Source organism: Mesorhizobium sp. M1307 (assembly GCF_040318155.1).
In the GTDB taxonomy this organism is placed as follows: domain Bacteria; phylum Pseudomonadota; class Alphaproteobacteria; order Rhizobiales; family Rhizobiaceae; genus Mesorhizobium.
On sequence record NZ_JAMYLR010000010.1, the window covers coordinates 113680 to 169388 of the forward strand.

The 55709-nt window shown below is 62.9% G+C and carries 54 protein-coding genes and 1 pseudogene (1 of these 55 running past the window's edge); 18 read left to right on the forward strand and 37 right to left on the reverse strand.

Annotated features, from left to right (window positions below; genetic code table 11):
* The first annotated feature begins 262 nt into the window (after positions 1-262).
* Positions 263-2020 carry an adenylate/guanylate cyclase domain-containing protein gene (locus tag NKH16_RS14760; RefSeq protein ID WP_352900038.1) on the forward strand — a complete coding sequence of 586 codons (1758 nt, stop codon included), beginning with the start codon at positions 263-265 and terminating at the stop codon, positions 2018-2020.
* A 276-nt stretch (positions 2021-2296) separates the two neighbouring features.
* On the opposite strand, the gene nadE is transcribed toward NKH16_RS14760, so the two are convergent.
* From nadE to NKH16_RS14800, 8 genes are all read right to left on the reverse strand, one after another.
* The gene (gene nadE, locus NKH16_RS14765; RefSeq protein WP_352900041.1) at positions 2297-3304 is read right to left on the reverse strand and encodes an NAD(+) synthase; all 1008 of its coding nucleotides are present in this window, start codon (positions 3302-3304) and stop codon (positions 2297-2299) included.
* Complete coding sequence (locus NKH16_RS14770; RefSeq protein ID WP_352449863.1) at positions 3301-4863, reverse strand: class I adenylate-forming enzyme family protein; 1563 nt, start codon at positions 4861-4863, stop codon at positions 3301-3303. The genes nadE and NKH16_RS14770 overlap by 4 nt, the downstream gene beginning before the upstream one ends.
* Positions 4864-4885: 22 nt before the next feature.
* Entirely contained in the window at positions 4886-5149 is a 264-nt protein-coding gene (locus tag NKH16_RS14775; RefSeq protein ID WP_352449958.1) for an acyl carrier protein, read from the reverse strand.
* Between the two features lie 19 nt (positions 5150-5168).
* Complete coding sequence (gene asnB, locus NKH16_RS14780) at positions 5169-7106, reverse strand: asparagine synthase (glutamine-hydrolyzing) (RefSeq protein WP_023674161.1); 1938 nt, start codon at positions 7104-7106, stop codon at positions 5169-5171.
* Between the two features lie 185 nt (positions 7107-7291).
* Complete coding sequence (locus tag NKH16_RS14785; RefSeq protein ID WP_352821480.1) at positions 7292-8263, reverse strand: NAD-dependent epimerase/dehydratase family protein; 972 nt, start codon at positions 8261-8263, stop codon at positions 7292-7294.
* 109 nt (positions 8264-8372) lie between these two features.
* Entirely contained in the window at positions 8373-11831 is a 3459-nt protein-coding gene (smc, locus tag NKH16_RS14790; RefSeq protein ID WP_352900046.1) for a chromosome segregation protein SMC, read from the reverse strand.
* 117 nt (positions 11832-11948) lie between these two features.
* A complete protein-coding gene (locus tag NKH16_RS14795; RefSeq protein WP_352900050.1) occupies positions 11949-12674 on the reverse strand; it encodes a DsbA family protein in 726 nt (241 codons plus the stop codon).
* 129 nt (positions 12675-12803) lie between these two features.
* A complete protein-coding gene (locus tag NKH16_RS14800; RefSeq protein WP_352449867.1) occupies positions 12804-13304 on the reverse strand; it encodes a DUF721 domain-containing protein in 501 nt (166 codons plus the stop codon).
* A gap of 49 nt (positions 13305-13353) precedes the next feature.
* Between NKH16_RS14800 and mutY the strand changes: the two genes are divergently transcribed.
* Both mutY and NKH16_RS14810 read left to right on the forward strand, forming a co-directional pair.
* Positions 13354-14466: an A/G-specific adenine glycosylase gene (gene mutY / locus NKH16_RS14805; protein ID WP_352900053.1), complete on the forward strand. Its 1113-nt coding sequence runs from the start codon at positions 13354-13356 to the stop codon at positions 14464-14466.
* Positions 14467-14477: 11 nt separating this feature from the next.
* A complete protein-coding gene (locus NKH16_RS14810; protein ID WP_352449869.1) occupies positions 14478-15089 on the forward strand; it encodes an HAD family hydrolase in 612 nt (203 codons plus the stop codon).
* A 65-nt stretch (positions 15090-15154) separates the two neighbouring features.
* Here the strand turns inward: NKH16_RS14810 and NKH16_RS14815 are convergent, their stop codons facing one another.
* The gene (locus NKH16_RS14815) at positions 15155-16288 is read right to left on the reverse strand and encodes a site-specific DNA-methyltransferase (RefSeq protein WP_352621675.1); all 1134 of its coding nucleotides are present in this window, start codon (positions 16286-16288) and stop codon (positions 15155-15157) included.
* 179 nt (positions 16289-16467) lie between these two features.
* Here NKH16_RS14815 and NKH16_RS14820 point away from each other — a divergent pair, with 179 nt between their 5' ends.
* The gene (locus NKH16_RS14820; protein ID WP_023674153.1) at positions 16468-17157 is read left to right on the forward strand and encodes an HAD family hydrolase; all 690 of its coding nucleotides are present in this window, start codon (positions 16468-16470) and stop codon (positions 17155-17157) included.
* A gap of 38 nt (positions 17158-17195) precedes the next feature.
* On the opposite strand, the gene NKH16_RS14825 is transcribed toward NKH16_RS14820, so the two are convergent.
* Positions 17196-17894: a hypothetical protein gene (locus tag NKH16_RS14825; RefSeq protein WP_023674152.1), complete on the reverse strand. Its 699-nt coding sequence runs from the start codon at positions 17892-17894 to the stop codon at positions 17196-17198.
* Between the two features lie 128 nt (positions 17895-18022).
* On the opposite strand from NKH16_RS14825, the gene thrC reads away from it, so the two are divergent.
* From thrC to NKH16_RS14845, 4 genes are read left to right on the forward strand one after another with little or no spacing between them, the layout of a single operon-like run.
* Positions 18023-19420 carry a threonine synthase gene (gene thrC / locus NKH16_RS14830; protein WP_352900058.1) on the forward strand — a complete coding sequence of 466 codons (1398 nt, stop codon included), beginning with the start codon at positions 18023-18025 and terminating at the stop codon, positions 19418-19420.
* Between the two features lie 14 nt (positions 19421-19434).
* A complete protein-coding gene (locus tag NKH16_RS14835) occupies positions 19435-20727 on the forward strand; it encodes a M16 family metallopeptidase (RefSeq protein ID WP_352456896.1) in 1293 nt (430 codons plus the stop codon).
* Positions 20728-20742: 15 nt separating this feature from the next.
* Positions 20743-21339: a GNAT family N-acetyltransferase gene (locus tag NKH16_RS14840; RefSeq protein ID WP_352449873.1), complete on the forward strand. Its 597-nt coding sequence runs from the start codon at positions 20743-20745 to the stop codon at positions 21337-21339.
* 2 nt (positions 21340-21341) lie between these two features.
* Positions 21342-24230 carry an EAL domain-containing protein gene (locus NKH16_RS14845; protein WP_352900061.1) on the forward strand — a complete coding sequence of 963 codons (2889 nt, stop codon included), beginning with the start codon at positions 21342-21344 and terminating at the stop codon, positions 24228-24230.
* 23 nt (positions 24231-24253) lie between these two features.
* Here NKH16_RS14845 and NKH16_RS14850 read toward each other — a convergent pair whose 3' ends face one another.
* Positions 24254-24862: a YqgE/AlgH family protein gene (locus tag NKH16_RS14850; protein ID WP_031211061.1), complete on the reverse strand. Its 609-nt coding sequence runs from the start codon at positions 24860-24862 to the stop codon at positions 24254-24256.
* A gap of 147 nt (positions 24863-25009) precedes the next feature.
* Between NKH16_RS14850 and NKH16_RS14855 the strand changes: the two genes are divergently transcribed.
* The 3 genes from NKH16_RS14855 to NKH16_RS14865 all read left to right on the forward strand — a co-directional run bounded on the left by NKH16_RS14855 (position 25010) and on the right by NKH16_RS14865 (position 27025).
* Positions 25010-25816: a protein-disulfide reductase DsbD domain-containing protein gene (locus NKH16_RS14855; RefSeq protein ID WP_352900064.1), complete on the forward strand. Its 807-nt coding sequence runs from the start codon at positions 25010-25012 to the stop codon at positions 25814-25816.
* Between the two features lie 82 nt (positions 25817-25898).
* The gene (locus tag NKH16_RS14860) at positions 25899-26399 is read left to right on the forward strand and encodes a peroxiredoxin (protein ID WP_352449876.1); all 501 of its coding nucleotides are present in this window, start codon (positions 25899-25901) and stop codon (positions 26397-26399) included.
* A gap of 146 nt (positions 26400-26545) precedes the next feature.
* Positions 26546-27025 carry a DUF2938 domain-containing protein gene (locus tag NKH16_RS14865; RefSeq protein ID WP_352900067.1) on the forward strand — a complete coding sequence of 160 codons (480 nt, stop codon included), beginning with the start codon at positions 26546-26548 and terminating at the stop codon, positions 27023-27025.
* Positions 27026-27043: 18 nt separating this feature from the next.
* On the opposite strand, the gene rnhA is transcribed toward NKH16_RS14865, so the two are convergent.
* From rnhA to coxB, 11 genes are all read right to left on the reverse strand, one after another.
* On the reverse strand, positions 27044-27583 hold the full coding sequence (rnhA, locus tag NKH16_RS14870) for a ribonuclease HI (protein WP_352900070.1): 540 nt from the start codon (positions 27581-27583) through the stop codon (positions 27044-27046).
* Positions 27580-28542: a homoserine kinase gene (locus NKH16_RS14875; protein WP_352743610.1), complete on the reverse strand. Its 963-nt coding sequence runs from the start codon at positions 28540-28542 to the stop codon at positions 27580-27582. Before NKH16_RS14875 ends, rnhA begins: the two co-directional genes overlap by 4 nt.
* 5 nt (positions 28543-28547) lie before the next feature.
* A complete protein-coding gene (gene ispH, locus NKH16_RS14880; protein ID WP_352748719.1) occupies positions 28548-29552 on the reverse strand; it encodes a 4-hydroxy-3-methylbut-2-enyl diphosphate reductase in 1005 nt (334 codons plus the stop codon).
* A gap of 107 nt (positions 29553-29659) precedes the next feature.
* Positions 29660-30415, reverse strand: a complete 756-nt coding sequence (locus NKH16_RS14885) for an SURF1 family protein (RefSeq protein WP_352748722.1) — start codon at positions 30413-30415, stop codon at positions 29660-29662.
* Positions 30412-30798, reverse strand: a complete 387-nt coding sequence (locus NKH16_RS14890; RefSeq protein WP_352900074.1) for a DUF983 domain-containing protein — start codon at positions 30796-30798, stop codon at positions 30412-30414. The genes NKH16_RS14885 and NKH16_RS14890 overlap by 4 nt, the downstream gene beginning before the upstream one ends.
* Positions 30799-30880: 82 nt before the next feature.
* Positions 30881-31762: a cytochrome c oxidase subunit 3 gene (locus NKH16_RS14895; protein WP_352578608.1), complete on the reverse strand. Its 882-nt coding sequence runs from the start codon at positions 31760-31762 to the stop codon at positions 30881-30883.
* A 1-nt stretch (position 31763) separates the two neighbouring features.
* Positions 31764-32396 carry a cytochrome c oxidase assembly protein gene (locus tag NKH16_RS14900; RefSeq protein WP_352743607.1) on the reverse strand — a complete coding sequence of 211 codons (633 nt, stop codon included), beginning with the start codon at positions 32394-32396 and terminating at the stop codon, positions 31764-31766.
* A gap of 7 nt (positions 32397-32403) precedes the next feature.
* A complete protein-coding gene (locus NKH16_RS14905; protein WP_502894815.1) occupies positions 32404-32571 on the reverse strand; it encodes a cytochrome c oxidase system small membrane protein in 168 nt (55 codons plus the stop codon).
* Positions 32568-33512 (reverse strand): heme o synthase, encoded by a 945-nt coding sequence (locus NKH16_RS14910; protein ID WP_352900077.1) that lies wholly within the window; start codon positions 33510-33512, stop codon positions 32568-32570. Before NKH16_RS14910 ends, NKH16_RS14905 begins: the two co-directional genes overlap by 4 nt.
* Positions 33513-33583: 71 nt before the next feature.
* Entirely contained in the window at positions 33584-35236 is a 1653-nt protein-coding gene (gene ctaD / locus NKH16_RS14915; protein ID WP_352578610.1) for a cytochrome c oxidase subunit I, read from the reverse strand.
* A 38-nt stretch (positions 35237-35274) separates the two neighbouring features.
* A complete protein-coding gene (gene coxB / locus NKH16_RS14920) occupies positions 35275-36165 on the reverse strand; it encodes a cytochrome c oxidase subunit II (protein WP_352821486.1) in 891 nt (296 codons plus the stop codon).
* Between the two features lie 359 nt (positions 36166-36524).
* Between coxB and NKH16_RS14925 the strand changes: the two genes are divergently transcribed.
* The 4 genes from NKH16_RS14925 to NKH16_RS14940 all read left to right on the forward strand — a co-directional run bounded on the left by NKH16_RS14925 (position 36525) and on the right by NKH16_RS14940 (position 39392).
* Positions 36525-37049, forward strand: a complete 525-nt coding sequence (locus NKH16_RS14925; protein ID WP_023674131.1) for an invasion associated locus B family protein — start codon at positions 36525-36527, stop codon at positions 37047-37049.
* Positions 37050-37176: 127 nt separating this feature from the next.
* A complete protein-coding gene (gene tldD, locus NKH16_RS14930) occupies positions 37177-38589 on the forward strand; it encodes a metalloprotease TldD (protein WP_352900081.1) in 1413 nt (470 codons plus the stop codon).
* Between the two features lie 151 nt (positions 38590-38740).
* Entirely contained in the window at positions 38741-39016 is a 276-nt protein-coding gene (locus NKH16_RS14935; RefSeq protein ID WP_352449889.1) for an AbrB/MazE/SpoVT family DNA-binding domain-containing protein, read from the forward strand.
* Positions 39003-39392, forward strand: coding sequence for a type II toxin-antitoxin system VapC family toxin (locus NKH16_RS14940; protein WP_023674128.1), 390 nt, complete (start codon positions 39003-39005; stop codon positions 39390-39392). Before NKH16_RS14935 ends, NKH16_RS14940 begins: the two co-directional genes overlap by 14 nt.
* A 54-nt stretch (positions 39393-39446) precedes the next feature.
* Here the strand turns inward: NKH16_RS14940 and NKH16_RS14945 are convergent, their stop codons facing one another.
* The 3 genes from NKH16_RS14945 to NKH16_RS14955 all read right to left on the reverse strand — a co-directional run bounded on the left by NKH16_RS14945 (position 39447) and on the right by NKH16_RS14955 (position 41911).
* Entirely contained in the window at positions 39447-39797 is a 351-nt protein-coding gene (locus tag NKH16_RS14945; RefSeq protein ID WP_502898868.1) for an antitoxin Xre/MbcA/ParS toxin-binding domain-containing protein, read from the reverse strand.
* Positions 39798-39893: 96 nt separating this feature from the next.
* Complete coding sequence (locus NKH16_RS14950; protein WP_352900084.1) at positions 39894-41135, reverse strand: class I SAM-dependent RNA methyltransferase; 1242 nt, start codon at positions 41133-41135, stop codon at positions 39894-39896.
* Positions 41132-41911 (reverse strand): TlyA family RNA methyltransferase, encoded by a 780-nt coding sequence (locus NKH16_RS14955; RefSeq protein WP_352678148.1) that lies wholly within the window; start codon positions 41909-41911, stop codon positions 41132-41134. Before NKH16_RS14955 ends, NKH16_RS14950 begins: the two co-directional genes overlap by 4 nt.
* 175 nt (positions 41912-42086) lie before the next feature.
* Between NKH16_RS14955 and NKH16_RS14960 the strand changes: the two genes are divergently transcribed.
* Complete coding sequence (locus tag NKH16_RS14960; protein WP_352830713.1) at positions 42087-42488, forward strand: GFA family protein; 402 nt, start codon at positions 42087-42089, stop codon at positions 42486-42488.
* Between the two features lie 27 nt (positions 42489-42515).
* Here NKH16_RS14960 and NKH16_RS14965 read toward each other — a convergent pair whose 3' ends face one another.
* The 7 genes and pseudogenes from NKH16_RS14965 to NKH16_RS14995 all read right to left on the reverse strand — a co-directional run bounded on the left by NKH16_RS14965 (position 42516) and on the right by NKH16_RS14995 (position 48287).
* Positions 42516-42809: a hypothetical protein gene (locus NKH16_RS14965; protein WP_352830714.1), complete on the reverse strand. Its 294-nt coding sequence runs from the start codon at positions 42807-42809 to the stop codon at positions 42516-42518.
* Positions 42810-43018: 209 nt separating this feature from the next.
* Positions 43019-44932, reverse strand: a complete 1914-nt coding sequence (gene dxs / locus NKH16_RS14970; RefSeq protein ID WP_023674120.1) for a 1-deoxy-D-xylulose-5-phosphate synthase — start codon at positions 44930-44932, stop codon at positions 43019-43021.
* An 81-nt stretch (positions 44933-45013) separates the two neighbouring features.
* Positions 45014-45933 (reverse strand): annotated as a pseudogene (locus NKH16_RS14975) (pirin family protein).
* A gap of 9 nt (positions 45934-45942) precedes the next feature.
* Positions 45943-46209, reverse strand: coding sequence for a DUF2277 domain-containing protein (locus tag NKH16_RS14980; RefSeq protein ID WP_292401119.1), 267 nt, complete (start codon positions 46207-46209; stop codon positions 45943-45945).
* Between the two features lie 109 nt (positions 46210-46318).
* Positions 46319-46570 carry an exodeoxyribonuclease VII small subunit gene (locus tag NKH16_RS14985; protein ID WP_031211056.1) on the reverse strand — a complete coding sequence of 84 codons (252 nt, stop codon included), beginning with the start codon at positions 46568-46570 and terminating at the stop codon, positions 46319-46321.
* A gap of 3 nt (positions 46571-46573) precedes the next feature.
* The gene (locus NKH16_RS14990; RefSeq protein WP_023674116.1) at positions 46574-47500 is read right to left on the reverse strand and encodes a histone deacetylase family protein; all 927 of its coding nucleotides are present in this window, start codon (positions 47498-47500) and stop codon (positions 46574-46576) included.
* 133 nt (positions 47501-47633) lie between these two features.
* Entirely contained in the window at positions 47634-48287 is a 654-nt protein-coding gene (locus NKH16_RS14995; RefSeq protein ID WP_352900093.1) for a TetR/AcrR family transcriptional regulator, read from the reverse strand.
* Between the two features lie 118 nt (positions 48288-48405).
* On the opposite strand from NKH16_RS14995, the gene NKH16_RS15000 reads away from it, so the two are divergent.
* Positions 48406-49629, forward strand: coding sequence for an MFS transporter (locus NKH16_RS15000; RefSeq protein ID WP_352900096.1), 1224 nt, complete (start codon positions 48406-48408; stop codon positions 49627-49629).
* Between the two features lie 59 nt (positions 49630-49688).
* On the opposite strand, the gene ribB is transcribed toward NKH16_RS15000, so the two are convergent.
* A complete protein-coding gene (gene ribB, locus NKH16_RS15005) occupies positions 49689-50789 on the reverse strand; it encodes a 3,4-dihydroxy-2-butanone-4-phosphate synthase (protein ID WP_352449900.1) in 1101 nt (366 codons plus the stop codon).
* A 121-nt stretch (positions 50790-50910) separates the two neighbouring features.
* Positions 50911-52011, reverse strand: coding sequence for a chorismate synthase (gene aroC, locus NKH16_RS15010; RefSeq protein ID WP_352875168.1), 1101 nt, complete (start codon positions 52009-52011; stop codon positions 50911-50913).
* A 275-nt stretch (positions 52012-52286) separates the two neighbouring features.
* Here aroC and NKH16_RS15015 point away from each other — a divergent pair, with 275 nt between their 5' ends.
* Positions 52287-52550 (forward strand): DUF1344 domain-containing protein, encoded by a 264-nt coding sequence (locus NKH16_RS15015; RefSeq protein ID WP_023716902.1) that lies wholly within the window; start codon positions 52287-52289, stop codon positions 52548-52550.
* 63 nt (positions 52551-52613) lie between these two features.
* Here NKH16_RS15015 and NKH16_RS15020 read toward each other — a convergent pair whose 3' ends face one another.
* The 3 genes from NKH16_RS15020 to NKH16_RS15030 form a co-directional block, all read right to left on the reverse strand.
* Entirely contained in the window at positions 52614-53201 is a 588-nt protein-coding gene (locus NKH16_RS15020) for a histidine phosphatase family protein (protein ID WP_352635350.1), read from the reverse strand.
* Between the two features lie 31 nt (positions 53202-53232).
* The gene (gene fabI / locus NKH16_RS15025) at positions 53233-54051 is read right to left on the reverse strand and encodes an enoyl-ACP reductase FabI (RefSeq protein WP_031211054.1); all 819 of its coding nucleotides are present in this window, start codon (positions 54049-54051) and stop codon (positions 53233-53235) included.
* Between the two features lie 528 nt (positions 54052-54579).
* Positions 54580-55709, reverse strand: the 3' portion of a protein-coding gene (locus tag NKH16_RS15030) for a DUF1501 domain-containing protein (protein WP_352900101.1). It continues 28 nt past the right edge of the window; the window shows 1130 of its 1158 coding nt (coding positions 29-1158); its start codon lies off the right edge, out of view; it ends in the stop codon at positions 54580-54582.

A 55709-nucleotide genomic window follows, 5' to 3' on the forward strand; every position in this document is an offset into this window, starting at 1 on the left:
ATTTATTTTAGGCGCGTTTCCACTTGGCTGCAAAATGCTTGGGTCAAAACCCAATCACTCTGAACGACCGAGTTCGACCGTTTGCCGTCATCCAGTTGGGAGCGTCGCATGACGCGATCTGACCCTTGTCCGACATTCGGGCTCTCATGCAGCAAGGTACACAGACCCGAAAAGCTGTCTTTCAGGGCCGGCGGCAATGGCATCAACCTGCGACCTGCTGTAAGCTTGGAAAGCGGGTAACAATCCGCGAAGGATTGGGGGGATGGAACGTCATCTCGCAGCCGTCCTGATTGCCGATGTCGTCGGCTATGGCCGCTTGAGCCAGATCGACGACGAGGGTACGCGTGCGCTTTTCCGAACCGACCTGAACGAAGTATTCGAGCCAAGGATCGCTGCGCACCATGGTCGACTGGTGAAAACCATGGGAGATGGGATGCTGGTCGAGTTCCACAGTGTGGTCGACGCCCTACGCTGCGCGGTCGAAATCCAGCAACAGAAGGCGGAGGTGAACGTTCTCACGCAGCCAGAACGGCGGCTTGATTTCCGCATCGGCATCAATCTGGGCGATGTTATCGTTGAGGGTGACGACATCCACGGCGATGCGGTGAACATCGCCGATCGGCTGCAAGGGCTGGCGGAACCTGGAGGAATCGCGATTTCCGCCACCGCCTGCGACCATGTGAGGGGAAAGGTGCCGATCGGCTTTGCCTCACTCGGCGAGCAGAAAATGAAAAGTATCGCCGAACCGGTTCGCGTGTACCGTGTCTTGATCGACCCCGCTACTGCGGGCAAGATCGTCGGTGCCAAACCAGGCCTTTCTGCCTGCGACGACAGTAAGCCGCCGGTAATTGCGGTTTTGCCGTTCGAAAACCTGAGCGCCGACGACGGCTGGACGCGGCTGGCAGACGGCCTGTCGGCCGACATGATCGGCGACCTAGCGCGCTATCCCGACCTTGCGGTCATTTCGCGCCAGACCATGCAGTCCTATCGGGGACGGGCGAGCGACACACGCTCGGTTGGACGGGAACTGAACGCCGATTACCTGCTGGAAGGCACCCTCCAGGCGATCGGACAGCGTGTCCGCGTCGCGGTGCAGCTGGTCGACACCCGGATCGGAGCCAACCTTTGGTCGGCGCGGTTCGACGAGTCGACCGATGATTTTTTTCTCATGCAGGACAGCATCACACAGAACGTCATCAATGCCCTGGCAGGCACTTTCGGCAAGCTCGCCAATCTCGGGCGTGAGGTGGCTCGGCGGAAGCCTCCCTCGAGCCTGGGTGCTTACGACTGCTATCTACTCGGGGTGGAACTGCACGACAGATTCACGACCGATGCGAGGGCAGAAGCCATACGCATGCTGTCCCGCGCCGTGGAACTCGACCCCGGCTTCGCGCGGGCCTGGATGACGTTGGGATTGGCACATGCGGTCGATGCCTTCAATGCCTTCACGCCAGATTCAGCCGCTTCGGTCGAGCGCTGGCGAGAATGCGTGGAAAAGGCTCTGGCGCTCGACCCTACCGATCCGATGACGCGCCTTTACATGGGCGCTCTCCGCGCCATTGACGGCGATATCAGCGGGGCCGCAGAGGAATACGACCGGGCGCTGGCCCTGGCACCCAATGACGCCGATGTGCTGTCGATGCTTGCCTCAAGCCGAGCTCTCGTGTGTGGAAATCCGGAAGAAGGCTGTGCTCTTGCCGAACGGGCGCTTCGCCTCAATCCGCAGGCTCCGAGTTGGTACTACGCGCAGCTCGCCCGGGCGCGGTTCGTCGCCGGTCGCTATGCCGACAGTCTGTCGTCGCTGCGCCAAAGTCCGCCGGATATTCCCGTCACTCTGATGTTCCGTGCCCTGTGTCACGCGCTGCTTGAAGAGCCGGCGCAGGCGCAGTCGATCGCCAGGCGGATTGCCGTCGAGTTTCCAAGGTTCACCGTCGAGAACTTCATCCGAACCTATCCCGTCACCAATCCTCTGGCCCTCGCTGCGATTAAGGAAGGGGCTCGTCGCGCAGGTATAGCGTAGAGCCGAAAACGGTGCCTAGCTGAGGAGGGGGACGCGCTTCCTGGATATGCCACTTGGTAAGCCGGGCCCCGCTTCCGGCACAGGCTGAAGGTCTGCTTCGTAGCGCTAACTGGGCGCTGGCGTGACCCCTGCTAAGCTTCCGCTCCTGGCGCAACGTGCTCGTCTGGCAGATGAGACGAACGGCAACTTCCCGCCCATCTCGGCCATTGGCGGCAGCCTGCTGATTGAGTTTTGACCCTAAGGCGCTTTTTGGGACGTGGCCGGTCTCGAAGCAGGTCAGGTACCGAGTTCTTCGACTTCCTCGACGAGTTGCGGACGCTGGTGCAGATAACGCGTCGCCTTGCGCTTGGCGATGATATCGGCCCAGACGCGTTCCACTTGTGTGGCGGCCAACCCGGCCGCCTGCCCCACCACCTCAGCCGCCACGCCGTTGTTGAGACCGTAAAGGCAGAGATCCATACGGTCATAAGGAAGCGAGAAGTAGAACTCCTCCTGGGTCTGCGCCAGCGAGTAGGTATCGGTGGTCGGAGGCCGGTTCAGGATTTCCTCCGGAACACCGAGATGGGCCGCCAGCGCATAGACCTGCGTTTTATAGAGGTGGGCGATCGGCTTGACGTCCGCGGCGCCGTCACCGTTCTTCACGAAGAATCCCTGATCATATTCCAGCCGGTTCGGTGTTCCAAGAACGGCGAAGTTCAGACGATCAGCATGATAGTATTCGATCTGCTTGCGGGTGCGCTGCTTCATATTGGTAGCGGCGACGACGCCGAGATAGACAGGCAACGACATTCTCAGTTTCGTCTGCTTGCCTTCGGGATCCTGCACCACCAGCGACGAGATATTATAGCCTTGGCCCTCGAGCGCGTTCGCGATCACGATCTTCGAGGCCCAGCCTGCGCCGTATTCCGGGACCAATTCGCGGATGAAGGCGTCGCGGCGCTGGTAGCAGCCCATCGCGCGCAAGGCCGGCCCGATATCCTCCGTCACAGCCTCGACACCGAAAGTTTCGGCGACGAGGCGGCCGAGCCGCAGACTTTCAGGATCGGAATCGCTTTCCGGCATGAACAGGCAAAGCACATTCTTGGGGCCGACGGCTCGTGCCGCCAACGCGACCGACACGCTCGAATCGATCCCGCCCGAAAGACCGAGCACAAGGCCCCGCTTGCGAAGCCCGCGCAACTGCTGGCGCAAGGCCGTTACGATACGGTCCGTTTCGGTGATCAGGTCGATTGCCAGAGCCTGCGCCAGAAAGGTCCGCGCATCCTCGGTCGGGCGAACATTCATTGCGCGGCCTCCATGGTTTCTGCCGCAAGCCGACGGCTGACCTTGCCGGTATCGGTCTTCGGCAGCTCGCGGCGGAACTCGATGACCTTGGGGACCATGAAGTCCTCAAGGTGGCGCGCACAGTGGCGTATGATATCCTTTTCGCTAAGCGCTGGGTCGGACCGTACGATAACTGCGCCGATCGCATGCCCGAGCACGGGATCCGGCACACCGACAACCACCGCTTCCGCGATGCCCGGATGAGCATGAAGCACGGCTTCCACTTCCTTGGGCGCCACCTTCTCTCCCCGCGACTTTATGATGTCGTCCTTGCGGCCGACGAAATAGAGAAAGCCGTCCTCATCGGCCCTGAACAGATCGCCGGTGTAGAGAACCTTCTCCCAAGGGTTCGGGCCTGGGCGCAGGGTTTGTTCCGTCGCAGCTTCGTTTCGCCAATAACCCTGCATGACGTGCGGCCCGCGAATGACCAATTCACCTGCTATGCCCGGCGGCACTCGTTGCCCATGGTCGTCGACGATAAAGGCTTCGGTGTTTGGAATGGCTATTCCGACCGATCCCGGCCGGCGGTCGAGCTCCTCGGGCGGCAGATAGGTGCAGCGCTTGCATTCCGTCAGGCCATACATCGAATAGAGCCTGACACCGGGAAAAAGGAACCGCAAGCGTTCTATGTGAGCCGGCGGCAAGGCAGCCGCCGTGTTGGAAATATAGCGAAGGCTGGGCAGGAAGCCCGGCGCCAGATCACGCATCTGCAGGATCATCGCTGCCATCGTGGGCACGAGCGGAAGCCCGGTGACGCCTTCCTGGCGGATGCGTTCAAAGACCGCCTGGGGAAAAGCGAAGGACTTCTCGAGCACGAGCGTGGCGCCGAGCCTGACAGCCATCAGCAACTGATAGAGGCCGTAGTCGAAAGCGAGGGGCAGAACATTCAAGATGATGTCGTCTGGGGAGTTGCGCAGATAAGTGATGATGGAGCCCGCCGCCGCGTCGCAATTGCGGTGCGTCATCATCACGCCCTTGGGCCGGCCGGTCGAGCCCGAGGTGTAGATCAACATCGCAAGATCGACGTCAACGCCGCGGTGGTCAATCTCCCTGGCTTGGAGCGTCAAGCAATCCGCCAGGGACATCGCCCCTGCCGGGCATTGATTATCGGCAGCAACGGTGGAAGCCACGAAGATGCCGGTCTTGCCGGAGGACGTCTTGCCGGACGATCCGCACGCCTCGGCGACCACGGGCATCAGTTTTGCTTGCGTGAGGATCGCAGCTGCGTCGCAATCGCCGATGATGTAGGCCAGCTTTTCGGCCTTGGTGGATGCATTGATCGGACTGAAAGTCGCGCCTGCTTTAAGAACTGCGAAAATCGAAACCGCAGCCTCCCAGCAATTGTCCATGAAGATCAGGACCCGGTCGTCGCGACTGACGCCATTCATGAAAAGGGCGGCGGCCAGGCGGCTCGAAAGATCGTCCAGCTCTTCATAGCACAGCCTTTTGTGCTCGGTGATCAATGCCGTTTTGGCTGGATGGGCAGCGGCCTTCGCCGTCAGAAAATGTTCGATCCGCACGGACGCTCCTCGCCGATGGCGCCTACGCTGCCAGCGCTTCTGCCTTTGCCTTGATGAAGGCTGAGATGCGGTCAATCGAATCCAGATTGGCCGGTACGATGTCGGCATCGACCATCGCTATGCCGAAATCATCCTCTATGAATGCCACGAGCTCCAACACGGCCGTCGAGTCGATGATGCCGTTCTCGATCAGTGATACGGAGTCTGCAAGCTCGTAGGACGTGTCCCCGAACAGGAAGTTGTCGACGATAAAGGTTTTGACCTTGTCCTTGATTGCTACCATGATTTTTCATTCCCTCGATTTCTCAGGCCGCTCGTGCTGCACCGACCTTTTCGCCAGTGAAAATCTTCTGCCACAGTTGCGTCGACAAAATGCCGACGAAAGCCGCATTGTCGCGGAATCCGGACGCTGGCTGCAAGCGGCATTTCTCGTGCAGGTTCGCCACCGCCTTGGCGTTGAATAGTCCGCCGGCGGCGATGCTCGCTTCGCTCAGTGAGTCGCGTACGTAGTCCAGTTCTCCCGCTCCAACGAAGGAGCGGGCTTCCGGTGCCCGGTAAGGCTGTTTGGTGCGCTCGCGGATGGCCGTCGGAAGCAGGTGCTTGGCAGCTTTGCGCAATATGTGTTTTTCCACCAGTCCCTTCAGCTTCATCTCCGGCGGAAGTCTGGCCGCAAACTCCACCAAGCGATGGTCAAGGAAGGGGAAACGCCCTTCGATACCGTGTGCCATGGCCATGCGATCGCCCTGGCTGGAGAGGATGTAGCCCGGCAGGAGAAAGCGGGTTTCGAGATATTGCGCCTGATGCAGCGGATGCCACCGGGAAAATGCCTCAGGCAACCGGCTGGCCAGGTCCTCGGCTGCGTCATACCCCTTCAATGTCGCGCGCAGGTCACCGGAAAAGAACATCTTCGCCGCTGATGTGGTCTTGAAACGCGGCCGATGCGAGAACAGCGGATCGTCCAGGGCAGCGCTGCCGGTTCCGAAGAACGCAGCCAGGTACTCCACGGACTGCTGTTGCAGGCCCGGCAGATAGGGATAAAGCTTGCGGAACAGTTGTGGCCTTATGCGCGATGCCGGCTGTCGCGCGCAGAAACGGCGAACCCGCGCTTCCTTGAAGACATCATAACCGGCAAAGACCTCGTCGGCGCCTTCGCCTGTCAGCACCACCTTCAAACCGGCCTGGCGAACGAGGCCGGACAGTTGATATAGGGGGGCCGGGGCCGTGCGGATGATCGGCCGCTCGGTAAAGCGGATGACTTCGGGAAACACACCGGCGATATCGCCGGCACGGCAGGCGATGGTTCGATGCTGCGTGCTAATTGCCGACGCCATTTCGGTCTGGAAGGCGCTTTCGTCATGCTCGGCGCTGTCGAACGTCACGGAAAATGTCTGCAGCTTAAGAGGAGTCATGCCGGCCGCGAGTGCCGAAACGAGGGATGAATCGAGCCCGCCCGAAAGGTAAGAACCGACCGGCACGTCGGCGCGCATGCGAAGCCTCACCGCGTCGGTCAACAGGGCCTGCAGTTCCTCGGCCGCGTCGTCCTCATTGGTGATCTTCGATGGCGTATCCGGATACGGGTAGTCTAGGTGCCAATATGGTTTGACCGTGACTTGCCCCTGTGTCGCGATCATCACGCTTGCCGGCTCCAGCTCGTGGATGTTGCGGAAAGCCGTGCGTGGAGCGATCGGCGCCCACAGCGTAAAGATCTGGTCGAGTGCAATCGGATCGATTTCGGCCGAGACGCCGGGTACCTTCAGCAGGGCCTTTATCTCCGACGCAAAGTAGAGCACCCCGTCCTTGCTGGTGTAGAACAGCGGCCGAACACCCATGCGGTCTCTTGCAAGCACCATCCGCCGCCGCCGGTTATCCCAAATCGCGAAGGCGAAATCACCGTTGAGGAGCGACAGGCAGTCTTCGCCCATCTCGTCATACAGCTGCAGGAGAACTTCGGTATCGCTCGACGTGCGGAAGCGTCGGCCCTTGGCCAGCAGCCCTTCGCGCAATTCCACGTAGTTGAAGATCTCGCCGTTGAACGCAATCGTCAAATTGCCGGTTTCGTCGGACATCGGCTGCTGGCCATCACCAATTCCAATCACCGACAGCCGCGCATGCCCAAGTCCAGCCTCGGGCGCTACGAATTTCCCTTGTTCATCCGGCCCGCGATGGGCGATCGCAGACGTCATGCGCGCAAGCAAAGCTTCCGCATCCCGGACTGAACCGAAATAGCCCCCGAATCCGCACATCCACACAGCTCATACTGAACAGCAAGCCACGAAACATAGCGGTCATAAGCGCCTCAAAGGTTAATCAGATACTTTTCAGCAAGCATGTGGTTAACAGGATGTTAGGACAAAATGATGATTTTGCGGACCGACTTGCGCCCCACTCCAGGTGTCACGCTTGAAGGCGTCACGGCGAGCGATGCAAATCACTGCTTCGAGTACGGCCGGTACCAGTCAACAAACTTCTTCAGCCCGTCCTCTATCGAAACGCTAGGCCTGAAGCCGAAATTCCGCTCCAGCGCGGTCATGTCGGCGTAAGTCTTCTCGACGTCGCTCGCCTGCATCGGCTCGTTGTGGCGGATTGCCTTGACCTCGAGCAGCCTTTCCAGAATGTCGATGAAGTCGCCCAGACGCACCGGCCGGTTGTTGCCGACATTGTAGAGCCTGTTCGGCGGAACGTCAGCCGCCGGCGGCTTGTCGAGCACGGCGACAACCGCCTTCACAACATCGTCTATGTAGGTGAAATCGCGCCACATTTCGCCATTGTTGAAGACCCGGATCGGCTTGCCCTCGAGCATCGCCTGGGTGAACATCCAATAGGCCATGTCGGGACGGCCCCAGGGACCGTAGACCGTGAAAAACCGCAGGCCGGTCTGCGGTATGCCGAACAGATGGGCGTAGGTGTGGCTCATCAACTCATCGGTTTTCTTGGTGGCAGCGTAAAGCGAAACGGGCTTGTCGACCTGATCGGCTTCGCTGAACGGCACGCTGCGGTTGCCGCCATACACCGAGCTCGACGAGGCATAGACCAGATGCTCGAATGCCGGTTCGGCGCGACAAAATTCGAGCACTTCGAGGTGGCCCATGACATTGGAGCGGATATAGAGCCGCGGATTGTCGAGTGAGTGGCGCACGCCCGCCTGCGCGGCAAGGTGCACGATCCTAACGATGCCTTGCCCGGCCAAAGCGGCTGCAAGCGCGCCCTGTTCGGCAATATCGATCTGGTGGAACGAAAAATCCTTGTGGGGCAGAAGGCCGGCAAGCCGCCCCTTTTTGAGCGCCAGATCGTAATAGTCGTTCATGTTGTCGACGCCGACGACCGCTTCTCCCCGGTCGAGCAGATGGTGGCAAACGTGGCTGCCAATGAACCCCGCGGCTCCGGTGACAAGTATAGGCAACAAGCTTCTCCACGCGCATAGCCGGGCCGGTATCTGGAGCGGCAGATCCGGCCCATTTTGTCGTGCTATAGTCGAAAGCCGAGGTGGAGACCACCATTAAGCTGATGTGTCAGCTTGCCTCGCGCATGGCTTCGGCCGCCTGCAGGTCAACCGACACCAGTTGGCTGACGCCTTGCTCGGCCATGGTCACCCCAAACAGCCGGTCCATGCGCGCCATGGTGATCGGGTTGTGTGTGATGATGACGAAGCGCGTTTCGGTGGTTGCGGCCATTTCGTCCATCAGATTGCAGAAACGCTCGACATTGTGGTCGTCGAGCGGCGCGTCGACTTCGTCGAGCACGCAGATCGGCGCCGGGTTGGTCAGGAACACGGCGAAGATCAGCGACATCGCCGTCAACGCCTGCTCGCCGCCGGACAGAAGCGTCATCGTCTGCGGCTTCTTGCCGGGCGGTCGCGCCAGGATCTCGAGCCCCGCTTCGAGCGGATCGTCGGACTCGATCAGTTGCAGCTCGGCGGTGCCGCCGCCGAACAGGTGCGAAAACAGCCGTTGAAAATGGCCGTTGACCACCTCGAAGGCAGCGAGCAGCCGCTCGCGGCCTTCACGGTTCAGGCTGTGGATCGCCTGCCGCAGCTTGCGGATCGCCTCGATGATGTCGTCGCGCTCTGAAACGATGGCCTCCAGCCGGTCCGACAATTCCTTCTGCTCCTCCTCGGCGCGCAGATTGACGGCACCGAGCCGTTCGCGTTCGACCTTCAGCCGGTCGAGCTGACGCTCGATCTCGGCCATTTCGGGCATCGGGCTGCCGGGTTCGAGGCCGGTGTGGCGGATCACCAGATGCGGTGGCGTGTTCAGCGTTTCCTGGATGCGCGCCTCGACTTCCAGCCGACGCTCGTCGGCGGCGGTCAGCCGCTCTTCGGCGCGAACGCGAGATTCGCGCGCCTCGGCCAGCGACTGGATGGCAGCAGTCGCAGCCTTGTCCAGCTCGGACTGCCGGTTCTCCGCTTCCTGCAAGCGGTCGCCCGCTGCCTTGCGCAGGCTTTCGGCCTCGGCGAGTTGCGACAGCAGGGCGCGCCGCTTGGCGTCAATCTCGTCGGGGGCGTCGGCCAGTTGCTCGCGCTCGGCCTCGGCCTCTGCCTTGCGTTCGCCGAGCGCCGCGATCTGCGTCGAGGCGTTTTCGGCGCGCTCGACCCAGTTGCGCCGTTCAACGCCGATGGCGTCGAGCCGACGCGCACGTGCCTCGGCTTCCCGCCTCAGGCCCTCGTGAACGGCACGCGCATCGGCAAGGGCGGCGCGGTCGCGGGCGACGTTGGCGGCCGACTGCTCGAGCTGCAATTGCAGATCGCCGAGATCGGGCGCGTCCTGCAGCAGCATTTCCGCCTCGACGAATGCCGCCGCCGTTTCCTCATGGCTATCGACAATGCGTGCGCGCGCCTCGTCAAGTGCTGCACGCCGGCTCGACAGCTCGCCGCCGGCTTTTTCGGCCTCGGCCAGCGTGTTGCGGGCAGCGTCGAGCCAGTGCTGGGCGTCGCGCCCGGCCTGTCGGGCGTTGCGTTCGGCATCGCTCGCCTGGGCAAGCGCCTGTTCGGCCTGGGCAAGGGCTTGTTCAGCTTCGCGCAGGGTGCGCGTGGCATGGACTGCTTCGGCATCGAGCTCGGCCAACCGGTTTTTCTGCGCCAGCCGCTGCGCGGCGGCGGTCGGGGCATCGGCGCTGGCGGTGAAGCCGTCCCAACGCCAGAGCGCGCCTTCGCGGCTGACCAGCCGTTGACCGGGAGCAAGCAGCGTCTGCAGCCGTCTTCCGTCGGCGGCTTCGACAATGCCGATCTGGGCCAGCCTGCGGGCCAGCTGTGCCGGCGCACGCACAACGCTGGCGAGGCTCCTTATGCCTTCGGGCAATGCGGCGTCGGCAGGCTGGATTTCGCTCTGGCCCCAATGTACCGGCGCACTGCGGTCGAGCGGCACGTCGAGATCTTCGCCAAGCGCGGCACCCAGCGCCGTCTCGTAGCCACGCTCGACGCTGATCTGCTCCAGCACCGAGGGAAATAGATCGCCGCTGGCGGCGTTGAGGATCTTGGCCAGCGTGCGGGCCTCGGTTTCGATCCGCGCCAGCTCGGCCTTTGCGTCCTGAACCGGTGGGCGGGCAGCACTTTCGCCTGCACGCGCCTCGGCGACCGCCTGTTCGGCGGCAATGGCGGCTGCCTCAGCCTCTTCGAGCAGCGTCAGCGCCTGATCGACCAGCAGCCGCTTCTCGGCGGGATCGGGCAGGCCGGCGACCCTGGAGACGATCTCCGACAGTTCGCGGTCGACATCGGCAAGCTGGCGGGCAAAGCGGTCGCGGCGCTCAGCGGTGTCGCGCAGCGTCCGTTCGATCTGGTTGCGCGAGGCGGCAGCCTCCGCCCGTTCGGCGGTCAGCGCGGTGAGCCTGGCCTCGCTCGAGGCAAGCGTCGATGCCGCCTGCTCGAAAGCCGCGCGGGTGCTGGCCTCGCGCTCGGCGGCGCCGGCGTTTTCGGCGTTGAGCGCGGCTTCTTCGGCGGCGAGGCGTTCGAGGATATCCGCATTGTCGCGGACCATGCGCTCCTCGCGGGCAAGGTCGCCATCGAGCTGTTGCAGTCGGCGGTCGAGCTCAGCCTGGCGGGCGCGGATGCGGCCTGCCTCTTCCTCGATCTGCGCCTTGGCGATCGATAGACGCTGGAAGGCGGCGGCGGCAGCGGCTTCCGCATCGCGCAGGTCCGGCAGCCGGTGGGCGTTGATGCCTTGTTCCCTGGCGGCAGCCATCTGGGCGGCGGCACGGTCACCGACCAGCGCGGTGGCAATCGCCAGCGCCGAACGCGCTTCGCCTTCCTGCGTCTTGGCCAGCGTCCAGCGCAGATGCAGCAGCGTCGCTTCGGCCTTGCGGATGTCGGCCGACAGGTTCTTGAAGCGCGAGGCCTGGCGGGCCTGGCGTTTCAGGCTTTCGATCTGGCTTTCCAGCTCGCCGACGACGTCGTCCAACCTTTCGAGGTTCTGTTCCGCCGCCTTCAGCCGCAGCTCGGCTTCGTGGCGGCGCGTATGCAGGCCGGAAATTCCGGCCGCCTCTTCCAGCAGCGCGCGGCGCGCCTGCGGCTTTGCCTGGATCAGCTCGCCGATGCGGCCCTGGCCGACCATCGAGGGCGAGCGGGCGCCGGTCGACTGGTCGGCGAACAGCAGCTGAACGTCCTTGGCGCGAGCCTCCTTGCCGTTGATGCGGTAGAGCGAGCCGGCCTCGCGCTCGATGCGGCGCGAGACCTGCAACTCGTCGGCGTCGTTGAAGGCGGACGGCGCGGTGCGGTCGCTATTGTCGAGGAACAGCGTGACTTCGGCGGTGTTGCGGGCCGGACGCGTTCCCGAGCCGGAAAAGATGACGTCGTCCATGCCGGACGCACGCATGTTCTTGTAGGAGCTTTCGCCCATGACCCAGCGCAGCGCCTCGACCAGGTTCGACTTGCCGCAGCCGTTCGGCCCGACGATGCCGGTCAGGCCGCGTTCGATGACGAACTCGCCGGGTTCGACGAAGGATTTGAAGCCGAGGAGGCGAAGGCGCGAGAACTTCATTCGCGCCGGCCCATAGCCAAGTTTCGCAAAACTGTGCCGCGGTTTTGCAAAGAGAACCCGCGGCAAGACAAAGAAGTGCGCACGCCGAAGCTACGCCGCTTCGGCGCTGCCGAAACGTCAGAGCAGAGGGTCGATGATGGCCGACATTTCCGCAATCGACATCGCCCCTTTGTAGGTCTTTCCGTTGATGAAAAAGCTCGGTGTGGAATCGACCTTGAATTCGTCGGCGCCGCGCTTCTGGACGGATCTCACATCGTCCAGAAGTTTCTGGTCCGTCAAGCAGGCCTCGAAGGACTCCTGTGTAAAACCGGCAAGCTTGGCGATTTGCAGCAGTGCGTCCTTGGTATTGTTCACACCAACCCAGTTCGCCTGCTGCCTGAACAGTACGTCGACCATCGGGAAATAGTTGTCCTTGGAGCAGCGCGCCAGCATGAAACCGGCCTCGGCGCTGGGATCGAACGGAAACTCGCGCAGTATGTAACGGGCCTTGCCGGTGTCGATATATTTCGTCTTCAGCTCCGGAAAAGTGGTCTCGGCGAAATGCGCGCAATGCGGGCAGGTCATCGATGCATATTCGACGATGGTGACCTTTGCATCGTCCTTGCCGAGCTGCATGTCGGGCAATGCGCCGGGCTTCAGCAGCGCCGCCATATCGACCGTGCCCTGAGCCTCCGGCGCCGCCGCGGCGGCCGGAGCGGCCGGCTTCGCAGGTTCCGGAGCCGCAGGCTTCACATCCTGCGCCTCGGCTTTCTCGCCCGAGTCGCTGCAGGCGGCAAGCAGCGCCACCGCTGGTATTGCGGCCAGCGAAGTCAAAAGGTTTCTGCGGGACAAGGAACGGATCATACGAATCACCTGGCAATAGTTGGATTTTGCAATGCAAAGTCTACAAAAAGCGAGAGTTGGCGCGAATTAAGGCATTACCGCCCCTATTCCAATCGCCAAATCCGGGCATACCATCACGATAGCGCGAGATCACGGCTTCTTTCGACCGAGAATGGTGGCGCCAAGCCGCTCCAGCGAGGCGCGCAGCCCGCCGTCCTCGATCAAACCAACGGTGCCCGACAGCTTCGCTTTCTCGGCCGCAGTCAGCGGCCGCAAACTGGGTTTCGGCTTGTCCTTGCCCGCCATTACCGGCTTCTGCACGATCCTGATGCGACCTATCGCATTGAAACCGAGGAAGGCATTGACCCGGTTGATGATCTCGCCGGTCTCGTGCTGCAGATGCAGCGCCGCCACACCCTCGCAGGCAATCACCAGCACCGCCGGTTCGAAAGGATCGTCCTCGTGCATGCGGCGCGGCCACTGGATCTTTTCCGGGCGCGAGCGGCCGGCAAGCCGCGGCCCGGCAATTTCTTCCCATGACTGGACCAGTCCGATCGACATACCGGCCCGCTTGCGCAGCACCGGGTCGAGGATCTCGGTTGCGAGATCGCTCACCGGAACGGGATTGCCGAAGGGCCTTTTCCCTGCCATGTGCGTTCTCCAGCTTCAGCACCAATGGATTAGGGCCGACCCTCGATCAATGGCACTGCACGACCAGACCCGCAAGGCCGTATCCGGAGACAATGTCGAGATCGCCTCCCGGCTGCTTGGCTGGTACGACGCGCATCACCGCGACCTGCCCTGGCGCGTTTCGCCGCGCACGCTGGCGGGCGGGGCGCGGCCCGATCCCTATCTGGTCTGGCTTTCCGAGGTGATGCTGCAGCAAACCACGGTCGAGGCGGTAAAATCCTATTTCCGGGCGTTCGCAGAGAAATGGCCAACGGTCCAGGCGCTGGCGGCGGCACCGACCGAAGACGTCATGAAGGCCTGGGCCGGGCTCGGCTATTATTCCCGCGCCCGTAACCTCAAAGCCTGTGCCGATCTCGTCGCGCGGCAAGGCGGCCGCTTTCCGGACAGCGAGTCCGGCTTGAAGGAACTGCCCGGCATCGGCGCCTATACGGCGGCGGCGATCGCAGCGATCGCCTTCGACCGACCAGCCGCGGTCGTCGACGGCAATGTCGAACGGGTCGTCTCACGGCTGTTTTCGATCGCCACGCCGCTGGGCGAAGCCAAGGGCGAGATACGCGGCCAGGTCGAACGCATGGTTCCCCCGACAAGGCCCGGCGACTTCGCGCAGGCGATGATGGACCTGGGCGCGACGATCTGCACGCCGCGCCGGCCCCGCTGCATGCTGTGCCCCGTTCGCGAGGATTGCAGCGCCACAATCTCGGGCGACCCCGAACGCTTTCCGGTCCGCCTGCCCAAGGCCGAAAGACCCCTACGCCGCGGTGCCGCCTTCGTTGCCGTCAGGGGCGACGGCGCCGTGCTTTTGCGAAAGCGCGTCGAAAAGGGCCTGCTCGGCGGCATGACTGAGGTGCCGACGACCGGCTGGACGGCGCGCATAGACGGCGCCACCACGGAAGCGGCAGCCCCGTTCCCCGGCGACTGGCGGCGGGCCGGACGCATCGGCCATGTCTTTACTCATTTTGCGCTTGAACTCTACGTGTTCAAGGCGGACACCGACAGCGTCGCCCCGGCCGGGCATTTCTGGTCGCTGGCGCATGAAATTTCCGGGGAAGCGCTGCCGAGCGTCATGAAAAAGGTAATCGAAGCGGCGATACCGGGCGCGACGAAAAAGCAGCGGCCGCGTTGAAAGAGAGAAGAATGACTGAAATCCGCCACATCGTTTTCGACATCGGCAAAGTGCTGATCCACTATGATCCGGACCTGCCCTTCAGTCGCTTGATCCCCGATCCCGACGAACGGAAATGGTTCTTCGACAATGTCTGCACGCATGATTGGAACATCGAGCAGGATCGCGGCCGCAGTTGGGAAGAGGCCGAAGCGCTGGCGATCGCGCAATATCCCGAGCACGCCGAAAATATCCGCAATTTCCGCCGGCACTGGCACGAGATGGTGCCTCACGCCTATGAGGACAGCGTCGCCATCATGATCGGCCTGATCGACAGCGGCCATGACGTGACGATGCTCACCAATTTCGCTGCGGATACGCTCGCCGAGGCCCGCGAGCGCTTCGATTTCCTCAATCGGCCGCGCGGCGTCACCGTTTCCGGCGACATCCGCCAGATCAAGCCGGATCGCGCCATCTATGACCACCACGTCGCCGCGTTCAGCCTCGAACCGTCAGCGACGCTGTTCATCGACGACAGCCAGAAGAACGTCGACGGCGCCAAGGCGGCGGGCTGGCAGTCGGTGCTGTTCACCGATGCAAGGACGCTCAGGGCGGACCTTGAGCGTCTTGGGATCAAAGTGTGATTTGAATCGGTTCCAGGAGTTGGTTGAGCCTTCGCATTAACCGATCTGTCGCAACTCGGAAGCCGTCAGGCGCCCGCCCGCTCCATGCCTAGCCGAGCAATGCGGCGAAGCTCGTCGATCGGGGTCAGGCCGCCGCTGCGCTCATAATGCCAGAAGGTCCATCCGTTGCAGGCGTCCAGCCCCTGCACCTCGGCGCCGATCTTGTGGATCGACCCGGCACTGTCGCCGATGGCCAGCGTGCCGTCGGCGCGCACTTTTGCCGCCCAGCGCTTCTTGGCGTCGTAGAGCGTGGCGCCTGGCGCCACCAAGCCATTGTCGAGAAGCGTGACGAATGCGACGCGCGGCTCAGCCCGCTTGCCGGTCAGTACCGTCAAGTTGGCGCCTTCCAGCGGCCGGACCGCATCGATACGTTCCATGGCGGCATCGATATAGGTTTGTTCGCGCTCGATGCCGACGAAGTGGCGGCCAAGCCGCTTGGCCACAGCCCCGGTGGTTCCTGAACCGAAGAACGGGTCGAGCACGATGTCGCCCGGCCTGGTCGATGCCGTCATGATGCGGGCAAGCAACGCTTCCGGCTTCTGCGTCGGATGCAATTTGTCACCATTGTCGTTCTTCAGGCGCTCGCCGCCGGTGCAGATCGGAAACAGCCAGTCCGAGCGCATCTGGACGTCGTCGTTCGATGCCTTCAGCGCCTCGTAGTTGAAAGTGTAGCCCTTGCCCTTCTGGTCGCGCGATGCCCAGATCATCGTCTCATGCGCGTTCTGGAAACGGCGGCCACGGAAATTGGGCATTGGATTGGTCTTGCGCCAGACGACGTCGTTGAGGATCCAGAAGCCCAGGTCCTGCATCTTTGCCCCGACCCTGAAAATATTGTGGTAGGAGCCGATAACCCAGATCGTGCCGTTGGGCTTCAACACACGGCGCGCCGCCAGCAGCCAGGCGCGGGTGAAGGCGTCGTAGGCCTCAAAACTGTCGAACTGGTCCCAATGGTCGTCGACGGCATCGACCTTGGATTGGTCGGGCCGGTGCAGATCGCCATCGAGCTGCAAATTATAGGGCGGATCGGCGAAGATCACGTCGATCGACTTTTCCGGCAGCCGTTCGAGCGCGGCGACGCAGTCGCCCTTCAGGATCGTATCCAGCCACTCGGATTGCTGGGGAGCATCGGAAAGCTCGTCGAGAAGACGCACGGCAGACATTGTGACACCCAAGGCACGCGTTACTGTTTACTGTCCGTTATGGTTACCGATCAGCGTAAATATTCAGTGAAGCAGCCCGCCGAATTTGCGAAGCACGGCCTGTTGGTGTATGCCGCGCCGCCTGAGCCGTTTGGACCAAAGGCCCTCGGCATTCCCCTCATCCCGCTTTCCGGATCACCATGCCTCAGCCAGACCTTGTCATCTTCGATTGCGACGGCGTGCTCGTCGATTCCGAAATCATCGCCGCGCGGATCGATGCCGAGCTGTTGACCTCGGCCGGCTACGAGATATCGGCCGAGGAGATTTCCGAGGTCTATGCCGGGTTGACTTTCAAGGACATCATGATGCGGGTCGAGGAAAAGTCCCGGATCCCGTTCCAGGCCTCGCTGATCGACAAGGAGGAACAGCTGGTCGATCGTCGGCTGCGCAGCGACGTGCGTGCCATCGACGGGGCGCACGAGGCTGTCGCCGCGGTAGCAGTGCCGCGCTGCGTCTGTTCGAATTCGCGTTCGGAGCGAATCGAATTCATGCTGGAGAAGGTGCAGCTTTTGCCGTTCTTTGCCGGCCGTATCTTTTCCTCGCTGGAAACCCCGACCGGGAAATCCAAGCCGGCGCCGGACGTGTTTCGGTTCGCCGCGGAAAAGCTCAAGGCCGATCCTGCGAACACCTTTGTCATCGAGGATTCGGTGCATGGCGTCACCGGCGCCAAGACGGCGGGAATGCGCGTCATCGGCTTCACCGGCGCGGCGCACAGCTATCCCGGCCACGCCGATGCGCTGACCGAGGCCGGCGCGGAAACGGTCATCCGCCGCTGGGCGGAACTGAAAAGCGTGATCGCCGCGCTGTCGGAATGGTCGGCGGACGCCTGAGAGGCCGCCTCCAACCGCCGTGGCGCGAATGCAGCGGCTTAGTTGGTCGCGGCGGCTTTCTTCTTCCTCGGCTTGTCTGTCGCTACTTTCGGAGCGCCCTCGTCATACCCGGCATACGCCTGGTAGTCCTTCGCCGTCGGCTCCGGAACGACGACGTTGGAATCGGTGAAGACGAACTGCGTGGCACTCGAAGGATCGGTAACCTGGACCTGATAGGAGTGAAGCTGCGAATAGAGAACTTCGGTGCCGTGCATCACCGCGATGCGGATCGGCATGGTGATGGTCCCGGGGGTGAACATCGGGCCAGGCACGACCTTGCCGGCGACGGCTATCTTCATCGACAAGGAGCCGTTGGCGCGGCTGCAGTCGCGGGTCACATCGGTGATCGAGGCCTGATAGATGATCTTGGCGGAATCGTCCGGCTGATCGGCGCCAGCCGCGTCCGCTGCCGGCTGGGCGGCTTCCTCGGCGGCAACATCGGTTTTTTTCTTCGGCTTCGGACCGCTCTTGGCGTAGGTATTGAAGAAGGCGGTGCCGTCCCGCAACGTCACTTTCGGGCAATAGGCCTGCAGCTGGCTGGAAAGCACCTTGGGATCGGGTGGCGGTGGCGGTGTTGTATCCTTTTTGCCGAAGCCGAGAATTCCATTGTCGCTCGATTGGCAACCTGCGGCGGCAAGCATAAAGCCGGCGAGCGCCAGACCCGCGACAAAACGACCGTTGAATGAATGAAACGCCATGAACTGCACTTCCCTCTCGCAAAGCCGGTGACGTATATCAACCGCGCGGCAAAAATGCGACTGAGCCTGCGCAGAAATCCACCACCTCGCGGCGGGCGAAAATTCCCGGCAGCAATGGAAACGTGACGATGCAATATGTGAGTACCCGCGGGGAAGCGCCCGCGCTTGGATTTTCCGACGCGGTGCTGGCCGGACTGGCACGCGACGGCGGGCTCTACCTGCCGAGCGCCTGGCCGCATTTTTCCGCAGCCGAGATCCGCGCCATGCGCGGCCTTGCCTATCCCGATCTTGCCATCCGTGTGCTGTCGCCGTTCCTCGGCGGCGAGATCGCGGCGCCGGTGTTCGAACGGCTGGTGCGCGAAGCCTATGCGACCTTCCGCCATGAGGCCGTCTGCCCGCTAGTGCAGACCGGGCCGAACAGCTTCGTGCTGGAGCTGTTCCACGGCCCGACGCTCGCGTTCAAGGACGTGGCGATGCAGCTTCTTGCGCGGCTGATGGACCATGTGCTGGCCGAGCGCGACCAGCGCGCCACCATTGTCGGTGCCACCTCCGGCGACACCGGAGGGGCCGCCATCGATGCCTTTGCCGGGCGCAACCGCACCGACATCTTCGTGCTTTTCCCGCACGGCCGCGTCTCGCCGGTACAGCAGCGGCAGATGACGACCTCGACCGCCGCAAACGTCCATGCGTTGGCGATCGAAGGCAATTTCGACGACTGCCAGGGCCTGGTAAAGGACATGTTCAACGACCACGGTTTTCGCGACCGGGTATCGCTGTCCGGCGTCAACTCGATCAACTGGGCCCGCATCATGGCCCAGATCGTCTATTATTTCTCGTCCGGCCTGTCGCTCGGCGCGCCCGACAGGCCGGTTTCCTTCACCGTGCCGACCGGCAATTTCGGCGACATCTTCGCCGGCTATGCCGCCAAGAAGATGGGGCTGCCGATCGAACGGCTGATCATCGCCACCAACGACAACGATATTCTGGCGCGCACGCTGGCGACCGGCGAATACCGCATGAAGGGGGTCTTTTCGACCACGTCGCCCTCGATGGACATCCAGGTGTCTTCGAACTTCGAACGCTTGCTGTTCGAAGCGTCCGGCCGCGATGCCTCGACCGTGCGGCGCTACATGGACGGGCTCAAGCAGTCCGGCGCCTTCACCATCGAGGCCGGCGAAATCGCCAAGATCCGCTCCGAATTCGACGCCGGCCGCGCCACCATGGACGAGGTCGCCGCCACCATCCGCACCACACTTGCGGCGAGCGGCTATCTGCTCGACCCGCATTCGGCCGCGGCCGTGCATGTGGCCGCCGGCAAGGCTACGGGTGAGGTGCCGATGGTGGTGCTGGGCACTGCGCACCCGGCAAAGTTTCCCGCCGCCGTCGAAGCCGCCAGCGGCGTGTCGCCTGCCCTGCCTGCATGGCTAGGCGGGTTGATGAGCGCCGAGGAAAAATACACGGTACTTCCATCCGACCTGAAAATGGTGGAAGATTATCTCGGCCGCCACACGCGGGCGGCGCGTTAGGGAGTAATTGCCATATGGGTGTTGAGGTAAGCCGTCTGTCGAACGGCCTGACAGTCGCCACCGAAACCCTTCCAAGCCTCGAATCTGTTGCCCTTGGCGCCTGGGTCAAGTCGGGCGCACGCAACGAGCGTGACGAAGAGCACGGAATGGCGCACTTGCTCGAGCACATGGCTTTCAAGGGCACCAGGCGGCGAAGCGCCTTCGAGATTGCCTCGGAGATCGAGGACGTCGGCGGCGAGATCAATGCCGCCACCAGCGTCGAGACGACCTCCTATTATGCAAGGGTTCTGAGCGACGACGTGCCGCTGGCCGTCGATATCCTTTCCGACATCCTGCAGGAATCCGAATTCGATCCGCAGGAGTTGGAACGAGAGCAGCATGTGATTCTGCAGGAGATCGGCGCCGCGCACGATACGCCCGACGATGTCGTTTTCGATCACTTTACCGAGACCGCCTTCCGCCACCAGACTATCGGCCGCTCGATTCTTGGCACGCCGGAAACCGTCAAATCCTTCACCTCGAAGCAGCTGCACGACTTCATCGAACGGCAGTACGGCGCCGAGAACATGGTGATGGTGGCAGCCGGCGACATCAAGCACGACGATTTCGTGCGCGAGGTCGAAAAGCGTCTCGGCGGCTTCCGCGGCAAGGCCGACGGCACCGTCCCGCAATATGCGCAATATGTCGGCGGCGATTTTCGCGAGGACCGCGACCTGATGGACGCGCAGATCGTGCTGGGTTTCGAGGGCCGCGCCTATCACGTCCGCGATTTCTATGCCTCCCAGGTCCTGTCGATGATCCTGGGCGGCGGCATGTCGTCGCGACTTTTCCAGGAAGTCCGCGAAAAACGCGGCCTGTGCTATTCGGTCTATGCCTTCCATTGGGGTTTTTCCGACACCGGCGTCTTCGGGGTCCATGCGGCGACCGGACAAAGCGATATTGCCGAGCTGGTGCCTGTGATCATCGACGAGCTGCAAAAGGCCGGTGAAAACATCCTGCAGGAGGAGCTCGACCGGGCGCGTGCCCAATACCGCGCCGGGCTGATCATGTCGGCCGAGAGCCCGGCCAGCCGCGCCTCGCAGATCGCCAGGCAGTTGCTTCTGTTCGGCAGGCCGATCGCCAAGGAAGAGCTGATGGAGCGGCTGGCGGCGTTGACTGTCGAGCGGCTGACGGATCTGTCGTCCCGGCTTTTTTCGACCAAGCCGACGCTTACAGCCGTCGGGCCGGTGGGTACGCTCGCGCCCTATGAGGCCATCCTCGATTCGCTTTCGGGCACGCAGACCACTGCCCGTAAGCTTGCCGTCTAAGCCTATTCGAGCGTCGTGTTCGCGCTCCCTTTCTTTCGCCGCGACCTGCCGGCACTGAAGGGCGAGCTTGTCACGCTGCGCGTACCGCTGACCAACGACTATCGCGAGTGGTCGGTGCTGCGCAGTGAAAGCCGCGCTTTTCTTGAGCCGTGGGAGCCGCGATGGACCCCTGACGAACTCGACCGCACGGCGTGGCGGCATCGTATCGGGCGCTACCGCGAGGACTACGCGCAGGGGACGGCGATCGCCTTCTTCATCTTCGAGAAAAGCAGCGGCAAGCTGGCCGGCGGTATCACCCTCGGCAATATCCGCCACGGGGTCGCCCAAAGCGGCCATATCGGCTACTGGATCGGCGAGCGCTTCAGCGGACGCGGCCTGATGACCGATGCCGTCAAAGTGGTGACGCGTTTCGCCTTCGAAACGCTGCGATTGCACCGGATCGAAGCTGCCTGTATCCCCGATAACGCCCGGTCGATCCGCGTGCTTGAAAAAGCCGGATTCCGGCGCGAAGGACTGCTACGATCCTATCTCAGGATCAACGGCATCTGGCAGGACCATTACCTATACGCCCGAATCGCGGACGATCCGCCGGGCGTTGGAACAAAGGGCTGATTTTGACGAATTTTCTGCGCAACGGGTCGCTGCTTGCCTTTATGCTGGCGGCAATCGTCACGCTCTGCGCGGCATCCTCGGCGTTTGCCGTAGAACCGATCAAGATCGCCCGCGACGACGTTGCGCTCGATCTTTCGGGGGCCGTCTTGATCTACCGGAACCAGGGCGAGAATTTTCAGGTGTCGACCGCGCCAGGCCCGGACGGCATCGTGCGGCGCATCGAGGTCGAGGCCAATGATGCGCGCTCGACCGGTGACTGGGCGGTGTTCGCGCTGGCCAATACCACCGACCAGCAGCTCGACAGGCTGATTGTCGCACCGCATTTCCGGCTGGTGAATTCCGGCCTGTTCTGGCCGGATCTCGGCTCGACCCGTATCGCTGCGATCACGCCCAGCGAAGGCTTTGCGCTCGACCGTCAGACCAGCCCCGACGCCGACGTGTTCCGGGTGACGTTGAACCCGGGAACGGTGATTACCTTCATCGCCGAGCTCGCCTCGCCCAAGCTGCCGCAGGTCTATCTGTGGGACCCTGAATCCTACAAGGATTCGGTCAATTCCTACACGCTGTTTCGTGGCATCGTCATCGGCATTGCCGGCCTGCTGGCGCTGTTCCTGACCATTCTTTTCGTCGTCAAGGGGACCTCGATGTTCCCAGCAACGGCGGCCCTAGCGTGGGCGGTGCTTGCCTATATCTGCGTCGATTTCGGCTTTCTCAACAAGATCATAGAAATCTCACCGGGCAATGAGCAGATGTGGCGCGCCGGAACGGAGGTGGCGCTTGCGGCGACCTTCGTGGTGTTCCTGTTTGCCTATCTCAACCTCAACCGGTGGCACGGCCATTTCAGCTACGGCGCACTGGTCTGGATTCTCGGGCTGGTGCTGATCGCCGGTGTCGCCATCATCGATCCGGCGGTTGCCGCCGGCATTGCCAGGCTGTCCTTCGCCGCCACCGCGCTGACCGGCCTCGGCCTGATCATCTTCCTCGGTATCCGCGGTTACGACCGCGCGATCATGTTGGTGCCCAGTTGGGTGATGGTTCTGCTGTGGCTATGCGGATCGTGGATGGCAATCACCGGCATGCTGGACAACGATATCGCTCAGCCGGCGCTGGGCGGTGGGCTGATCCTCATCATCCTGCTGATCGGCTTCACCGTGATGCAGCACGCTTTTGCCGGCGGCGCGCTGCATCAGGGCCTGTTCTCCGACCTTGAGCGGCAGGCGCTGGCGGTTGCCGGATCGGGCGATACTGTGTGGGACTGGGACGTGCTGCGCGACCGCGTCGTCACTCGTCCCGACGTCAGCATTCAGCTCGGTCTTGCCCCCAACAGCCTCGGCGGCCCTGCCCGCAACTGGCTGCCGGTGCTGCATGCCGACGACCGCGACACGTTTCGCACGACACTCGACGTGGTGCTCGAGCACCGGCGCGGCCGGGTGTCGCAAAACTTCCGCCTGCGCGGCGCCGACGGGCACTATCACTGGTTTTCGTTGCGCGCCCGGCCGGTGATCGGCTCGGACGGCGAGGTCATCCGCTGCGTCGGCACCATGGTCGACGTAACGGAGCAGAAGAAATCCGAGGAACGGCTGCTGCATGACGCCGTGCACGACAATCTGACCGGCCTGCCCAACCGCGAGCTGTTCATGAACCGGCTGGAGGCGATCATTTCGATTGCCCGCACCGAAGAGAAGGTGCGCCCGACCGTCTTCGTCATCGACATAGACCGGTTCAAGCAGGTCAATGACGGGCTCGGCATCTCGGCCGGCGATACCATCCTTTTGACCATCGCGCGGCGGCTGCACCGACTGCTCAAGCCGAAGGATTCGCTGTCGCGCTTTGCCGGCGACCAGTTCGCGCTGATGCTTTTGTCGGAGCAGGATCCGGCCCGCATCGCGGCCATTGCCGATGCCATCAAGCACGCCATCAACAACCCGATCACCTTCGCCAAGCGCGAGATCGTGCTGACGGCCTCGATCGGGCTGATCACCTGGACCGCCACGCAGACCCCGGCCGAGGACATGGTCAAGGATGCCGAGCTTGCCATGCATCAGGCCAAGCGCTTCGGCGGCGACCGGATCGAGCCGTTCCGTCCCGCCTTCCGCACCGTCGGCACCGACCGGCTGCAGTTCGAGTCCGATCTGCGCCGCGCCATCGAACGACGCGAATTCACGCTTGCCTACCAGCCGATCGTGCGGCTGGAGGACGGCAGCGTCGCAGGCTTTGAAGCGCTGCTGCGCTGGGACCATCCGCGTCGCGGCATGATCCCGCCGGCGGATTTCATTCCGGTCGCCGAAAACTGCGGCCTGATCGTGCAGCTTGGGCTGTTCGCCATGCAACAGGCTGCCGAAGACCTGGCGGGATGGCAAAAGCAGATCGGCGATGCGCCGCTGTCGGTCTCGGTCAATCTGTCCAGCCGTCAGCTCATCCGCCGCGACCTGGTCAGCGACGTCCGCTCGGTGATCGCGCGAGCCAACCTGAAACCGCGCTGCTTCCGGCTCGAACTCACCGAATCGCTGGTGATGGACAATCCCGAGCAGACCGCCCATGTGCTGACCAAGCTGAAGCAGCTTGGCATCGGCCTGTCGCTGGATGATTTCGGCACCGGCTATTCATCGCTGGCCTATCTGACGCGCTTTCCGTTCGACACTATCAAGATCGACAAGAGCTTCGTCGACGACGCGACGCCGAAACGTGCGGTGCTGCTCAAATCCATGGTCAACATGGCGCATGAACTCGGCCTGTCGGTTGTCGCCGAAGGCATTTCGGACGAGAGCGATGCGCTGGAGTTGCGGCAGATGGGCTGCGAATACGTGCAGAGCTTCATGTTCGGCGCGCCGATGCCGGGCGACCAAGTGCTGAAGACGCTGAAGGAACAGTATCCGTTGACCCAAGCGTGACAAGTTTCAGGACGTAATGAGGTTCAGGCGTGACCGGCAGCCAGGCTGAGATGCGCGAGATCGATGCCGATCGAGGCGAGGATCCGGTCATATTTGCGATCGATGTCGGCGTCGAACAGAAGCTCGGCACTTGCCGGGCAAGTCAGCCAGCCATTCTCGACGATCTCGTTTTCAAGCTGGCCCGCACCCCAGCCGGCATAGCCGAGCGCCATCAGCGCCCGCCGGGGTCCGCGGCCGGAGGAGATGGCGCGCAATATGTCGACGGTCGCGGTCAGACAGACATCGTCGGACACGGCGAGCGAGGATTCCACCCGGTAGTCGCCCGAATGCAGAACGAAGCCGCGGCTACGATCCACCGGTCCGCCATTGCGCACGACGAAGTCGCGCGCCGGCGGCGGCAGGCGAATTGCCTCCAGCTCGTTCATGATTCCGAGTTGCACGAGCAGGTCCGGAAACAGCATCTGCTGCGTCTGGTTGATGATCAGCCCCATCGCGCCTTCGTCGCTGTGCGCGCAAATGTAGATGACGGAGCGTGTGAAGCGGTCGTCCTTCATGCCGGGCATGGCAATCAGGAACTGATCGTCGAGAAAGCCGGGTCCTGCGGCCGTCCTTTTATGGCGCAACAAATCCATGGCCACAGCGTAACGCGTTTCCGGGGCGTCGAAAAGATGGGCGGCGCCCGATTTGATCAGGCTCAAAAGCCGAAGGTCACGCAAATATGATGCCGGCGGCGTCATGAAATCATTGTGTGGCCATCAACAGACGATCAAATCATCGCCATGCAAAGCTTGAAAATCCTGCTGCTTAGCGTGGCCATTGGATCGGCGACCGGCCTCCCCGCCTCAGCCTCCTCATCGGCCTGGTACAATAGCGAAGGCGGCAGGGTGCGGCTGGTGACGAGCGGCAAGGCCGACGAGGCCGGGCGTCTCCAGGGCGTCCTCGACATTGCGCTGAAGCCCGGCTGGAAGACCTATTGGCGCGATCCGGGTGATGCGGGCGTGCCGCCACAGATCGACGTCTCGGCCAGCACCAACATTGCCGACGCGACGCTTTCGTTTCCGCCGCCGCAGCGCCATGACGACGGCTATGGCAAATGGGCCGGCTACGACCACCCGGTTTCGTTGCCGGTGACGTTCACGCTTGCCGCGCCCGGCCAGCCGGCCGTCATCGATGCGGACATCTTCCTCGGCATTTGCGAAACCATCTGCATCCCGGTGCAGACAAGGCTGACCGTCGATCCCGGCGCCGATCCCGACAACGCCGAGGATGCGGCACTGGTCAAGGCGGGCCTTGCAACCCTGCCCGCCACGGCAACGCCCGATTTCGGCATAAACGTACTGCCGGGCGACCACGAAACGCTGATTGTCGAAGCGAGCTTTCCGGGCAGCCCCGAGGGCGCCGACCTCTTCGTTGCCGGCGAACGCGACTACATGTTCGGTGCCCCGGCACGCAGCGAAAAGGATGGCAAGCTGATCTTTTCGGTGCCGATCCTCGACAGGCCGTCGACAACGCCAACCGATGGCGGCCTGCACTACACACTGACAAGTGCCGCAGGCGCGGTCGAAGGCCTGTTGCCATTCCCGTGATGCCAACGTCTGGACGGTTGCCGGGCGCGCCTTAATTCGCTATCGCAAGGACACTCCCTTCCATTTCCAAGCGAGGACCATCATGACGATCTCCGTTGGCGACAAACTGCCCGATGCGACCTTCAAGACAATGACCGCCGACGGTGCAAAGCCGATAACGACGGGCGAGCTATTCTCAGGAAAGAAGGTCGTGCTGTTTGGCGTTCCAGGCGCCTTCACGCCGACCTGCAGCAACAATCATCTGCCCGGCTATCTGGACAATTACAACGCCATCCTGGCGCGCGGCGTCGACACTATCGCCGTCGTCTCGGTCAACGATGTTCACGTCATGGGGGCCTGGGCCCGCTTCAGCGGCGGTGAAGGCAAAATCCTTTATCTTGCCGATGGCAATGGCGATTTCGCCAAATCGGTCGGCCTCGACGCCGACCTCTCCGGCGGCGGCATGGGGCTACGCTCGAAGCGTTTTTCGATGATCGTCGATGACGGCAAGGTCACCGCGCTCAATGTCGAGACAAAGCCCGGCGTCGACGAATCCGGCGCTGCTCACATTCTCGGACAGCTTTCCGTCTTGGCGACAGCATAGGCCAGGGACGGCGGCGGTCGCCTTCGAGCGCTGCGCGTCGAAAGGATGCTGCCTTTGCATCGGCGCATGATCCTTCCGAAAGCCGACCCGGTTTTCAGGGCCATGCGTCGGCCCTTTGGGACTGCTTGCTTTTGGGGACCTCGATTATGTCTGACATCGTCTGGCGCAGCGTCGCGATCGGCATCGGCGCAACCGCGCTTATGGATGTCTGGGCGATTTTCCTGAGCAAGGTGTTTGCTCAACCGCGGCCGAACTGGGGGCTGGTCGGCCGCTGGGTCTGGCATCTCAGGGAAGGCAAGGTCTTCCATGACGACATTGGCGAGGCCTCGCCCTACCCGCATGAATCAGTACTTGGCTGGGCCTTTCATTATGCTGTCGGCATCGTCTACGGCGTCATACTGGTCGTGCTGGCCGGAACGGCCTGGCTCACCGCGCCGACCTTCCTGCCGGCTTTTATGCTCGGCATCGTCACCGTCGGCGCCGGATGGTTTCTGCTGGCGCCCGGCATGGGCGCCGGCTGGGCCGCTTCGAAGCGGCCCAATCCGATGCAGGTCCGCGCCCTCAATCTTGTGTCGCATACGGTGTTTGCCATCGGACTGTTCGGCACCGCCCTTCTGATCCGCTGACACGCCAGTTCAACCGGATCAATAACTCTGGGTCGAGCGCCCGACCTTCTTGGCCGCCGATTGCCTGGACTGGGTGCCTTCCTTCGGCGGCACGGACGCGAGCACGGGTTTCGCCGACTTCGTCTTGAATGGCGCCATGCCGAGCCGCGCCAATTCGTCGGCGCGCTCGTTCTCAGGATGGCCGGCATGGCCCTTGACCCAATGCCAGGTGACCTGGTGGCGGTTGCGCGCAGCGTCGAGCTGCTGCCACAGCTCGGCATTCTTCACCGGCTGTCGGGCAGCGGTTTTCCAGCCGTTGCGTTTCCAGCCATCGATCCAGCCGAAAATGCCGTCCTTGACGTAATTGCTGTCGGTATAAAGGTCGACGACGCAAGGCTCCTTGAGCGCATTGAGCGCCGAGATGGCCGCCAACAGTTCCATACGGTTGTTGGTGGTCAGAGCCTCGCCACCATGGAGCTCCTTGATTGCGCCGTTGAAGCGCAGGATTGCGCCCCAGCCGCCAGGCCCGGGATTGCCCGAACAGGCACCATCGGTGAAGATTTCAACGCGCTTGGTCATGTCAGTCCATATTCGGAAGGAGAGTTGATCGCCCGGTGGAAGCGCATCCGGCGGATATACTCGGTCGGGTCGCGTTTCATCACCAGCCCGCCGTCCGGGACCGTCAGCCAGTCGTAGAGCCGGGTCAGCATGAAGCGCAGCGCCGAGCCGCGCGCCAGCATCGGCAGCGCAGCTTTCTCGTCACTGCTCAACGGCCGCACGCTTTGGTAGCCGGCAAGCAGCGCCGTGCCCTTGGTCAGATTGAAGGAAAAATCCTTCTCGAAGCACCAGGCGTTCAGGCACGTGGCAACGTCATAGGCGTAGAGGTCGTTGCAGGCGAAATAGAAGTCGATCAGCCCGGACAGTTTCTCGCCGAGGAAGAACACATTGTCCGGGAAAAGATCGGCATGGATGATGCCTTGCGGCAGACCGTTCGGCCAGTTCCGCTCGAAATCGGTGAAATCGGCATCGACCTCGGCCGCCAGTCCCGGCTCGACCTCGTCGGCGCGGGCGCGGGCGGCATTCCACAGCTTGCGCCAGCCATCGATGGCAAGGGCGTTGGGGCGGGTCATCGGAAAATCCGCGCCGGCGAGATGCAGTGCCGCCAGCGCCTTGCCGACCTCGCCGCAATGCGCAGCCGTCGGCCGCCGCAGCGACAGGCCTTCGAGAAAGGTGATGATGACCGCCGGCCGGCCGGCAAGTGTTCCGATCACACCGCCATCATGTGCGGTGACCGGGAGCGGGCACGAAATGCCCTTTCTGGCGAGGTGGGCCATGAGGCCGAGAAAGAACGGCAGGTCAGCCTTGTCGACGCGCTTCTCGTAAAGCGTCAGTATGTAGGAGCCGCTGCTGGTGTGCAGCAGAAAATTCGAGTTTTCGGTGCCTTCGGCGATGCCCTTGTAGGACAACAGGTCGCCGACCGGATAGTTCCTGAGGAATGCGCCGAGCTCGCCCTCGTTGACGTCGGTGTAGACCGCCATCGTTGCTACGCGGCCCCGTTGACGAAGGCCATGTCGGCAGCCGTCAGTTCGACATCGCGCAACACCCGCATCACCGGAAAGTCCTCCGTCTCCGTCGCCGTCACGGCCAGCTCGATGGTCACGTCGAAGCGCTGCCTGAACGCATCGACGATCTCGTCGACGATGATCTCCGGCGCCGAGGCGCCCGCCGACAGGCCGAGCGTCGAAATGCCGGCAATCTCATTCCACGGAATTTCGGAGGCGCGCTGCACGAGAAGCGACATCGAGGCGCCGGCGCGCTCGGCCACTTCGACCAGGCGCCGCGAGTTGGAGGAGTTGGGTGCGCCGACAACCAGGAAGAGATCGGCGCCGGCCGCTGTTTCCTTGACCGCTTCCTGGCGATTGGTGGTGGCATAACAGATCGATTCCGCCGCCGGCGCGTGCAGCTCGGGAAAACGCTGCTGCAGGGCGCGGATGATACCGGCGGTGTCCTCGACCGACAGCGTCGTCTGGGTGACGAAGCCGAGCGCTTGCGGGTCTGCAGGCACGAAGCTTGCGGCGTCGGCCTCGGTCTCGATCAGAGTGACCGCGCCGTCCGGCAACTGGCCCATTGTGCCGATCACCTCTGGATGCCCGGCATGACCGATCAAAAGCACGTGGCGGCCAAGCCGCTGATGGCGCATTGCCTGCTTATGGACCTTCGAGACCAGCGGGCAAGTCGCATCGAGATAGAACAGGTTGCGGGACTTGGCGTCGGCTGGCACCGATTTCGGCACGCCGTGCGCCGAAAAGACGACCGGGCTCTGGCGATGCTCGGGCGGGATCTCGGAGAGCTCCTCTATGAACACCGCGCCGAGGCTTTGCAGCCCTTCGACGACGTAGCGGTTGTGCACGATCTCGTGGCGGACATAGACCGGCGCGCCGTATTTCTTCAGCGCCAGCACGACGATCTGGATGGCACGGTCAACGCCCGCACAGAAACCGCGGGGCTGGCAGAGCCGGATGGTCAGCGGCGGCTTTGTGTGAAGCATGATTGCATCTTACGCTGATTGTAGGCCGGTTGATCGGACTATGACTTCTGAGCTCAAGGCGCGAAATGAGGTGCGCGGCCCTGCCCTGTCAAGGGTAGTGGCGGCGATCATTGGTCTTTCGCCGGGCGGCGGAGCCAGGAGATCAGGACGCCGGCAAGGGCGGCGGCAAGGCCGTACCAGGTTATCGCATATTGCAGATGGCTGTTCGGCAGGTCGATGACGGTGACACCGCCAACTGGCAGCCCGCCGGGGTTGGGCGTGGCGTTCGCATCGATGAAGATCGGCACCAGCGCCGCACCTGTCGGCAGGCCGGCGCTCGAAGCCATCGCGTCACGATCTTTCCAGTAGAAGATATTCTTCTGCGGATCATTGTCGGGAAGCATCATCGAGGGCTTGGCCGGCAGCGGGTTGCGGGCGAGCCCCGTCACCGTCACTTTGCCCGTTACCTGCCCCTGCGGCCGCTTGGCTGGGTCCTTGAAATCGTAAGGCACGAAGCCGCGGTTGATCAGCACGAAACGGCCATCGTCGAGCTGTAGCGGCGTGAAGACGTCGAAACCGGACTGGCCTTCCCAGGTGGCGAGGAAATGCCGCTCGTCTTGATGCAGGAAAGTGCCGGTCACTATCACCGGCGTGTAGTCCACGTCGCCGGCGGCAGCAAACCGCTTTTCGAGCTCGGCCAATGGCACGGGCGCCGAATGCGTGCGCTGGTCTATTGTCTCGAGAAGGCCCTCTTTCCAGTGCAGGCGCTGAACCTGCCAGGTGCCGAGCGCCAGCAGGATCAAAAACACGACGATACCCAGGCCGAGCGCCAATGCGCGCTTGGGCTGCGACCGGCCGGCCACCAAACCTGATGCCTCGCTCATTCGCCGCGGTCCAGCCGGCCCTCGGCCGCCTTGTTGCGGTATTGCAGCGTCAGCAGCACGCCCTTGATCAGCCTGAGCGCCGCCAGGCAAAGCACCAGCGTCAGCGGAATCCACAGCAGCAGGTGCAGCCAGAGCGGCGGATTGAGCGTCACCTCCATCCACAACGCCAGGCCGACGACGATAAAGCCGATGATCAGGATAACGAACACCGCCGGCCCGTCGCCGGCATCGGCGAAGGAATAATCGAGGCCGCAATTGGAGCAGCGATCACCGATCGTGAGGAACCCGGAGAACAGCTTGCCCTCGCCACAGCGGGGGCAGCGGCCATGCAAGCCGGCCGAGATCGGATCGATTGGTGGCCAGATCGCCTTGTCGTCGCTCATGAGGTCATCCTAGGAGCATTTGCCGCAAAAGATAAGGCGGCCACGTCGCCGCAGCCGCCTTGTCGATTTCCTCAGCTCGATCTCAGTGCGGTTCGATCATCGCGCCGTTCGATGCCCAGACGTAGATCGAGGCAAACAGGAACAGCCACACCACGTCAACGAAGTGCCAATACCAGGCGGCGGCCTCGAAGCCGAAATGCTGCTTGGGCGTGAAGTCGCCCTTCATGGCGCGGATCAGGCAGACCAACAGGAAGATCGTGCCGATGATGACGTGGAAACCATGGAAGCCGGTCGCCATGAAGAAGGTGGCGCCGTAGATCGAATCCCTGAAGCCGAACGGCGCGTGCATGTACTCATAGGCCTGCACCATGGTGAACAGCATGCCGAGGCCGACGGTCAGCACCAAGCCATTGATCAGGCCCTTGCGGTCGCCGTGGATGAGCGAGTGGTGCGCCCAGGTCACCGTGGTACCCGACAGAAGCAGGATGACGGTGTTGTAGAGCGGCAGATGGAAGGGGTCGAGAACCTCGAGGCCCTTGGGCGGCCAGACGCCGCCGGTGAAGGCGGTACGGGCGTATTGATGGACCTCGCCCGGAAACAGGCTGGCGTCGAAGAAGGCCCAGAACCAGGCGACGAAGAACATCACCTCGGAGGCGATGAACATGATCATGCCGTAGCGCAGATGCAGCGACACGACACGGGTGTGGTGTCCCTCATGCGCCTCCTTGATCGTATCCGACCACCAGGCGAACATCGTGTAGATGACGATCAGCAGGCCGATGAAGAACAACCATGGATTAGCGATGTTGAAACCGAAGATCGGGAAATCGCCGCCCTTGAGATATTGCATGTAACAGACGCCGCCGAACGCGGTCACCAGCGCCCCGACGGAGCCCAGGAAAGGCCACGGGCTCGGGTCGACAAGGTGGTAGTCATGTTGTGGTTTTGCGTGTGCGTCTGCCATGTCAACCCCCGAGGCTTGCTTCGGTATCTGAAATCTTGTTGCGGCGGCCGTCGGCCGGCACCGATGATGCGACCGGCTTGGTCTTGTCGACCGGGAACATCGTGTAGGACAGGGTAATCGTCGTCAGATCCTTCAATTCCGGCGCGTTGACGATGTCGGGATCGACATAGAAGACGACCGGCATGTCCAGCGTCTCGCCCGGCTTCAGCGTCGTGTCGGTGAAGCAGAAACACTCGACCTTGTTGAAGTAAGGTCCGGCCAGTTCCGGCTGCACGTTGAAGGTGGCGCGTCCGGTGATGGGACGGCTGAATTTGTTGGTCGCGCTGAAATGCGCCTCGGCGGTTTCGCCGATCTTGATGGTGATCGAGCGGGCGACCGGCTGGAATTGCCAGGGAACGCCGGCGGTGTTGGCGTCGAAGCGGATGGTGATGTCGCGATCGAGCACCCGATCGGCATATTGCTGGGTCGCCCGTTTGACGGTGCCGCCGTAGCCTGTCGCCTGGCAGAACATCGCGTAGAGCGGCACCGCGGCGTAGGCCATGCCGATCATGCCGCCGAAGAACGCGATGCAGACGCCGGCGACGACGCGGTTCGTGTTTTTCTTCGTAGGATCGGTGACTGTTTGCCTGGTCATTGTGAGCTCACATCGAGCCGGGGAAACTGTGACCAAATTTCACGATGGTCGCGACGTAGAATATGACGACCAGCGCCGCCAGCGCGAAACCGATTGCGGCCGAGCGATTGCGGCGGGCCTTCTGCTGACGTTCGGTCAGCGTGACCAGTTCAAGCTTCTTTTCGATCATGCTCATGCTCCACCGATGGTCAGCGCGCGCGCGACAACGCAATCGCCAAGGTAGGCGGCGAAGATGGCGAAGAGATAGAGCAGCGAATAGCCGAACAAGGCCTTGGCCGGCTTCATCGCCCGGTCGTCATCGGCCATTTGCAGCACCTTCCACGCATACCAGACGAAGCCGGCGCCGAGCAGCAATGCAACGATGCCATAGGCCGGCGTGGTGAAGCCGAGAACCCATGGCAGCACGCCAACCGGTGCGAGGACCAGCGCATAGGCAAAGATCTGGCGCCTGGTCGAGGCCTGGCCGGCGACATTCGGCATCATCGGAATGCCTGCCTTCGCATAGTCCTCCGACTTGAAGAGCGCGAGCGCCCAGAAATGTGGCGGCGTCCACAGGAAAATGATCAGGAACAGCACCAAGCTTTCGAGGCTGACCGATCCGGTTACCGCCGCCCAGCCTATGACCGGCGGAATGGCACCGGCAGCCCCGCCGATGACGATGTTCTGCGGCGTCCAGCGCTTCAGCCAAATCGTATAGATGACGGCATAGAAAAAGATGGTGAAAGCCAGAAGCGATGCTGCCAACCAGTTGACCAGCACGCCGAGCGTCATCACCGACAGAACCGACAGCACCAACCCGAAACTCAATGCCTCGCCCGGTCGGATGCGGCCGGCCGGCACGGGACGGCCGGCGGTGCGCGTCATCACCGCATCGATGTCTGCGTCGTACCACATGTTGAGCGCACCGGAGGCGCCGGCGCCGATGGCAATAGCCAGGATCGCGATCACCGCCAGCACCGGATTGATGGTCACCGGGGCGGCGACCATGCCGACAAACGCAGTGAACACCACCAGCGACATGACGCGCGGCTTCAGCAGGGCGAAGAAATCGCCCGCCGTCGCTTCCGACATGCGGAAGCCCGGCTCGTCAATCAGTCTGTCTTCGGCAAGGGCCATGCGTACTTAAAGTCCATCATTCCGTTGGCCAAAACCGCCGGCCGGCGGTTCCGTATTAAGGAGGCAACCGCCTACTTGATCTTCGGCAACTGTTCCCACTGGTGGAACGGCGGCGGCGAAGGCAGCTGCCATTCCAGCGTGGTCGCACCCTCGCCCCAAGGATTGGCGCCGGCGACCCGCCTCTTCTGGAACGCCTCGAAGACGCCGAAGAGGAAGATGACGACGCCGACAGCCGAGATGTACGAGCCGTAGGACGACACCATATTCCAGCCGGCGAAGGCATCCGGATAGTCGATATAGCGACGCGGCATCCCGGAGAGACCGAGGAAGTGCTGCGGGAAAAAGACCAGGTTGACGCCGACGAAAGTGACCCAGAAGTGGGTGTTGGCGATCACCGGCGAATACATGTAGCCGGTCATCTTCGGGAACCAGTAGTACCAGCCGGCGAAGATGGCGAAGACCGCGCCCAGCGACAGCACGTAGTGGAAGTGCGCGACCACGAAATAGGTGTCGTGCAGCGGGCGGTCGAGGCCGGCATTGGCCAGCTGCACGCCGGTGACGCCGCCAACAGTGAACAGGAAGATGAAGCCGATCGCCCACAGCATCGGGGTCTTGAGCGAAATCGACCCGCCCCACATAGTGGCGATCCACGAGAAGATCTTCACACCCGTCGGCACCGCGATGACCATGGTGGCAAAGACGAAATAGCGCTGGGTGTCGAGCGACAGGCCCGTCGTGTACATGTGGTGGGCCCAGACGATGAAGCCCACCGCGCCGATGGCAACCATCGCATAGGCCATGCCGAGATAGCCAAACACCGGCTTCCTCGAAAAGGTCGAGATGATATGGCTGATGATACCGAAACCCGGCAGGATCAGAATGTAGACCTCCGGATGGCCGAAGAACCAGAACAGGTGCTGGAACAGGATCGGATCGCCGCCGCCGTCCGGGGCGAAGAAGGTGGTGCCGAAATTGCGGTCGGTCAAAAGCATGGTGATGCCGCCGGCCAGCACCGGCAACGACAGCAGCAGCAGGAAGGCGGTAATCAGCACCGACCAGGCGAACAGCGGCATCTTGTGCATGGTCATGCCGGGCGCGCGCATGTTGAAGATGGTGGTGATGAAGTTGATGGCGCCAAGAATCGAGGAGGCGCCGGCTATGTGGATTGACAGAATCGCCAGGTCCATGGCCGGTCCAGGCTGGCCCGATGTCGACAGCGGCGGGTAAAGCGTCCAGCCGCCGCCGACGCCGTAGGCGCCGGGCGCACTCGGGACGAAGGCCGAGAAAATCAGCAGAATGAAAGCCGGCGGCAGCAGCCAGAACGACACGTTGTTCATGCGTGGGAAGGCCATATCCGGCGCGCCGATCATGATCGGCACCATCCAGTTGGCAAAGCCGCCGATCAGCGCCGGCATCACCATGAAGAAGATCATGATCAGCGCATGCGCGGTGGTGAAAGCATTGTACATGCTCTTGCCGCCGTCGATGGCGGCGTCGCCATTCATGCCGTAGACCATCTGCGCCAGGCCAGTGAAGATCTGGATGCCCGGCTCCTGCAATTCCATGCGCATGACGACCGACAAGGCGCCACCGATGCAGCCCGCCATGATCGCGAAGATCAGATAAAGCGTACCGATGTCCTTGTGGTTGGTCGAATACACCCACCGGACCCAGCCATGATACGGCTTGTGGTCGTGGTCGTCGTGAGCTGCAGCGTGCGCCATGGTCGGCTCCGTTCCCTGAATCTTTTCTGGTCGCGGCATCAATTGCCGGCGGCCGCTACCTTGTTCGTGCCATCGACCTCGGCCATCAGCGCCTTGTTGGCGCCGGGAAGGTCGGTCTTGGCTGCCGCCAGCCAGGTCTTGTATTGTGCATCGGAGACGACGCGAATGGCGATCGGCATGAAGGCGTGGTCCTTGCCGCAGAGTTCCGAGCACTGGCCGTAATAGAGGCCTTCCTTGTCCGCCTTGAACCAGACCTCGTTGATGCGGCCCGGCACCGCATCGGTCTTGATGCCGAAGGACGGCATGGCAAAGGCGTGAATGACGTCGGTCGCCGTCACCAGCACCCGGGTCATGGTGCTGACCGGCACCACCATCTCATTGTCGACGGCGAGCAGGCGCGGATACGCGGCGCGATCTTCCTTGCCGGCAGCAGCCCTGTCGGAATCCTGAAGGATCGCGGAATTAAAGGAAAGCGTGTTGTCGACCTGGTATTCGTAGTCCCAGTTCCACTGATTGCCGGTCGCCTTGACGGTCAGCTTGGCTTCTTCCGGCGGCGTGTATTGCGCGGTCAGCAGCTGGAACGAGGGAATGGCGAGACAGAGCAGGATGACGACGGGACCGACAGTCCAGATGACCTCGATCAGCGTGTTGTGGCTGGTGCGCGACGGCGTCGGGTTGACGCTCGCCCGGAACCGCAAAATGCAGTAGGCAATCAGGAAAAGCACCAAGGCGGTGATCACAATGATGAACGCAAACGAGTAGTTCCCGAACCACTCGATCTGCCGCATAATGTCGGTTGCCGGAGGCTGAAAACTGGTTTCCCAAGGTTGGGGCTGGGCTGCATGAGCGGATGCAGCGGCAAACAACGTGGCGGCGGCAGTAGCTACGATTTTGGCGGTTGCCAGGAATTTTCTCATCGCCCTCGTCATCTCCCAGTTCCTCGCGATCGGACCGCAAGAATGTCGAACAATGCCGGGACGGGAATCCCGGACAATTCAAGGCTGGTTCAAACCATACTCTATTTGCCTCCGCAAGAAAGGAGCGCCGGAACCCGTGCGGCATTTTTGCGCGCAAGCGCGGCGCTGGCTTCGTGCGGTGACGGCTCGCCGCGAATCACCAGAGCGGCATCCGGGTAGAATGAGCCGCGCGGCGCGCGGAACCGTCGCAATTAGGGCGAAATTGGCACGGAAAAGCGCATTGTTGCCTGTGTCGGGGCAGATCGCCGGGGTCTCGTCCTTTACTTGGGTTTAGTGCGGCTTAAAGTGCCGTGATTCGCAATGGAGCCGTCATGAACCCTTGGCTTTCGAGAACCTTGGCGAAGGTCATCTTTGTTGCCGCCGCAATAGCGTTGTCCGGCGCCGGCCTGGCCAATGCCGCGCAGCCAAGCGGCACGGTGAAGTCAACGCACGGGGCGTGGTCGATCATCTGCGATACGCCCGCCGGTGCTACATCCGAACAATGCGTGATGATGCAGAACGTCGTCGCCGAGGACCGTCCGGAAATGGGTCTTTCCGTTGTCGTGCTGCGCACAGCCGACAACAAGGCCGAAATCCTGCGTGTGCTGGCGCCGCTCGGCGTGCTGTTGCCCAACGGCCTCGGCCTCAATGTCGACGGCAAGGATATCGGCCGCGCCTATTTCGTGCGCTGTTTCCAGGACGGCTGCTATGCCGAGGTCATCCTGGAAAAACCGCTGCTCGACACGCTGAAGACCGGTACGTCCGCCACCTTCATCGTCTTCCAGACGCCGGAAGAGGGCATCGGCATTCCCGTCGACCTCAAGGGTTTCGCCGACGGCTTCGCCGCCCTGCCTTGAGACTGGGTCTTGTAGCGCGATCCAGTGAGTTGACCGGCCGAGGTCACGGCAAATCTCATTTCAGATTGTCTGTGCGGGCCTTCGCGCCTACATCGTGGGAAACAATCCTCCTGCGAATGGACCTGCCATGAACAGCCTGATCGGCCAATTTGACATTTCCGACGATCGCATCAAGCAAATCGTTGCCGAGACTATTAACGGCGCCGACGACGGCGAACTGTTTCTCGAATATAGCGAAAGCGAATCGCTGATGTTCGACAATGGCAAGCTGAAGACCGCGAATTTCAACACCGACCAGGGTTTCGGCCTGCGCGCCGTCGCCGGCGAAGCCAGCGGCTACGCCCATTCCAGCGATCTCTCCGAAGCCTCGCTGCTGCGCGCCGCCGATGCCGTTTCGACGGTGAAGAGCGGCTATTCCGGCACGCTTGCCGCAGCGCCTGCCCGCACCAACCGCCATCTCTACAGCGACGGAAACCCTATCCCCTCGCCTTCCTTCGAGGCCAAGGCCAAGCTGCTTCAGGAAATCGATGCATGGCTGCGGGCCGAGGATCCGCGCGTCAGGCAGGTGACGGCGTCGCTCGCCGCCTCCTGGCAGCATGTCGAGATCGTGCGCACCGACGGCCAGATGGTGCGCGACATCCGTCCGCTGGTCAGGATCAACGTGTCGGTGGTGGTCGGCGACGGCGACCGCCAGGAGAGCGGCTCCTACGGCATGGGAGGCCGCAAGGATTTTGGTGAATTCCTGATCGAGGACAGCTGGCGGCACGCGGCCAAGGAGGCATTGCGGCAAGCGCTGGTCAATCTCGAAGCGGTTCCAGCACCTGCCGGCACTTTCGACATCGTGCTGTCGAGCGGCTGGCCGGGCGTCATGTTGCACGAGGCCGTCGGCCACGGGCTGGAAGGCGATTTCAACCGCAAGAAGACGTCGGCCTTCGCCGGCCTGCTTGGCCAGCAGGTGGCGGCGAAAGGCGTCACCGTCGTTGATGACGGCACCCTGCCCGAGCGGCGTGGGTCGCTTACCGTCGACGATGAGGGCACGCCATCGGCCCATAACGTGCTGATCGACGATGGCAAGCTGGTCGGCTACATGCAGGACCGCCAGAACGCCCGGCTGATGGGCATGAAAGCCACCGGCAACGGGCGACGCCAAGGTTACGCGCACGAGCCTATGCCGCGCATGACCAACACCTACATGACAGCAGGCGACATGGAGCCGGACGAGATCATCGCCTCGGTCAAGAACGGCATCTATGCCGTGTCGTTCGGCGGCGGCCAGGTCGACATCACTTCGGGCAAGTTCGTGTTCGGCTGCACCGAAGCCTACATGATCGAGAACGGCAAGGTGACGCAACCGATCAAGGGCGCCATGCTGATCGGCAACGGGCCGGATGCCATGCATCGTGTGGCGATGATCGGCAACGACATGAAGCTCGACACCGGCATCGGCATGTGTGGCAAGGCCGGACAGGGCGTGCCGGTCGGCGTCGGCCAGCCGCATCTCAGGATGAACCAGATGACAGTCGGCGGCACCAGGGTTTGATGGAGTTGACGCCGAATTATCGCCGCTCCGGAACAACCAATCCCCGCCGCCCACTGCCTTGTCATCGCTTTAAGTAGGAGTAGCTTGCGCCTTGAATTTGCCGAGAGCTTCGACTATCTTACATTCGTCTTACACCTAAGGACGTGCGCAGATGGCTGCCGCAAAGAAGCTCGTAACTACGGTCTCGACCAAGGGACAGGTCATCCTGCCCAGCGCGATCCGGAAACGGAGGGAATGGCATGCCGGCACACGCCTTCTGGTCGAGGATACCCCGGAGGGCGTGCTACTGAAGCCTGCGCCAGTCTTCGCCGAGACACGGCCAGAGGACGTGTTTGGATCGCTGCGCTATAGTGGCAGGCCGAAGACGTTGGAGGAAATGGACGCGGGCGTGCTCGCCGAAGCGCGGCGGCGCCATGCTCGCAATTGATACCAACCTGATCGTCCGCTACCTGACGGGCGATCACCCGTCGCAGTCTTCCCGCGCCCGGGCGCTGATCGATAGCCAGCCGGTCTTTGTCGCCGTCACGGTGATGCTGGAAGTCGAATGGGTGTTGCGCAGCGCCTACGGTTTTGCGCCGCTTGAAATCGCCCGTACGCTACGGGTGTTTAGCGGGCTTCCCACGGTAGAGGTGGAAGACGGGGCGGTCGTGTCGTCCGCGCTCGACCTCTCGGAACAGGGGTTGGATTTCGCTGATGCGCTGCATCTGGGCAAGTCCGCTCACTGCGCTGGCTTCGCGACTTTTGACCGCAAGTTCGTCAGGGCCGCGAAGGCGGCCGGATACGAACGCGTGCAAGAAGCATAGCAGCTCACAGCGGCCCAGCGCGGCACAAAAGCGCGCCACAGGGTCAGCCTGGTTTCAGGCATAGATGCCGGAGCGGACTGCCTCCAGATAGGCAAGCACCTTGTCCGTCTTGCCTTCGCGAACCAGATCGTAGGCGGTCTTTCCGGCCCAACCGGGGATCGGCTGATGCTTGAACCAGATCGCCGCACGATGTTCATCACCGGCCATCTCGCCGGCCATCGCCAGGATACGGACGATGGGACTCAATGCGGCGTCGACCTTGCGCGCACCGGACTCGGCGGCAAGCGTGTTGCGCGCGAGACCGGTCAGCCCCGCCAGTTCTGTCGTATTGACCCCTAGCAGTTCAGCGACCCGCCTTGGCGAGAGAAACGGCGCCCGCTCCTCGCCGAAGCACGATGGCGAAATTTCGAAGGCTGCGGTGCTCGTGGCAATTCCCTAGCACGGTCTGAACGACGTGCGCTAAAAATGTGCTTTTTTGGTGCGCGTTTCAGGCCCTGGCTGCTAGCGTCTTCGTCTCGGCTTCTCCAACAGCGCCACGGCCTCGACATGCGGCGACCACAGGAACTGGTCGATCGGCGTCACGCTCTTCAGGGTATAGCCGCCGTCCATGAGGATGCGTAGGTCCCGCGCCAGCGTTACCGGATTGCAAGACACCGCGGCGACGAGCGGCACGTCGCAGCGCGCGATCTGCTTCGACTGGTCCTCGGCGCCGGCGCGAGGCGGGTCGAAGACAACGCCGTCAAAGGCATTCAACTCCTTGAATGTGAGCGGCCTCCGGAACAGGTCGCGACGTTCGCCGGTCACCCGCTTCAGGCCGCTGGCGAAACGGAATGCCCGGTCGAGCGCCGCGAGTGCTGCCGCATCGCCTTCCACCGCATGAACCTCCGATCTTGCGGCCAGGCGCAGCGCGAAGCTGCCGCAGCCGGCGAAGAGATCGGCGACCTTTTTGGCGCGCGCGAAATGCTGGCCGACAATGTTGGCCATCGCCTGTTCGGCAGCTTCGGTCGCCTGCAGGAAAGCGCCCGGAGGCACTGCGACGGCGACGCCACCAAACAGGACGACCGGTTTGTTTGGTTCGATAATGACCTCGCCGTCGACCGACAGCCTGGCTAGCCCCTCGGCGATGACGAAGTTGGAAGCGACGCGGCGCTGGTTCTCGCCGAGCTTGCCGGAATCGTGAACCGCGACATCGAGGCCGGAACCGGTCACCGTCACCGCCATGTGGAACGATTTGGTCGTGGTGCAGATCAGTCCGGCAAGCATCCTCAAACGGTCGAGCGCAGCGACGATCTGCGGCGCCGAGATCGGGCATTCCTCGATCGAGATGATCTCGGATGACAGCGCGCGAACGAAGCCGAACTGCATTCCCGCCTCGCTCCGCCGGGCGGTGAAGACGACGCGGCGGCGCGTGTGCGGCGCGCACGGCACCAGCGCCCCGACATCGCAAGCGATGCCCTTGCTCTTCAGCGCATGCACGACCTTTTCGCGCTTCCACCGGTGATAGGTTTCAGTCTCGAGATGCTGGACGGCGCAGCCGCCGCACGCGCCGAAATGCCGGCACGGCGGATCGACCCGCAACGGCGAAGCCTCAAGGACCGACATCAAGGTGGCGCGATCTTTCTCCCGCGCGGCGGTGACGACCTCTCCCGGCAGCGCGAACGGAATGAAAACCTCGCCGGTTTCCGTCTCGGCGATGCCGTCGCCCTGCGAGCCCAACCTTGCGATCGTGAAACGGGTGCTCATCGCTTCTGGGTCTCGACGTCCTTGATGCCGCCGAGCAGGAACTCGCGGTTGCCGTCGCCGCCCTCTATCGGTGACAGATGAAGCCCCAGCGAGCGCCAGCCGGGAATGGCATCGAGCCAGTCCTGCATCAGGCCGGCAATGCGCGCCGCATCATAGGGGTCCTTCAGCAGGCCGCCCTTGCCGATCGCCTCGCGGCCGGCCTCGAATTGCGGCTTGACCAGAAACACAGCTTTTGCGCCATTCCTGGCCAAGGCAAGCGCCGGCGGCAGCGCCAGTTTCAGCGATATGAAGCTGACATCCGAGACGATGAAATCCGGCACACGGCCGCCGAGATCGGCGGCCGATAGTTCGCGCGCATTCAGGCCTTCAATTACCGTCACGCGCGGATCGCCGGCGATGTTGGAGTGCATCTGGCCGTGCCCGACATCGATCGCCGTGACATGCGCCGCGCCGCGTTCGAGCAGCACCTGCGTGAAGCCGCCGGTCGAGGCGCCGACATCGAGCGCTTCGCTGCCGGTGGGGTCGAGGGCGAAATGGTCAAGACCAGCCTTCAGCTTCAGTGCAGCGCGCGACACGTAACCTTGCGCCGGATCGTCAACGACGATGTTGCACTCAGGCAGAACGGCCTGGCCCGGCTTGAGGGCGACGATGCCATCGACCGTCACGGTGCCGCGCTCGACCGCGTCGCGGGCACGCGAGCGGCTGGCAAACAGGCCGCGCTGGACGAGCAATTCGTCGAGCCGCTGGCGTATGCTGGCTGGCGGAAGGGAAGTCATCGGCCTTCATGGCGAAAGCCAACGATGATGGCAAGGAATTTGGCGATCAGACAAGGCATGGTTGGAAAGGCGGTGAGCGCATCAAGCCGCTGCGCTGTTTGTCGAGCCTCGCACGAGACCCGACGCAATGCTAAGAAAGAGATGCCGTTTAGCCGTCGAAACGTGGAGGAGGAACATGCTGACGGGAACCTGCCACTGCGGCGCAGCCCACTGGACCCTGGAGGGCGATCCCGGTTCGATCACTGCCTGCAATTGCACACTTTGCCGTCGCTACGGCACGCTCTGGGCTTACGACTATGTCGACGAACGCATCCGCCTTGCCGGGCCCGTAAGCGCCTATCGGCGCGTCGGAAAGGCTCATCCTTCGCTTGAGATTCTCTTCTGCCCAACCTGCGCTTGCGTCCTGGCCTGGCGCGGTTTGCATCCCGATGCGGCTGGGCGCTACCGCATCGCCGTCAATGTGAGGCTTGCGCCGCCCGAGGCCGTCGCCGATCTCCCGATCGACCATTTCGAGGGTCTCGATACATTCGAGGATTTGCCGAGAGATGGTCGCTATGTGCGGGACATGTGGTTCTAGTTTCTAGAGTCTCTTCGGGATCATGCTTTAGAAGATGGTCCGCGAAACCCGCCGTTCGACGGCCGGCGTCAGACCGTCGCTGCTGTCGCCGGACACCTGTGTGCGCGGCCGGTCAGCGGAACTGGACGCCTTCGGCAAGGTATCGGGCACGACGACGAATTGCGGCGCCTGCTTGTAGGAGAAGCCGCCACGGATCTCGCCGATCTTGCCGGCGACGACGCCCATCACCGCCTCTTCGAGTTTGCGGTCGTAGCGCGTTTCGGCTGTAGCCGACAAGACGACGATGGCCGCAAGCGCGATGCCGCCCAAAAGCGATCTCATTGGTCTGCTTTCCCCTGCCTGTTGCCTTCTAGCAGGGCAGCGTTGAAGAACGGCCAAAGGACACGGTAAGCAAATCGCCAAACGGCAGCGTAAACAGCATGTTACGACTGTTCGCCGGCAATTTGATTCAAGCGTTTGAGATATTGATTCAGACTAGCATCTTGCAGCCAAGTTGAATCGCGTCGGCGTCGCGGGAATGCGTCTAAAAGCTAGGCGCGCTGGGCCTGCGCGGTATGCCCCAGCGCCACGAACACGGTGCGCACGATGCCGGCGCTGTCCAGCCCGGCATCGGCATACATCTTTTCCGGCTTGGCATGGTCGACAAATGTATCGGGCAGCACCAGCGGGCGCACCTTCAGGCCGCTCTCCAGCAGCCCTTCATGGGCCAGGAACTGCAGCACATGGCTGGCGAAGCCGCCGACCGCGCCCTCTTCCACCGTCACCAGTATCTCGTGTGAACGGGCCAGCCGCCGGATCAGGTCCTCGTCGAGCGGCTTGGCGAAACGGGCATCGGCGACCGTGGTCGAAAGCCCGGCCGCGCCAAGCTCCTCGGCCGCGGCCAGGCAATCCTGCAGCCTGGTGCCGAAGGAAAGCAGCGCAACCTTGGTGCCTTCCCTGACGATCCGACCCTTGCCGATCTCCAATACCGAGCCCCGTTGCGGCATCTCGACACCAACGCCGTTACCGCGCGGGTAGCGGAAGGCGATCGGGCCGTCATCGTAGCTTGCAGCGGTGCGTACCATGTGGCGCAGCTCGGCCTCATCGGCCGCGGCCATGACGACGAAACCGGGCAGCGTCGCCAGGAAGGTCGTGTCGAAGGCGCCGCAATGGGTGGCACCATCGGCGCCGACGAAGCCGGCGCGATCGATCGGAAAGCGCACCGGCAATTTCTGGATCGCCACGTCGTGGACGACCTGGTCGTAGGCGCGCTGCAGGAAGGTCGAGTAGATCGCCGCGAAAGGCTTGAAGCCTTCCGTGGCAAGGCCGGCGGCGAAGGTCACCGCATGTTGCTCGGCGATGCCGACATCGAAGGTCCTCGCCGGAAACGCTTCGCCGAACAGATCAAGCCCAGTGCCGTTCGGCATGGCGGCGGTGATAGCGACGATGCGGTCGTCCTCTCGGGCCTCCTGGATCAGGCTTTCGGCAAACACCTTGGTGTAGCTCGGCGCATTGGCGGGCGCCTTGGCCTGGGCGCCGGTGATGACGTCGAATTTGTTGACGCCATGATATTTGTCGGCCGCCGCCTCGGCCGGGGCGTAGCCCTTGCCCTTCTGGGTCACGACATGGATCAGCACCGGGCCGTCGGCATTGTCGCGGACGTTCTTCAGCACCGGGATCAGGTGCTCGAGGTTGTGACCGTCGATCGGGCCGATGTGGTAGAACCCCATCTCCTCGAACAACGTGCCGCCGGTGACGTAACCGCGCGCATGCTCGACCGCTCGCTTGATGGCGCGATCGGCGCGCTCGCCGAGATAGGACGTCAGCTTCTTGCCGAAATCGCGCAAGCCCAGATAGGTCTTGCCCGACGCCAGACGGGCCAGATAGGCGCTCATTGCACCGGTCGGCGGAGCGATCGACATATCGTTGTCGTTCAAGATGACGATCAGCCGGGCATCGAGTGCGCCGGCATTGTTCATCGCCTCATAGGCCATGCCGGCCGACATGGCGCCGTCGCCGATGACGGCAATGACATTGTTGCGGCCATCGGACAGATCGCGCGCCATCGCCATGCCGAGGCCGGCTGAAATCGAGGTCGAGGAGTGGGCTGCGCCGAACGGATCGTATTCGCTCTCGACGCGACGCGTGAAGCCGGACAGGCCGCCCTCCTGCCGCAGCGTGCGGATGCGATCGCGGCGGCCGGTCAGGATCTTGTGTGGATAAGCCTGGTGGCCGACGTCCCAAATCAGCCGGTCGTCCGGCGTGTTGAAGACGTAGTGCAGCGCGACGGTCAACTCGACCACGCCAAGGCCGGCGCCGAGATGGCCGCCGGTGTGGGAAACGACGTCGATCAGTTCGGCGCGAAGCTCGGAAGCCAGCTGCGGCAGGTCGCCTTCGGCAAGCGTGCGCAAATCGGCTGGGACGCGGACCTTGTCGAGAAGCGGCGTATCGGGCTTTGCGTTCACTGTTTGCGAGCCTGGTCAGATTTTCTGTTCATCGTGAAATATGCCGCTGGCCGGCGAATGTAAATGTGGCGGTAACGCGCATCAGCTTTCGGGCAGCGGGATGAACTCTTGCTCGTCTCCAGGAACGATATCGAAGCGGCCCGTCTTCCATTCTTCTTTCGCCTGCTCGATGCGTTCCTTTGAGGACGATACGAAATTCCACCAGATATAACGTTTCGAACCGAGCGAAGCGCCGCCAAACAGCATGAAATGGGCGCCGCGTTCCGATGAGACAACGATCTCATCGCCGGGCCGGAAAACCAGCAGCCGCTCGGCCGGGAAGCGGTCACCGGATATCGAAACCTCGCCTTCCAGCGTATAGATGGCGCGCTCCTCGGCATCGGCCGGGATTTTCACGCTGGCACCCGGCGCCAGCCTGAGATCGGCATAAAGCGTGTCCGAAGCGGTGGCGACCGGGGAGCGCAGTCCGCAAAACGCACCGATGATCACACGGCCGCTAATGCCCTCCGCATCGATTTCGGGCAGGCGCAGGGCCGCGGTGTTCTCGAAGACCGGCGCGACTTCTTCCTTGCCGTCCGGCAGCGCCAGCCATGTCTGCAGGCCGGAAACCGACATCGGCGCGCCGCGCAGTTCTTCCGGCGTGCGCTCCGAATGGACGATGCCACGGCCGGCGGTCATCAAATTCACGTCCCCGGGCTGGATTACCATCTCGGTGCCGAGCGAATCGCGGTGCCTGATCTTGCCGTCGAACAGGTAAGTCACCGTAGACAGGCCGATATGTGGGTGCGGACGCACGTCGAGCGCCTGGCCCGCTCGCAGTACGGCTGGACCCATGCGGTCGAAGAAGATGAAGGGTCCGACCAGCCGGCGCCTGGCCGTCGGCAAGGCGCGGCGAACCTGAAATCCGCCGATGTCCTTGGCGTTCGGAATGACCATCAGCTCGATCTGATCGCTGGCGAAGGCATCGCCCATCTGCGGATCGTTTCGGGAAAGAAGCTCACGCGGTCCCCTCAGGCGAAGCGAAGTGCAGATTTGGCCTTCGCCTTGGCCGCCACCTCTTCGCGATTGCGCGGATACTGTGTCGTCTCGAGACTGTCGAGCAATTCGCGCGCCGAGGCGGCAATGGCCTCGACGGCATGGTCGAACGCATGCTGGTTCTGTTTCGACGGCCGCGTCGTTCCGCTCAGCTTGCGGACAAACTGAAGTGCGGCATCGCGGACCTCGTCATTGGTTGCCGGCGGATCGAAATTGAACAGGGTTTTGATGTTTCTGCACATCGTTCGCAATCTCCTCTCGTCCTGGAGCCGTTTCAAACGGGATGAGTTTTATCCTCAATCGTGATGATGTCCAAAGCCGGTAAGCAAAATTGTCGTTCGAGGCCGCGCCTCAATCCGCGTCCAACGGCTCTGTCCCCACCGGCTTGCCGTCACGCGACAGCCTGATTTTCTCGACCTTGTCCTCGGCCGCCTTCAGCAGCCGGTCGCAATGCGCCTTCAGCGCCTCGCCGCGCTCGTAGATGCGGATCGACTGGTCGAGCGGAACGTCGCCGCGCTCCAGATCGTCGACGATCCTCTCCAGCGCCTCGAGCGCCTGCTCGAAGCTCATCGCCTTGACATCCTCGTTGGTCTCACCAGCCATCGTCTATCCCTTCATCAGCCGCCCGACATGGGCGGCGACTGAAAATGCCAATCCCTGCAGATCGTAGCCGCCCTCGAGCACGCTGACGAGCCGGTTGCGGCTACGGCGCCCGGCTCGTTCGAGCAACTGGCCGGTCGCCCAGTCGAAATCATCCTCGGTCAGGTTGATCTCGGCCAGCGGATCGCGGTGGTGGGCATCGAAACCGGCGGAGATGATGATGAGGTCGGGCGCAAAATTGTCGAGCGCCGGCAGGATGCGTGACAGAAAGGCGTCGCGGAAACTATCGCTGCCGCTCTGCGGCGCCAGCGGCGCGTTGACGATGTTGCCGGCGCCGGTTTCGCTCACGGCCCCGGTTCCCGGGTAAAGCGGCATCTGGTGTGTCGAGCAATAGAGCACCGATGGATCGTCCCAGAAAATGTCCTGCGTGCCGTTGCCGTGATGCACATCCCAGTCGACGACGGCGACGCGGTCGGCGCCATGGTTCTTCTGCGCGTAGCGTGCCGCGATCGCGGCGGTGTTGAACAGGCAAAAGCCCATGGAGGTGGTCTTTTCGGCATGATGGCCGGGCGGCCGTGCGGCGACGAAGACGTTTTCGGCACGTCCGGTGAAGACGTCGTCGACCGCGGCGTTGGCTGCGCCGATCGCGGTCACGGCCGCCTGCCAGCTCTTCGGGCTGGCGGTGGTGTCGGCGTCGATACGGGCGATGCCGGTGTCCGGAATCGCTGCGCGGACACGTTCGACGAATTCGGGCGGATGCGCGTAAAGGATGGTTGCCTCGTCGCCTTCGGGCGCCTGGACGCGATCGAGCGCCGCGAAGGCCTCGTCGTCAAGCACACGCTCTATGGCGCGCAGACGGTCCGGTCGCTCCGGATGACCGGGCGGGGTTATGTGCTCGAGAAAAATCGGGTGGGTGTAAAGTCTCGTGACCATGCCCCGATATAGGCGCGCCTCGCCGCTTTGGCCATGTCTTCGCGCGCTGGTGACGCGATGTTCAACAGGGTTTAGGCAACCGGCGTCGGCTGAGCCCACCGCGAGCCGCCTTGGGATCGGCGAAAAGATGACCTCAGGCCGGTGATCGGTCAACCTCGGGCTGCATCGCCGACGGTCGGTCAGGCTTAGGCAGCTTGCCGGTGCGATTGAGCAGCCCTTCCAGAAGAACCTTGAACGCCTTCACTGCCTTCTTCGACGTCGCTTGGGGATCGTTCGAATTTGCGATCCACTGCGCCGCATGCAACGAGGCGCCGCTGACCAGCCTTGCCGCGGCTTCGGGATCGACGGCGAGAATTGTCCCCTCGTCGCTCAGTCTTTGCAGGCTCTCTGTCATCGAGCGGATGCATGTGCTCTGGCTTGGCCATTGCGATGGATCGCCGAGCACCGCCGGCCCGTCGCGAAGCACAATACGCTGGATCTCCGGCTCCAGCGCCATCTCGATATAAGCGGTGCATTCGTCGACAAAGCCCTGCCAGAGATTGTCCGGCTTGGCCGAAACGACCTTCAGCCGGGCCGACATTTCGGCATCGATCTCGGCGATGACCGCCTGGAGAAGGCCCTTCTTGTCGCCGAAGTGATGATAGAGCGCACCGCGCGTCAGCCCGGCCGATGCCGTGAAGTCATCCATCGACGCTTCGGCATAGCCGAGCGTGCCGAAGGCCTGGCGCGCCGCCCTGATCAGCTTTGCGCGGGTTTCGGCAATCATCTCCCTGCGTGGTCTATGCATGCTCTGGCCCTATTAACATACGTCTCGTATGCCAATTGACATACGCCGCGTATGATCTATTTAAACTCATACGCCACGTATGTAATCGCCGAACCGGCCGTTGTCGAGGAGCCAGACCATGCAAAATCCCTATTCCCAGATCTTTCGCGCGCCCGGCGCCAAGGGCTTTGCCGCCGCCGGCTTCGCTGCCCGGCTGCCGATCGCCATGGCTCCGATCGGGATCGTCGCGATGCTCTCGCAGACCGATGGCGAATACTGGCTGGCCGGCGCCGTCTCAGCGACATATGCGCTGGCCAACGCTTTCGTCGCCCCGCAGGTATCACGGCTGGTGGACCGCCTCGGCCAGACGCGGATTGTGGTGCCGACCACTGTGATTTCCACGCTCGCTTTCGCGATCCTGATTGCGGCGGCCAATCAGGATTGGCCGATATGGACGCTATTCGTCTCGGCGCTGCTCGCCGCCGTCATGCCCAGCATCCCGGCAATGGTGCGCGCACGCTGGACCGAGATTTTTCGCAACCGCCCCGAGCTGAACACGGCGTTCGCCTTCGAGTCGGCGGCGGACGAACTGGTGTACATCGCCGGCGCATCGCTGTCGGTCGGACTGAGCGTCGCGCTTTTCCCGGAAGCGGGAGTGCTCGCGAGCACATTGTTCCTCGCCTTCGGTTCGACGGCCTTCATCCTGCAGCGCTCGACCGAACCGCGAGCCCGACCGGTGGAACATGGTTCAGGCGGCTCGGCAATCCGCCTGCGGCCGGTCCAGATCATCACCTTGGCCCTGATCTTCATCGGCGCGACCTTCGCCACCACGGAGGTGAGCACCGTGGCGATCACCAAGGAGCTTGGCCAGCCAGGGGCCGCCAGCTTCGTCATCGGCGTCTACGCGCTCGGATCGTTCGTCGTCGGCATCATCATCGGCGCCCTGAACCTGAAACTGCCGCTGCAGATTCAGCTTGCCATCGCAATCGCCATCATTGCGCTTACCACGCTGCCGCTGCTCGTCGCCGACACAGTGCCGCTGCTGGCACTGGCCGTCTTTGTCAGCGGCGTGGCAATCTCGCCGACCTTCATCACGGCATTCGGCCTGATCGAGCGGCGCGTGCCCGAGGCGGTGCTGACCGAAGGCGTGACCTGGGTAATGACCGGCATCGGCATCGGCATGGCGCTCGGCTCCTTCGCCGCCGGCTGGGTGGTGGACGCTTTCGGCGCGCAGAACGGGTTCTGGGTATCGGTGGCATCGGGCACAATCGCGCTGGTGATCGTGCTCGCCGGCCAGCGCAGCCTTGTCGCGCCGGACTGCGACATGGCTGCATGCGACGCAGCCGCGGTCGCTGCGGAATAATTTCCGGCGCGTCCGGTCCCGAGGCGGGGCCGGACGCATACCAGCATCGTGAGAATGGCCTAAAGAATCTCGGTTTTGGCGATGTGGATGCCAAAGCCTTCGAGGCCGACATAATGGCGCTCGCGCGAGGCGATCAGATTGATCGAGGAAATGCCGAGATCCTTGAGGATTTGCGCGCCGAGGCCGATCTCGCGCCATTCGTTCTCGCGCCGGCGCGCCTCTTCATGATCCTCGCGGTCGCCGGCAGCCGGCCGCTTGCGCTCCTGATGGGCGACGCCGACCGAGCCTTCGCGCAGATAGACGATGACGCCGCGCTGGCGCTCGCCCATCGCCTTCATGATGGCGTCCAGCCGGTGGCTGGTGCCGAAGACGTCGCTGACCACGTCCTCGGAATGAAGGCGCACCGGCACCTCGACGCCGTCGCGGATATCGCCGAAGACGACCGCCACGTGATGCATGGAATCCCAGGGCAGCGTGTAGGTGAAGACCTGTGCCTTTCCGCCGGGCGTCTCGATGTCCGAACAGGCAACGCGCTCGACCAGCGTTTCCTTGCGTTGCCGGTAGCCGATAAGGTCGGCAACCGAGATCTGCTTCAACCCGTGCTTTTCGGCGAAGGCCTGCACCTGCGGGCCACGCATGACGGTGCCGTCATCATTGACCAGCTCGGAAATGACGCCGACCGGCGGCAGGCCGGCGAGCTTGCAGAGGTCGACAGCGGCTTCGGTATGGCCCGAACGCATCAGCACGCCGCCTTCACGCGCGATCAGCGGAAAGATGTGGCCGGGGCGGACGAAATCGGAGGCGCCGACATTGCCGTTGGCGAGATTGCGCACCGTCAGCGTGCGGTCGTCCGCCGAAATGCCGGTCGTGGTACCATGCTTGAAGTCGACGCTGACGGTAAAGGCAGTGGTGTGGGCCGAATCATTGTCAGCCACCATCGGCGACAGGTTGAGCCGCTTGGCTTCCTCGCGCGGCATCGGCGTGCAGACGATGCCTGACGTGTTGCGGACGATGAACGCCATCTTTTCCGGCGTGCAATGGACAGCGGCGACGATCAGGTCGCCCTCGTTCTCGCGGCCGTCATCGTCCATGACGACGACGATCTCGCCGCGCTCGAAGGCGCGCAGGGCTTCGACGATTTTCTTCTGGTCGTAAGGCATAAGTGCTCGCTTCGCTCGCAGGGAATAGGGGAGTAGGGCAGTACGGGAGTAGGGGAAAGGAAAAAATGCTGTCGTGGGAGCTGCGTAACCTACTCCCCTACTCCCCTACTCCCCTACTCCCCTACTCCCTTCCCGTTTGTCCCCGATGACGCAGATAATGATCGGCAATGGCGCAGGCAACCATCGCCTCGCCGATCGGTACGGCGCGGATGCCGACGCATGGATCGTGCCGGCCCTTGGTCATGATCTCGACGTCGTTACCGTCCTTGTCGATCGACTTTCGCGGCGTCAGGATCGACGAGGTCGGCTTGACGGCGAAACGCGCGACGATCGCCTGGCCGGTCGAGATGCCGCCGAGGATGCCGCCGGCATTGTTGGACAGGAAGACCGGCTTGCCGTCATTGCCCATGCGCATCTCATCGGCATTCTCCTCGCCGGTGATGCGGGCGGCCTCGAAACCGTTGCCGATCTCGACGCCCTTGACGGCGTTGATCGACATCAGGCCGGCGGCAATGTCCTGGTCGAGCTTGGCATAGATCGGCGCGCCAAGCCCCGCCGGAACGCCGTCGGCGACGATCTCGATGACCGCACCGACCGAGGAGCCCGCCTTGCGGATGCCGTCCAGATATTTGGTGAAGACGGCGACGGACGCCGGATCAGGCGTGAAGAACGGGTTTTCGGCGTCGCCGACGAAATTCCAGTTCCAATTGGCGCGATCGATGGATTTATCGCCCATCGACACCAGCGCGCCGCGCACCACCATGCCGGGCACGACCTTGCGGGCAAGCGCTCCGGCCGCCACCCGCGCCGCCGTCTCACGCGCCGAGGAGCGGCCGCCGCCGCGGTAATCGCGCAGGCCGTATTTGACCTCGTAAGTGTAATCGGCATGGCCCGGCCGGAACTGACGGGCTATGTCGCCATAATCCTTGGAGCGCTGGTCGACATTCTCGATCAGCATCGACACCGGCGTGCCGGTGGTGACCATCGTGTCACCGTCCTCATCGAGAATGAAGCCGGACAGGACCTTGACCTCGTCAGGTTCGCGACGCTGCGTCACAAAACGTGACTGGCCGGGGCGGCGCTTGTCGAGTTCGGCCTGGATCTCGTCGCGGCTGAAGCGGATGCCTGGCGGACAGCCGTCGACGACGCAGCCCAGCGCCGGCCCGTGGCTTTCGCCCCAGGTGGTGACGCGGAAAAGATGGCCGAACGTGTTGTGCGACATGGAACCAGCCCTGCCGGCGTCGGAGCCGGCTCAGCGCATGACCCCGAAAATCGGAGCGATTTTCGGAAAGGATCATGCACAAAATCAAAAGTGCTACAGCGTCCTTTGCGCGTCCAGGAGGACGCGCGGCGCTGTCGCCTGCCTTCTATTGGCGTTTTCCACAGTGGTCAAACTGTGATCCCGCGGATTTAGTTTTGACACATTCGATTGGTTTCTGCTCAGTTCCGTTCCGTTGGACCGAGCCGCTGTACCGGCAATGATTAAAGAGGACGATGATGCGTATCCTGATTGGCGCTGTTGCCGCCACGCTGTTGATCTCCACCGCCGCCTTCGCCGGCCAGACCGAAGGCCTGATCAAGAAGGTCGACAAGGATGCGCTGACGCTGACGCTGGACGACGGCAAGTCCTACAAGCTGAACGCCGAAACCGACCTCGATGCACTGAAGCCAGGCATGGACATCGTCCTCGCCTATGACGTGACGAATGGCGAGAACGTCGTCACCGACATGGAACTGCCGGACACCGGATCGACGGAATAGGGCGCGTCGATATTCAGCTGAGGCCGGCCCGACCTGATCTCAACATACGCTACGTCATCGGTCTCAAAGCCACTCCAGGCGCCGGCCGTCCAGTCTGAGCACGCGGTCCTGCGGCACTTCCATGCTGACCGCATCTTGTTCGGACATCCCCAGCACGAAGCGGAACAGCGCGCGCATGACACCACCATGGGTCACGCAGACCGTCTGGCGATCGAGCGCGTCGAACCACGGCTTCACCCGTTCGAGCAGCATCTGATAGCTTTCGGCGCCTTCGCCGGGCGGCTGGAAGTTCCATTTATCGAGGCGTCGGTGCCTGGTCGAACCGGGATCGTTCGCCTCGAGTTCGGCAAAGGTGAAACCCTGCCAGTCGCCAAAGCTCAATTCTACGAGTAGCGGCTCGGTACGATAGGCGTGCGGATCGAGCTTCATCGCCGCGCGCAGGCGCTCCATCGTCTCGCGCGTGCGCCGCATCGGGCTGGCGACAAATTCGAAATCTTCGGGCTTGTCGATGAGCTCGGCCAGCCTGCGCCCGTTGCGGCTAGCCTGCTCGCGGCCGAGCTCGTTGAGGTCGGTATCGGCCTGCCCCTGCAGCCGGGCCTCGGCGTTCCACGCCGTCTGGCCGTGGCGCACGATATAGACGAGCGGGTACATCAGGTCTTCCGGAAGAGGTCAGGCGGTGGCGTCAGTCCTTGACCGTCGAAATATCCGGCGCGTCGACCGCCTTCATGCCGACGACATGATAGCCGGAATCGACATGATGGATCTCGCCGGTGACGCCGCGCGAAAGGTCTGACAGGAAATAGACGCCGGAATCGCCGACCTCCTCCTGCGTCACCGTCTGCTTCAACGGCGAATTGTATTCGTTCCACTTCAGGATATAGCGGAAATCGCCGATGCCGGATGCGGCAAGCGTCTTGATCGGGCCGGCGGAGATCGCGTTGACACGGATCTTCTTGGCGCCGAGATCGACGGCCAGATAGCGCACGCTGGCTTCGAGTGCCGCCTTGGCAACACCCATGACGTTGTAGTGCGGCATCACCTTTTCCGCGCCGTAATAGGTCAGCGTCAGCAGCGACCCACCATCGGTCATCAGCGCCTCGGCACGTTTGGCGATGGTGGTGAAGGAATAGACCGAAATATCCATTGTACGCAGGAAATTGTCGCGCGTCGTCTCGACATAGCGGCCGGTCAGCTCGTCCTTGTCGGAAAAGGCGATGGCGTGGACGAGGAAATCGAGCTTGCCCCAATGGCTGGCGATATCGGCGAACACCGCATCGAGGCTGGCCGGGTCGGTCACATCGCAATGGCCGGCGACATGCGCGCCCAGTTCCGCGGCGAGCGGCTCGACGCGTTTCTTGAACGCCTCGCCCTGATAGGTCAGCGCGATCTCGGCGCCATGGTCGACACAGGCCTTGGCGATGCCGTAAGCGATCGAGCGATTGTTGGCGATGCCAAGGATAAGGCCGCGCTTGCCGGCCATAAGGCCCCGTCCACCCGCCATGTCAGCGCTCTCCGCAAGGTTCTCTACTTTGTGGAGTGCCTATCGCACAGCCACAGTGCCCCTTCAAGCGTTCAAAGCGGACAGTTCGGGGGACAAAGCCGCTGGTCTACAGAGCCGCGCGCCCTTTGGGCGCGCAAAGGACGCTGTAGCGCCTTGACCTTGCAGTCGTGGGCCAGTGGAAAAATCCGACACTGGTATCGGTGTGGCACGGCGGAAGATGACCCTTTGGCGGAAGTTTCGTTGGCCAGCGGCCGAAGTCACGCTCATGACCCCGAGCCGACTTCCATACTTTGGGCCGTTGGCGACCGCCTTGCGCCTCATCTCGGCAATTCAAGTTAGCTCGGCCATTGCCTTAAACCGGACATTATAGGCGACCGCGCTGGGGGCCGGCATTCGAAACCTTTCACAATAGCCGTAATTCCGGAAGCTTCTTAGAAGCGGCCACTTAAGATTAGGCGTCGCCTATTGCAGTCCGATGCGTCCCGTAGCCGACGAAAACGCGGATAAGAAGCTGGACCGCGCTGGAGATCACATCGAAGCCAGTCGATCTCCGCCTGGACAACGGCTCCCGATAAACAGTCCACGCACCGCCGGTATCCCGGCAGCGCCTGGGAAAATTTCAGCCATTGCTCGGTCAGGAAGACGCAGGTGTTCCGTCAGCACGCCCTTTATGATCGATCGTACGTCCGTCGTAGCAGCCAAGTCTGTTCCGCCATGAAGCAGGTCTCGAGCAAGACCGGGCCAGCGATTGCCTACTCGCCCGCCGGCAACGGCGCCACCCATTAACAAGGTGACACTCGCGACGCCGTGATCAGTGCCGCCGTCGGCGTTGGGCACCACGGAACGGCCGAACTCCGTGACCACCAGCACCGCCGTCCTTTTCCAGGCAGGCCCGGACGCTTGGGCAAATGCAATGAGGCCCCGCGCCAGCCCATTCAAACTCCGCGCCAGCCTTCCGAAGTCCGCTCCCTGCGCCACATGCGTGTCGAAGCCGGCCACCTCGAGCATCGCGATCCGCGGTCCGCCCGTAGCTGACAGGGCAAGCGCCGCGCTCCTGGCCGCGTCGCCGAAGCGAGCCGCGTCGCATGCGGCATGTTTTTCCAGCAGGCTTTCGCTGCCCTTTGCGCCGGACGGCCAAGTGCCCTCGGCGCAGAGGCGGACGAGGTCGAGCCGAGGATTGGCCAGCGCAAGATGGGCCAGCATGTCCATCGATCGATCGGCCGGTCTGGCCCGCCACACCGCCTTCTGCCGGCGCGACAGTACAGAAGAAGCCCGGTCGAGCCATCCTGCGCTGCCGCCGTCAATATCGCCGTCGAACAGCGCCGCCTGGGCGGCCGCGTGGGACCGGCCCGCATCCGGAATGGCGGTCGCGGGCACGATGAGCAACTCGCCGCACGAGTAGTGGGGCAGGAGAGACCCGAGCGCCGGATGAAGCGCAAAGAGCCCGTCGAGCTTGAGCATCTCGGCGACGCCAGAGTTCGGGAAAGGCACGAGGGGCCCGCGCGCCGAGGCAAAATGCGGATCGCCGTAGGGCGGCACGGCAGCTAGTGCATCGAGTCCGCCACGCACGTGGACGAGCAGAAGGCGAGGATCTTCGTCCACAAGCGAGGCACCGGCCAGACGCACGCTGCCGAACGCGGACGCCAAGGCCAAACCTT

Excerpts from the sequence above, each read along its gene's own strand:
- NKH16_RS14760 (WP_352900038.1), top strand. The coding sequence starts at position 263 with ATGGAACGTCATCTCGCAGCCGTCCTGATTGCCGATGTCGTCGGCTAT.
- nadE (WP_352900041.1), bottom strand. The coding sequence starts at position 3,304 with ATGAATGTTCGCCCGACCGAGGATGCGCGGACCTTTCTGGCGCAGGCT.
- asnB (WP_023674161.1), bottom strand. The coding sequence starts at position 7,106 with ATGTGCGGATTCGGGGGCTATTTCGGTTCAGTCCGGGATGCGGAAGCT.
- smc (WP_352900046.1), bottom strand. The coding sequence starts at position 11,831 with ATGAAGTTCTCGCGCCTTCGCCTCCTCGGCTTCAAATCCTTCGTCGAA.
- NKH16_RS14795 (WP_352900050.1), bottom strand. The coding sequence starts at position 12,674 with ATGATCCGTTCCTTGTCCCGCAGAAACCTTTTGACTTCGCTGGCCGCA.
- NKH16_RS14800 (WP_352449867.1), bottom strand. The coding sequence starts at position 13,304 with ATGGCAGGGAAAAGGCCCTTCGGCAATCCCGTTCCGGTGAGCGATCTC.
- mutY (WP_352900053.1), top strand. The coding sequence starts at position 13,354 with ATGGCACTGCACGACCAGACCCGCAAGGCCGTATCCGGAGACAATGTC.
- NKH16_RS14810 (WP_352449869.1), top strand. The coding sequence starts at position 14,478 with ATGACTGAAATCCGCCACATCGTTTTCGACATCGGCAAAGTGCTGATC.
- NKH16_RS14815 (WP_352621675.1), bottom strand. The coding sequence starts at position 16,288 with ATGTCTGCCGTGCGTCTTCTCGACGAGCTTTCCGATGCTCCCCAGCAA.
- NKH16_RS14820 (WP_023674153.1), top strand. The coding sequence starts at position 16,468 with ATGCCTCAGCCAGACCTTGTCATCTTCGATTGCGACGGCGTGCTCGTC.
- NKH16_RS14825 (WP_023674152.1), bottom strand. The coding sequence starts at position 17,894 with ATGGCGTTTCATTCATTCAACGGTCGTTTTGTCGCGGGTCTGGCGCTC.
- thrC (WP_352900058.1), top strand. The coding sequence starts at position 18,023 with ATGCAATATGTGAGTACCCGCGGGGAAGCGCCCGCGCTTGGATTTTCC.
- NKH16_RS14835 (WP_352456896.1), top strand. The coding sequence starts at position 19,435 with ATGGGTGTTGAGGTAAGCCGTCTGTCGAACGGCCTGACAGTCGCCACC.
- NKH16_RS14850 (WP_031211061.1), bottom strand. The coding sequence starts at position 24,862 with ATGGATTTGTTGCGCCATAAAAGGACGGCCGCAGGACCCGGCTTTCTC.
- NKH16_RS14855 (WP_352900064.1), top strand. The coding sequence starts at position 25,010 with ATGCAAAGCTTGAAAATCCTGCTGCTTAGCGTGGCCATTGGATCGGCG.
- NKH16_RS14860 (WP_352449876.1), top strand. The coding sequence starts at position 25,899 with ATGACGATCTCCGTTGGCGACAAACTGCCCGATGCGACCTTCAAGACA.
- NKH16_RS14865 (WP_352900067.1), top strand. The coding sequence starts at position 26,546 with ATGTCTGACATCGTCTGGCGCAGCGTCGCGATCGGCATCGGCGCAACC.
- rnhA (WP_352900070.1), bottom strand. The coding sequence starts at position 27,583 with ATGACCAAGCGCGTTGAAATCTTCACCGATGGTGCCTGTTCGGGCAAT.
- NKH16_RS14875 (WP_352743610.1), bottom strand. The coding sequence starts at position 28,542 with ATGGCGGTCTACACCGACGTCAACGAGGGCGAGCTCGGCGCATTCCTC.
- ispH (WP_352748719.1), bottom strand. The coding sequence starts at position 29,552 with ATGCTTCACACAAAGCCGCCGCTGACCATCCGGCTCTGCCAGCCCCGC.
- NKH16_RS14885 (WP_352748722.1), bottom strand. The coding sequence starts at position 30,415 with ATGAGCGAGGCATCAGGTTTGGTGGCCGGCCGGTCGCAGCCCAAGCGC.
- NKH16_RS14890 (WP_352900074.1), bottom strand. The coding sequence starts at position 30,798 with ATGAGCGACGACAAGGCGATCTGGCCACCAATCGATCCGATCTCGGCC.
- NKH16_RS14895 (WP_352578608.1), bottom strand. The coding sequence starts at position 31,762 with ATGGCAGACGCACACGCAAAACCACAACATGACTACCACCTTGTCGAC.
- NKH16_RS14900 (WP_352743607.1), bottom strand. The coding sequence starts at position 32,396 with ATGACCAGGCAAACAGTCACCGATCCTACGAAGAAAAACACGAACCGC.
- NKH16_RS14905 (WP_502894815.1), bottom strand. The coding sequence starts at position 32,571 with ATGAGCATGATCGAAAAGAAGCTTGAACTGGTCACGCTGACCGAACGT.
- NKH16_RS14910 (WP_352900077.1), bottom strand. The coding sequence starts at position 33,512 with ATGGCCCTTGCCGAAGACAGACTGATTGACGAGCCGGGCTTCCGCATG.
- ctaD (WP_352578610.1), bottom strand. The coding sequence starts at position 35,236 with ATGGCGCACGCTGCAGCTCACGACGACCACGACCACAAGCCGTATCAT.
- coxB (WP_352821486.1), bottom strand. The coding sequence starts at position 36,165 with ATGACGAGGGCGATGAGAAAATTCCTGGCAACCGCCAAAATCGTAGCT.
- NKH16_RS14925 (WP_023674131.1), top strand. The coding sequence starts at position 36,525 with ATGAACCCTTGGCTTTCGAGAACCTTGGCGAAGGTCATCTTTGTTGCC.
- tldD (WP_352900081.1), top strand. The coding sequence starts at position 37,177 with ATGAACAGCCTGATCGGCCAATTTGACATTTCCGACGATCGCATCAAG.
- NKH16_RS14935 (WP_352449889.1), top strand. The coding sequence starts at position 38,741 with ATGGCTGCCGCAAAGAAGCTCGTAACTACGGTCTCGACCAAGGGACAG.
- NKH16_RS14940 (WP_023674128.1), top strand. The coding sequence starts at position 39,003 with ATGCTCGCAATTGATACCAACCTGATCGTCCGCTACCTGACGGGCGAT.
- NKH16_RS14950 (WP_352900084.1), bottom strand. The coding sequence starts at position 41,135 with ATGAGCACCCGTTTCACGATCGCAAGGTTGGGCTCGCAGGGCGACGGC.
- NKH16_RS14955 (WP_352678148.1), bottom strand. The coding sequence starts at position 41,911 with ATGACTTCCCTTCCGCCAGCCAGCATACGCCAGCGGCTCGACGAATTG.
- NKH16_RS14960 (WP_352830713.1), top strand. The coding sequence starts at position 42,087 with ATGCTGACGGGAACCTGCCACTGCGGCGCAGCCCACTGGACCCTGGAG.
- NKH16_RS14965 (WP_352830714.1), bottom strand. The coding sequence starts at position 42,809 with ATGAGATCGCTTTTGGGCGGCATCGCGCTTGCGGCCATCGTCGTCTTG.
- NKH16_RS14980 (WP_292401119.1), bottom strand. The coding sequence starts at position 46,209 with ATGTGCAGAAACATCAAAACCCTGTTCAATTTCGATCCGCCGGCAACC.
- NKH16_RS14985 (WP_031211056.1), bottom strand. The coding sequence starts at position 46,570 with ATGGCTGGTGAGACCAACGAGGATGTCAAGGCGATGAGCTTCGAGCAG.
- NKH16_RS14990 (WP_023674116.1), bottom strand. The coding sequence starts at position 47,500 with ATGGTCACGAGACTTTACACCCACCCGATTTTTCTCGAGCACATAACC.
- NKH16_RS14995 (WP_352900093.1), bottom strand. The coding sequence starts at position 48,287 with ATGCATAGACCACGCAGGGAGATGATTGCCGAAACCCGCGCAAAGCTG.
- NKH16_RS15000 (WP_352900096.1), top strand. The coding sequence starts at position 48,406 with ATGCAAAATCCCTATTCCCAGATCTTTCGCGCGCCCGGCGCCAAGGGC.
- ribB (WP_352449900.1), bottom strand. The coding sequence starts at position 50,789 with ATGCCTTACGACCAGAAGAAAATCGTCGAAGCCCTGCGCGCCTTCGAG.
- aroC (WP_352875168.1), bottom strand. The coding sequence starts at position 52,011 with ATGTCGCACAACACGTTCGGCCATCTTTTCCGCGTCACCACCTGGGGC.
- NKH16_RS15015 (WP_023716902.1), top strand. The coding sequence starts at position 52,287 with ATGCGTATCCTGATTGGCGCTGTTGCCGCCACGCTGTTGATCTCCACC.
- NKH16_RS15020 (WP_352635350.1), bottom strand. The coding sequence starts at position 53,201 with ATGTACCCGCTCGTCTATATCGTGCGCCACGGCCAGACGGCGTGGAAC.
- fabI (WP_031211054.1), bottom strand. The coding sequence starts at position 54,051 with ATGGCGGGTGGACGGGGCCTTATGGCCGGCAAGCGCGGCCTTATCCTT.